The following is a 57,671-nucleotide window of genomic DNA, read 5'->3' on the forward strand; positions in this document are numbered from 1 at the left end:
GTCGCGGAACTCAGAATATACCTTCTCATGCACAAACAGACGTTTAGCGGCTGTACAACGTTGACCTGCAGTCGCAAAACGCTGGTTAATAGCAGCTGTGACCGCTTTTTCAAGATTGGCGTCTTCCATCACGATCAGAGGGTCGTTACCACCCAATTCAAGCAGCAGTTTTTTATATCCAGCTGCCGCTGCAATGGCATTGGCAGCTGCAGTACCGCCCGTAAAGTTAATGGCATCAACGTCTGGATGAGAGTTAATACGGTCTAGATCTTCAATCTTAGGCATGCAGAACTGCAGCACTTCTTGAGGAATACCAGCTTCATAACAAAGCTCAACCAAGAATTTAGACGATGCGGTATTCTGCGGGCCAGGTTTAAATAAGATCGCATTACCCGCCGCATAAGCTGGGCCGATCTTATGAATTGCAATGTTAATTGGGAAGTTAAAAGGGGTGACACAGAATATCGTGCCAAGTGGTCTCCAACAAACAACGCCAATACGATTACCCATTGGGCCATAAGCGTCTGAATCCAGAGCTTCGCCACTGATTTGGCGCGCTTCTTCACTGCTGGCAATCGCGGCATTATAAGCTCGGTTCATTTCAACTCGAGAATCAGAAATCGTTTTACCGGTTTCTTCAGTTATCATTGTCGCCAACTTTTCTGCATTCGCTTTTAGCAGCTCAGCAAGCTTAGCCAAAACATTTGCACGCTCAAATGCTGCTGTCTGACGCTGTTTGCGCTGACCTGCTTTTAATGTACCAAGAATGCTCTCAATTTGCTGCCAAGATGTGTATTCGTACTCACCGATCGGAGCATTATTGAAAGGGTTTAGTAAAGAATAAGTGTCACTCATAGTGGAGCTCCCATTTGAAAAAGTTGATAAGATATTCTAATTGCAGCAATCAAAAGCGCTGCTTTCATCAATGCAAAAAAGACACGAGAACTAATATAACCAAGCACAATGACTCCCAGACGGGCACCTATCACAGCAGCAAGGCTCAATACCAAAATCAGCCAGGCATTATCAATAAATGAAAAGCCTAGATATAAGTAAGCTGGAATTTTTGTGAGGTGTGCAAACATCTGCATGAGCGACTTGTTGCTTACAATTTCTTCTTTTGTCAAGTCATCCCGTAGGAAGAATACTGCAAGCAAAGGATCAATTGCGCCAGCGATAATACCCAGTGCGCCAGTCGCTATACCCACCCAAAAAAAGCTGCCATCTTTTACTTTCATTTGAGGCATTCTCTTTGGTTTAAATAAGGTATATAGAATCAATCCAACTAGAATTAATAATGGAAAAAACTCACCAATATATTGAACTATAAATAGCGTGGTCAACGTGGCACCGATTACAGCACCAATTCCAAAAGGAATGCACATTGACCAGCGTATGCTACGTCTTAAAAACCAACTACGCGCAGCGTTATTAAAAACTTGAACCACACCGTGAATGGCCACAAGAGGTCTAACAGGCATATACACGCTCATGGCAGCAAACATCAGCACACCACCAGCCATACCGGTAATAGAAGTGATCATTGAAGCGCAGGCAATCGCTAAAGATAGCAACAACAGTCCTTGGTTGGATAATTCTATGGTTTCCACATTCTTCTCACGCTTAAAACATACTCAATAAGGTTATGGAAAAAGAAAAATGCTACATAGGTCCAGATAGAACTGTTGAATAGGCCAGAGTTAATTTTAATCGTGGTTTCGTGATTGCAACCCGCTTTACAACTGCCCAACCACTGTCGGCGTCAGTTTCATGTAGCCTTCCGCATATTGAATGTTTCGCTTGACCGTGATCCCTATATTGCGTTTTGCTTGCACACCTCGCTGAAGCGCAACACGCGTGTAGTATTCCCATAGGTGTTCTTGACCAGCCATGCACTGAATAGCGCGCAGTTTAGTATCCCAAACATCCGTGATATCTAAAAAGGTATTCGGCTCCCAACCACATTGTTCTGTTTGGTGCGGCTCAAATGAATACACAGGGGGCGCTCCAACTATTTTCTGGCCTGGGTTATGGCCTTCTGCTTGGGCAATAATGCGTGCTTCTTGCGCAGCATGCATGGCTAGCGGGTGATCGAAGTTATAAGGGTCGCGCTCTGAATGACTCAATACAAATTCAGGTTGTAATTCGCGATATACATCCACTAATTTGAATAAAATCTCATCTGAAATTCGCATGGGATAGTCACCAATATCCCAAAACTCAATGTCTGCCCCAAGAATTTCCGCGGCAGCGCGTGCTTCTTGCTCTCGAACAGACTTCACTTTTTCCAACGTCATATTCGGCTGACGCCACAGCTTTGCCGATTCGCCACGCTCCCCATAAGACAGACAAATAACTTTGACTTTCCAACCCTGTTTCACATGGCTCGCAATCGCGCCACCTGCTCGCCAAACAAAATCCGCTGAATGTGCGCTAACAACTAAGGCTGTTTTTTGACTAGACATAAATATATCGATCCTTTGTGTTTTGGTTAATTTTAAAATGTTATAACATAACACTTTAGTTCCTCATCATTAGAAATGATGCAAACCTCATCGCTTTTTGTGTAAGGCATGTTTTACAAAGGATGGCTAGTTACAGCATGAACTCAACTTCCCTACTGCCCGATGTCGCCAGTTTAAACGTCTCAGATATCGCTATTGATCAAGTCGGTATGTCACATATCTCGCTCCCGATACCATTCGAAATCGATCAACAAACCATCACGGCAGCCACCAAACTCAGCATTCGAGCAAATGTTAAAAACCATCAAAAAGGCCTGCATATGTCTCGAATGTACCAATCTTTGCAGGCATTAACGCAACATTATCTGACACCAGTCACACTCAAAGAGAGTCTTCAATCGGCATTAGAACAACAAAGAGAAGTCAACTCGGACTGTATTTTTTGTGACATTGAAACGGAGGTATTGCGGAAGCGCTCTGCGCTACATAATCAGCAATATGGTTGGAATCGCTATCCAGTAAAAGTATCCGCTCGTTTTGATCATCAGACCGGGATAACTGTCTCACTGCGAGTGACCGTCACTTATTCATCAAGTTGCCCTGCATCCGCTGCGCTGTCTAGGCAAGCATTAAAAGAAGTGTTTTTGGATCAATTCCACTACGAACCAAGCAAAGTTGATAAACAGCAAATCGCACAGTGGTTGGAGCAACAAGGGACTTACGCCATCCCTCACAGCCAGCGCAGTGAAGCTGACATTACTGTCGATGTAACCGGCACGGAGTTCCCAATAGAAAATCTCATAGACCTTTGTGAGGGAGCCTTAGGAACGCCGGTTCAAACCTTCGTGAAGCGTCAAGACGAGCAACAATTCGCCATCAATAATGGTCAAAACCCAATGTTCGTTGAAGATGCGAGCAGACGCCTGATGCAAGCGTTAACTGACAACGGTTACTCGGGCCACTTAGCCATTTCACACTATGAAAGCCTACATGGACATAACGCTGTTGCGCAGTCTAGTTTCGGTTATAAGGATGCTTAAAAATGATAGACGTTGATTTAGTAATACATAATGTGGATGTGTGGCTCCCTTCTACAAACGAAATGACCAATGTTGTGTGCCACAAAGGGAAAATCGTCGCGATCCAAAAAGACATCAGCGGCTTTCGTGCCCGATCAACTCTGGACGGCCAAGGCAAAACCCTTCTACCGGGCATCATCGATTCACAGGTGCACTTTAGAGAGCCTGGACTTGAACACAAAGAAACCATCGCCACGGGCACCAAAGGTGCCATTCTTGGCGGTGTAACCAGCATTATTGAGATGCCAAATACCTCTCCCCCAACTACCAATAGCGCAGCATTACAGAGAAAGTTAGACATTGCGAAAGAGAGCGCTTGGTGTCACTACGCCTTTTATGCCGGAGCAAGCGCCGATAACATCGCGGAGCTTCCCACATTAGAAAAGCTTCCCGGTTGCTCTGGTATCAAGGTATTCATGGGCAGTTCGTTTGGCTCACTTCTTGTCGATGATGATCAAGTACTACGAGATATTTTGTCGTCCTGCCAACGTCGGATTGCAATTCACGCCGAAGACGAACAGCGCTTAAAAGAGCGAAAAGTAATTGCTGAGAAATCAGGCAAAGTAGTGTCACACCCCGAGTGGCGCGATGTCACCAGTGCGCTGAAAGCGACTAAAAAAGTGGTAAGCTACGCACAGCAAACTGGCGCAAAATTACACCTTTTGCATATCTCCAGTGCCGATGAAATGGCCTATTTAAGAGAGCAAAAACAAGTACTTTCACCCAATCAAATCACGGTTGAAACTCTGCCTCAGTATCTGCATTTTCACGCGCCAAACTGCTATATCCAAAAAGGTAGTCGAGTGCAAATGAATCCACCGATCCGCGAGCGATACCATCAACACGCTATTTGGGACGCGATTCATGATGGCACTGTTGATGTGATGGCAACCGACCACGCACCGCACACATTAGAAGAGAAAAAACAAACCTACCCCGCTTCTCCAAGTGGCATGCCAGGGGTACAGACATTACTACCGATCATGCTCAACCAAGTCCATCTTGGCAAACTCACGTTACGAAAAGTCATTGAGCTAGTATGCGAAGGTCCTTGTCGAGTACTGGGTATTCAAAACAAAGGCCGTATCGAAGTGGGTTATGATGCAGACTTTGCTTTGGTCGACCTAAATCTTGAGCACACCTTTGAAGATTCCGAAATGGCCACTCAGTCCGGTTGGACGCCCTATCACGGCGATACCATCACTGGATTCCCCATTGCCACCGTGTTGGCGGGTGAAGTCGTAATGAAAGACGGAAAGCTGCTGACCCGCACCCATGGCGCACCACTTACTTTTGCATTGAGCTAATCAGATGTCACAGGCTGGAGGGTTGAGCACTCCCAGCTTGTGATAATCAGACTTCCATCAAGCTTAACTTTTATGGTTTTTTTACGCGCTCTGGAAGTTCGGCTTTGTTAAAGTGTTCAGCAAGTTTCAAACAACGGTTTCGACACGATGACAAAGCTGTTCTCTTGGGAGCATATACGCACTTCCAGCGCTGTGTTACTGGGCGTTTTGCTGTGTTCTTTTGCAATAGATTCGATGGTCAACTCCCCCATCGCAGTCTTGTTGTTGTTACAACTGGGCATTGTGATGGTGGCCTTTAAATGCTCACCGGCGTTTAGCTATCTCACAGCCTGTCTTGGGGCTATATGCTTTAACTACTTTTTTACTGCGCCCCGCTACAGTTTTCACATGTTAAATCAGGCTGACATTTTGAATCTGTTAGTGTTCTTGGTTGTCGCTCTGGTAACTAGCCAATTTGCCGTACGTTATCGCCAACAACAAACTTTGATCGATCAAGTTCGCCTTAGAAATCAGATCTTACTCTCCGTTTCCCATGATTTACGTACACCTTTAGCAGGTATTATTGGTAATTTGTCGACTTTTAAAGAATATCAAGCGCTGCTAACGGACTCTGAAAAAGACGAATTACTAAATAGCGCAACAGCCGAGAGTCATCGTTTGCATCAATACATGGAAAACCTTTTGCAAGCGACAAAGATGGTTCATGGCAGTGTTCGTTTAGACAAGGAGTATTGTTCGCTTGCCTCGATTTTGGAAGGATTAGCGACGAAAGTGAACGCTAACGGTTTACGAATGGCATTGTCCGTCGATGCAATTGATAACATTGCGATCAATAGAGAGCTTATTGAACAGGCACTTTTTAACGTTATCGATAATGCACTCACCTATTCGCTGAAAGATTGGCCCATCACGTTAAAAGCCTCCCATCACCAGACCAGTATCCGAATTGATATCTTTAATACTGGGATTACCCCTTCGGCGGAGGATCGCATCCATATGTTTGATTTGTTCTACTCTCGACGCCAAAACATTTCTACCGATAAGGGCACTGGACTTGGATTAAGTGTTGCAAAGGGCATCATTACGGCACATGGCGGCTCCATTGAATGTGTCAAAGTAGATACTGGATGTTTGATGCGTATAGAACTACCAAAGGATGATGCAGCTGAGGTTCGCACATGACTTATAAAATATTGTTGGTGGATGACGAACCTGAAATCCATACCTTCATTCGCATTTCTTTAACGGCTGAAGGCTTCCAATATATAGGTGCGAGTTCACTTGAAGACGCCCGAGAACAATGGTTACAGCATAAGCCTCATCTAGTGATTTTAGATCTTGGTTTACCAGACGGAGATGGCAGCGACCTACTTCTTGAAATTCGTTCTCAGGCAAAAACGCCCGTTCTAATGCTTACAGCCCGAGATCAAGAAGACGAAAAAATTCGATTACTCGAAGCCGGTGCCAATGACTATTTGACAAAGCCATTTGGCATTCGAGAGCTAATTACGCGTATTAAAGTGCTGGCTCGAGACTTATTAACAGAACCAAACGTTCAAGATCGCATTTGTTTCGGGCCTCTCACATTGCAACACAGCACTCATCAGTTCTGGGTATCCGACAATGAAATTTCACTGACCAAAAAAGAATTTGCTTTTATGGCTCTATTACTTGAAACACCAGGGCTTTTGGTCAAGCAATCCGAGCTACTGCAACGTATTTGGGGTCGCACACATGTGGACGACACACACTACCTTCGAATACTGATCAGTCAATTACGTAAGAAACTAAATGACTGCGAAGATGCGCAGCACATTATCAAAACCGAACCAGGTGTTGGATATCGACTTACCTTATCAGAGCATTTAGATAACTCCTCTTAATACATTTCTTAATCATTCTTAGATCTGATTTTTAAAACTCCATTTAAAGTTTAAAGAAGGTTTTTAATGGCACATTTTACTGTCATTGGACTCGGGCGTTTTGGTATCGCTGCGAGTCTCGAACTCGTTCATCTCGGACATACGGTTACAGGAATAGACTGTGATGCCAAAGTAGTAGATCAAATAGTCGATCAACTGACTCAAGTCGCTATTTGTGATGGAACGGATGAAAACACATTACGCGAGCTGGAACTGACACAAAGCGAAGCTGTGTTAGTAGCCATTGGTGAGGATATGCAGTCTAGCCTGTTATGTACTTTGGCATTGAAGAATCTCGGGGTTAAGGAGATATGGGTAAAAGCCACAACCAAGGCTCACCATACTATTCTCTCAAAACTCGCTGTTCAGCGTATCATTCACCCTGAAGAGGATATGGGGATCAGGGTCGCGCAAGCACTCAATTACCCCATGGTAAATAATTACCTACCTCTTGGGCATGGTCTCTATGTGGTTGAGATCAACATCAAAACAGCGTTAGATGGTGTGACGATGGGGCGCTTGCTAGGCAAATTGAAATCAACGGTTCGAGCGTTGTTGGTTAAGAGAGGCGATCAATTAGTCGAAGAGATCGACTTAGCTTTTACTCTGAAAAAGAACGATACCCTACTCTTATGTGGCACAAGATCCGAACTCAAGTATCTCGCACCTAGGTTGGTGTAAGATGATTCAATGGCACCCTAAGCACATTCCTATTGAACGCAGCTGTACATCTGCAAAAAAGATACAGTACGCCCCCTACACAATTTTAAGCGGTGGCTTTTTATTGTTAATCATCATCGGTGCGGCCCTACTTAAATTGCCGATTGCCACTTATGAACCCATTTCATGGGTTCAATGTTTCTTTACCGCCACATCCGCTGTCACAGTTACCGGATTAGTCGTGGTCGATACTGGCTCCGCATTCACTGTATTCGGTCAATTGGTGATTGCGCTATTGATCCAGTTGGGGGGCTTGGGACTCATGACGTTTGCCATTGTGACCTTGATTGCCCTTGGGGGACGTATCGGATTTCTAGAAAAAGTGGTCGCAAAGGAAGCTTTTAATCAGACGGACTCTTCGACACTCATCACTACGGCCAAGTCTGTCATCATCTTTGCCTTAACGGTAGAGTTGGTGGGCATGCTGATTTTAGCAATGTATTGGAGTGATGAATTAGGTTGGCAAACCAGTTTGTTTCATGGCTTTTTCTATACCATTAGCGCTTTTAACAATGCTGGATTTGCTCTCAGTGCCGACAGTCTCATTCCCTATGTCAGTGATCCTGTTGTAAACATCACCATAACTGCATTGTTTATCATCGGAGGGCTTGGTTTCTCAGTTTGGATTGATATTAAGCGTAAGAAACGCTGGTCGAAGCTGACTGTGTATAGTCGCTTAATGATTCTCGGCACGATTGCACTGAACAGTGTTGCATTAATCGCTATCTATTTGATTGAGCAAGATAACCCAAACACACTCGCCCCCTTAAGTGAATCTGGCAAATGGCTTGCGGCTTGGTTTCAGGCTGTGACCCCCAGAACTGCTGGCTTTAATACCTTACCCATTGATCAATTAGAAGACTCATCCACTCTAATGATGTTAATGCTAATGTTTATTGGCGGAGGCTCTATGAGCACGGCAAGCGGCATCAAGGTTGTTACCTTTATCGTTCTACTACTGGCGACCTACTCTTTCTTAAGAAGAGATGAACAGGTACTGGCGTTCAACCGGGAAATTTCCAAAGAGAGCATTAAAAAAGCCTTAGCAATCACCATGATTTCTTCCGGAGTGACATGGTTAGCGGTTTTCTTGCTACTGCTTACTGAGCAGGCTCCTATGCTGGATATTCTCTTCGAAGCGGTATCAGCACTCGGTACGGTAGGCTTGTCTCGTGGGCTCACTAGTCAACTCACATCACAAGGTGAATTCATTATCATCGTTCTAATGTTTATAGGTCGTGTGGGACCGTTGACCCTCGCTTATATTTTGGCAGCACCGCGTCAAAAAAAACTGCGCTTTGCGGAAACAAAAATAGCAATTGGGTAAGAGTGGTGATGAAAACGACTCAGTCAAATGAGAATTATTTTTTATAGCAGAGCATTAGGATAGCCTTTAAAATGACGCGCTTTGATCAATCATATTGGTAACGGAGTTCCAATGAAGTCAGTTTTTTCTATGTCGCTAATCGCGACGGCCTTGCTTAGTTCTACGCACACCTTAGCTACGGAATATCCTTTAACCATTGAAAACTGTGGTTTTACGCATACCTATCAACAAGCCCCTCAAAGCACTGTGACAGTTGGCCAAGCAGCTGCAGAGATTTTGTACACATTAGATCTTAGCGATAAAGTTAAGGGCACCTCAGTTTGGTTTAACGAAGTCCTGCCTGAGTTTAAAGAAGTCAACGCTGGCATTCCGCGTTTGGCCGACAATGATCCAAGCTTCGAGTCAGTTTTGGAGAAGCGACCTGAGCTAGTGGCCGTGCAATATGAGTGGCATGTGGGTGATCAAGGCATCGTGGCGACGCGAGACATGTTCCATGACGTAAAGGTTCCAACTTACATCCTACCGACCGACTGTGACAACAAAGACAATTCAGTGGGCCTTGATGGAACTCGTCTAGATCAATTCTCAACCGCTGCACTGTATAAGTCGATCGATCAATTATCAGATATCTTTGATGTGTCTGATCGAGGTGATCAATTAGTGGCGTCTTTAAAACAACGTGAAAGCACTGCCATCGAACGTGCTAAAGCGGCGGGTAGCCAAGGTAAAACGGCTGTTTTCTGGTACTCAAGTGCGGCGATGGACATTGATCCATACGTTGCTGGTCAAAAAGGCGCAGCGGGCTATTTAATGAAAACCTTGGGCATTGAAAACGTAGTTCAGTCTGATGAAGAATGGCCAACGGTGGGTTGGGAAACGCTCGCCAAAGCTAACCCAGATATTATCGTGATCGCGAAAATGAACCGTCGTCGCTTCCCTGCCGATGATTTTGAGAAAAAGCTAGCATTCCTCAAAAACGATCCAGTAACGAAAGAGATGGATGCAGTGAAACAAGGCAATATTGTTATCATGGACGCCTTGGAAATGGACGCGACCATTCGTCTCATCAATGGCCTTGAGAAACTGACTGACGCAGTGGAACAACTCTAATCCATGCCTTTTCAGTTATTAAATGGAGTGATGTCACGTCACCCTTTTTTATTTGTTTTGCTCACAGTGTTGGTGTTGCTGGCCGCGATCACGACTGGTGTCGCGGTGGGGGAAACCAATATCGATTTCACCACCGTTGTTCAGGCCATTGCTAATGGTGCATTTGGCGCTGACTACCCTATCCATCCCATTGATCAAGGCGTTATTTGGAATTATCGCCTCACGCGCACATTAGTGGCGGCATGTTGCGGTGCGGCCTTAGCGGTTACGGGGCTGGTGCTTCAATCACTGTTACGAAATGCGTTGGCTGACCCTTATTTGCTTGGGATCTCTGCGGGGGCTTCCACTGGTGCAGTCATGGTTACCATTGCGGGAGTGGGTATTGGTGTCTTAAGCATGTCTTTTGGCGCTTTGCTTGGAGCAATTCTGGCGTTTGGTTTCGTTATGCTACTGTCGGCTCTCGCTTCAAAGCGCCGTAGTGGCCATATCTCTACTCAGATTATCTTAGCTGGTATTGCTGGCTCCCAGCTATTTAATGCCTTGACGGCGTTTGTGATCGCTAAATCTGCCAATGCTGAGCAAGCCAGAGGGATTATGTTCTGGCTATTGGGTAACTTATCAGGTGCTCGCTGGCAAGAAGTAAGCATGTCTGTACCTGTTCTTATCGCAGGGTTGGCTTTGGTTATTTGGCATGCTCGTTCATTAGATGCTTTCTTGTTCGGCTCGGATGCGGCAGCGTCTATTGGGATTTCCGTTCGCCGTGTGCAAGTGGTTCTGATTTTTGGTACCGCGATGATGACAGCCGTTATGGTGTCGATGGTGGGCGCCATTGGTTTTGTAGGTCTCGTTATCCCCCACGCTGCCCGGTTTATCTTTGGTAGCTCCCATTTAATCTTAGCGCCTGCATGTGCCGTGATTGGCGCTCTGTTTTTAATCTTTTGCGACATTGGTTCGCGCATCGTTATCCCCGGCCAAGTATTGCCAATTGGCGTGGTCACCGCCTTAATTGGCGCACCGTGCTTTGCGTTGGTGTTGATCAAAGGACAGAAGCGGTGAATCTAACGGTCTCTAACGTTCATTACCAACTGGGTAAAAAAACACTGCTGCGAGATATTTCCTTTGCCTTAGAAAAGGGAGAGCGCGTTGCTTTAATTGGCCCTAACGGGTGCGGTAAATCGACGCTGCTGCGTTTGATTTGCGGCCTTAATAAGCCAAGTTCTGGCCATATCGCATTAGATGATATCGCTGTCCAGCACTATCCTAGGCGGACGCTTGCCCAGCACCTTTCGTTTGTTCAGCAAAAAGCCACCACCGAAGAATTGGTTAAAGCAGAAGACGCCGTTGCCCTAGGTCGCACTCCTTGGATTAAAGCCTTTGAAAGGTGGGGCACTGCCCACCAATCTCATGTCGATCACGCCCTAGAAAAAGTCAGCATGACACACAAGCGCCAGCAGCATTGGCACACGCTGTCTGGCGGGGAACAACAACGTCTTCATATTGCGCGAGCACTCGCACAGAACACGCCTTTTATCGTCATGGATGAACCCACCAATCACCTCGATATTAAGCAACAAATGGTGGTGCTCTCTTTGATTGAAAACATTCAACGTACCATGCTGGTTGCCGTCCACGACTTAAACCATGCGTTACGTTTTGATCGCATTATTGCCATGAAAGACGGTCGATTGATTGCACAAGGCAAGCCTTCAGAGTTAATCAGCGAAGCGTTTATTCTTGAGCTATTCGATGTTCATTCCCGCATCATTCGCTCGCCTGATCACCCTCCTCATATACAACTTTTGAATAAACAAGGAACGATATCATGTTCAAGTCTTTACTGACTGTATTAGGCACTAGCCTTATTGCCAGCACGCTTTACGCGGCACAATATGAAGTAAAAATGGTCAACCGTAATCAGCTCGGTGCCATGTCTTACGAGCCAAGTTACTTAAATATCCAGCCTGGTGATACGGTCAAATTTCTTCGTACTGCGCCAGGCCACAATGCCGCGACGATCGCTAACATGTGGCCAGAAGGTGCAGCAACATTTCGCGGTAACATCAATGAAGAAATCGTAATGTCTTTTGATCAGGAAGGCATTTATGGCATTGAATGCACACCCCATATGGCAATGGGCATGGTAATGGTTATTCAAGTAGGTAACAAAGACCTAAATGCTGTATCCGCGCCTGAAAGCTTGCCACAGCGGGCGCAGAAGCGTATTGCAGATATTAAACAGTTCTATGCAAACTAAACCTTCTTTAAAAATATCAAAGAGACTTTTATCTGCATGAGCGAAGTATCTATCAAGTTAATCAATGAAAATCACCTTGCCAGACTGGTTGAGTTAGCAAATAACCCTAATATCAGCAGCACTAGCGGCGTACCTGTAAATTGTCAGCTCGATGATGCTAAGGCTTGGTTAGCGTCAAGTACTGAACATAAAATCGGTGTCCCCAGTACACCAGAGTTACACTTTACGATTTTTCAGCAAGATATAATCGTCGGCTGCTGTATCTTAAAGAAAATCAACTACGGCAATCAAACCGCAGAACTGTCCTACTGGGTTGGAGAGCCTTTTTGGGGACAAGGTATCGCAACGCACTCAGCACGCTGTTTATTAAATACTGCCTTTGAAATACTTAAGCTTGTAAGAATAGATGCCCATTACTTGAAACTGAACAATGTGGCTTCAGGTTCAATACTCAAAAAGCTGGGATTCACAGCGGAAAGCAACCGAACGGATCTGCCTGTTGATGGTCGCTTTAGTTGCTTCTATGAAGACGTTTGGACCTTTGTGTCCATCACAAAAGAAGTATTTACAGAACCGAAATTAAATAGCGCCTCGGCCTCTAACTTAGAAACAAAGTGATATAACGAGCTTTACAGAATTGAAACCGTGACATACATTCATCATAAAGTTATATTAATGTGAATAATTATCATTAAGAATAACAAATATGTATGACGCAAACATTCTGATCATCGAAGACGACCTCTATCTTGGACAACAGATTTCGCAATTACTGAAGACAAAAGGACTACAAAGCGAACTCTGTCATGATGGTGAGCAAGGGCTCTTGAATGCACTAAACACCCCTTATGACTTAGTCCTTCTAGATGTAATGCTACCCAGTATGGATGGCCTTAAAGTTTTAAATCTCTTACGTAAAGAGCGCCATACCCCGGTCATGATGTTAACAGCTTTAGGCGCTGAGGAAGATCGAATCAGAGGCTTGAGCTTCGGCGCCGATGACTACCTCCCTAAACCCTTCAATTTCACAGAAATGAGCTTACGTGTAGACGCGTTACTAAGACGCACAGGCCGTAACAACACAAAAGACATTGATCTTAAATTAGTTGATGAATCACTTGAGTTAAACCGGACAGAGCAATCAGTCGCCTACCTTAGCAATCAAATTGAGCTTACGCCCATACAATTCAGAATGCTTTGGTTATTGGTAGAAAATAAAGGCGAAGTTCTCACCAAAGCTTTTCTATCACAAATTGCTCTGGGCAAAGCCTTCAGCCGTTACGATAGAAGCCTAGACATGCACTTAAGTCGTATTCGGAAAAAACTGATTAACGCAGGCATGCCAAATGAGCACTTGAGTACAGTTCATGGTAAAGGATACCGTTATCGATGAGAAAGCGATTATTTTGGAAGCTGTTAGGTGTTATCGCTGTCAGTACCGTACTTATGTTTTGGCTAATCGATTTAATTGTCAGCCATACTGAAGATAGCATGAGCTATATTGATCAAAAATATCGAAACGAGTTACGCTCTTATGCCGCAACAGCTGAGCATATGATGAACACTCAAGGTGAAGATGTTTTAGCGGATTGGATTCGAGATTTAGAAGAAAGGGAAGATACTTGGGTCGCTATTGCAAAGCCCGAAATACAAACCTTCGCCCAGACTGAACTATCCGATCACTATAAGTCCGTATTTACATTAGCACGAAGTGTAGATTGGAAAATCCATTTATATTTCAAACAAAACCCCACTATGGATATTCCTTTTTCGGATGGTGAAACTCGCTTTTTGATTCAATTACCTCAACGTATGCGCCCCGGTAGTAACCTATTGATTGTGGATCTATTACTACAAATCGCCCTGCCATTTTTGATTCTTTGCTTTATCAGTTACTTCTTATATCAACAGGTAATGAGGCCATTGAAGCAACTGGAGCAAGCAACCAAACTCTTTAGTGACGGAGACTTTAGCGTACGAGCAAATAAAGATCTGACGAGTAAACCAGATGAGCTTACTCAATTGGCAGTCACATTTGATCGGATGGCCGTTCGCATAAGTACACTCATCGTCGACCAGCGACAACTTCTTGCAGATTTATCGCACGAACTGCGCACACCATTGACTCGACTAGGCATCGCAGTTGATTCAGTGGAGCAAGACTTAGATAAACAACAGGCTTTACAAAGGCTACGATATGAATCTGCCAACATGCAGGGGTTAATCGATGATGCCCTTACTCTTGCCTGGTTTAATACTGAGTCTCCTTCTTTAAGCAAAGAAGAATTAGACATAGCTGATCTTCTTCACGTGATTATTGAAGACGCACGTTTTGAATTCCCAGAACATAGCCTTACTCTACAAATACCTGACTCTGAACTGATCATTCAAACCGCACAACAAGCCTTGGCTGCAGCCATTGAAAATATCATCCGAAACAGCCTCACCCACACACCTATAGGCCGTTGCGTAACAGTACACCTACGACAAACAGCGACGGAGTTTGTACTAACAGTTGAGGACGAAGGCCGTGGTGTACCCGAGCAACACTTAGAAGACATCTTTATACCATTTTTTAGGGTTAATCAGACTAAGCATGGCTCTGCTTGTGTCAGCTCAACTAAAACAGGGTATGGCTTAGGATTGGCCTTAGCCAAACGACAGATACTGGCACTTGGTGGCAACATTCAAGCTAAAAATAGGTATGACGATCAACGCAATTGTATGGGTTTAACTATGTTGATAACACTTCCTACTCAGACTTCTCCTGAAGGTTAAGAACAACATCGTGTTAAACCACTAAATTAGAACTTATGAAAATGTAACAGTTGTAAAACTTGTTCACATTCTTTACTTAAAAACGATAATGACGCCTATAAATATCAATCATTCTCATTTAGAGGAAATATTGTGCGTACTTTATCCTTTACCCTTTTCCCCAGAACTATCCTTGCCGTTGCAATCGCTCAAACAACACTTACAAGCGCTGCATGGGCAAATGAAGAAGCGGCGGTCTTAAACGAATTAAAAGTTGAAGGCCGTGCTATCACTGAGTTAGATCAGACAGTCACAAGCACAGAAATTGAGCAGCGCCAAGCCACTAATCTAGAAGAACTTTTTCGTGGTGAAAGTGAAGTCTCTGCGGGTGGGCCTGTAGCCATGGGCCAAAAACTCTACGTTCGAAATATTGGTGAAGACTCCCTTAATATTACCATTGATGGTGCTGAGCAATCTGGCGCAGTCTTCCACCACTCTGGCCGTATTTCCGTGGAGCCTGAACTGCTTAAACGCGTTGAAGTTGAAGCGGGACCAGCCAGTGCAACAGCAGGCCCTGGAGCTTTAGGTGGCTCAGTTCGCTTCGAAACCAAAGATCCAAATGACTTGCTTTCAGATGGTGAAACTCTAGGTGCTATCTTGAAAAGCACCTACAGCAGCAATGGTGATAGTCTAAGAAACAGTGCAACGGTTTATGGTCAAACGGAGTCAGGAAAATTAGGTGGGTTAATTCACCTAACGGATGCCAAACGTGACAACGTAGAAGACGGCAACGGCCAAGAAATCGAAGGAAGTGAATCTGATAAACAACTCGGGTTTGCTAAGATCACTGCGGCATTGACTAATGAGCTAGACATGTCAATTAGTCATGAGCGTGTGGATGAAGAAGGCGACATTGTTTACAAGCCTGAATGGTTAGCCGGTCCGCGAAACGTTCCAGAGCCTACGACTGGTGAGCGCGAAACGACCACATTAAATTTCAATTTCGTCGATGCGGACAACGATCTTATAAATAGTCGTGCGGTTATTTACCATACGAAAAATACCCAAGGGCGAGAGTTTCGCGGCACCAATTACAGCGGTTATGTTGAAACATCAGGTTTAACACTTGAGAACACCAGCTTTGCCGGAGATCATGAGCTCACTTATGGTATCAATTACCGAGATGACAAAAGTTACCTTAACGATGTCGACAGCGCCCCCTACAAGTTTTCCGAAACAGGCTCGGTTAAGGGTATATACGTACAAGATACGATTCTAATGTCCGATGCGTTCACCCTTTCAACTGGTGTTCGCTATGACCATTATGAGCTGGATGATGTGAATGATCAGTCCTACTCTGAAGGAGGCTTCTCACCAAATATTGGTGCAGTGTACGACATTAATAGCCGCTTGAGCATTCATGCCAACTATGCAAAAGCATTACGAGGCCCAGAAATAAAAGATGCTTTCAAGCTATCTAGTTCAAGTAATAGTACAAATTTAAAAGCTGAAACCGCCAGCAATACAGAAGTCGGCTTTAACTATCATAACAACCAACTGAAGATTGGCGCTGGCCTTTATCATTCTGAAATCAAAGATCCAATTGGCACCCCGCTACCTTGGTCTAAAGTTTATGAAAACCTTGATCACGGAATTGAAACCGACGGCTTTTACTTTGATGTGAACTATCAAATTGCACGTTTGAGCGCTGGACTTCATTTCCATACAGCCGATACGACAATGAACGGTGAAGCAGTTACTCGATACGTATTCGGCTCAACAGCTAATTCAATGGGCGACACCATAGCTTTAAATTTGGATTATCGCTTCACAGACAAATTCATGGCTGGCTGGTCAACAGAGTATGTGCGCGACTTAAATAACATCCAACTAAATGTTGGTAGCGATGAGCTTAATATTGATAAGCCTGGCTATACAACACATGGTTTATACGCTCGCTGGTTGCCGATGGGAAGTGATCATCTAACTCTATCATTGACCATCAACAATCTATTTGATGAACAGTATATCAATCATGCGAGTGTCGCCGATTACACAGACAATGCTGGTTGGGAAAGTGTTTCTGGCGCCCCTTCAGCGGGTCGTGATATTCGCCTAAGTGCTGCACTGAAGTTCTAGTTTTCCCCTTTGTGCCAAGCTTTCTACGTGGAAAGCTTGGCTTTTTTAATCTTATCAAATGGGTTGAGCCTACCATGTTTACCTTATTGTCTTACCGCTCTTTGCTAACCATGCTTTTCGCAAGCTTAAGCTTGTGTATGTCCATCTCTCTAGCACAAGCTAAGCATTTCACTGTACAAGACTTAGCGGGTCGAGAGATTACCTTTGAGCAGACGCCTAAGCGCGTAATATTAGGCGATAGTCGGTATCTCAATGCCCTTTCAGTACTGTTGCCTCAAGACCCCACTGCCAACATTGCCGCAATGCTTTCTGACCTCAAATACATCGACTTTGGTACCTACATTGCCTATCGAAATAAATTCCCAAACATCGACAGTATTCCTATCATCGGTAAAACAACAGCTCACAGTTTCAGTGTCGAAAAAGCCATTGCGTTGGGAGCAGATTTAGCCATTTTTAGCTTAGATGGACATGGCCCAAACGCTCGCCATGGCGACATTATTGCAAAACTTGAAAAAGCAGGTGTTCGTGTTGTTTTCATCGACTTCCGTAAAAGTCCGCTAGCTAATACACCCAAAAGCATTCGTCTGTTAGGTCAAATATTTGATAAAAGCTCTCAAGCTGATCGATTTCTTGATTTTTACCAGCAAGAACTCGACAAAGTAAGAACAGGACTTTCTGCTGCTAAAGAGAAACAGCGTGTATTTATTCATAGTCGTGTAGGTGTTTTGAATGAATGCTGTGAAACTATGGTTAGAGGAATGATGGCGGACTTTGTAGATCATGCAGGAGGAGAAAATATCGCCAAAAGTATTGTTCCTGGCAGCGCTGGTGTTATGAATTTAGAGCACCTCCTTACCAATCAGCCCGATGTCTATATTGCTACTGCTGTGGGTTCTAAAGGTATGTCCAATGAGGATGGAGAAATCATTGAGCACCCTTATGTAATGTTAGGAGCAGGCACCCCTGAAGCAGACGCTCGAATATCACTACGCAAAGCTTTAGAACGAGAAAACCTCCAGCATTTGAATGCAGCAGAGCATGGCCGAGCCCATGCAATTTGGCATGGCTTTTATAACTCCCCACTCAATGTTGCAGCTGTTCAGCGTATCGCCAAATGGCTTTACCCAGAGCTATTTGCTGATCTTGACCCTGAAGCAACTTTGGCAAGAATTTTTAAAGAATTCCAAGCCATTGATCAAACTGGAGCTTATTGGGTAAGCGTCACAAACGATAGCCATGATTAAATTTCGTTCTATAGCTACGCACAATTCAACCGCTTCCCTTGCTAAGCGCTATCAAGATCATATTCGATGGCGCTTCATTTTGGTGTCCGGATTATTTGTCAGCACTTTCGTTGCGCTCATTATCGATTTGATACAAGGCCCGTCTGGACTCACTGTAGCAACCCTGCTTCAAGGGTTAATCAATCCAGATAGTTTGCCAGTAGCACAACAAGTCATTATTTGGGATGTACGCCTTCCATATGCACTCATGGCAATTGTAGTCGGTGGTGCCTTAGGGCTCGCTGGTGCAGAAATGCAAACCGTACTCAACAACCCACTTGCTAGCCCCTTTACTCTTGGTGTCGGTGCCGCTGCGACATTTGGAGCATCTATTGCAATTGTCTTAGATACCAGTCAATTCGGTATCAGTCATACCTTTGCTCTACCTGTATTTGCTTTTATTTCAGCAGGACTGGCATCACTTTTAATTTTAATTGTTTCCAGCACATTGGGAGGCAGTATTCAAAGTGTTTTGCTATTTGGTATTGCCTTGATGTTTGGCTTAAACTCGCTGGTAGGTATCCTACAATTCGTTGCTGATGAAGGAGCATTACAACAAATTGTTTTCTGGACAATGGGCAGCTTATCTCGAGCAGATATACCAAAAGTATTAATAGTAGGCGCGGTGTTACTAGCATGTATACCACTTAGCTTAAGAAACGGTTGGTCCATGACCTTACTTCGTAGCGGTGAAGAACACGCTGTTAGCATGGGCATTAATGTTCAGCGTTTACGCATAATAACGTTGCTCAGGGTAAGTTTGCTCACGGCCACAGCTCTCTCATTCGTAGGTGAAATTGGCTTTATCGGCCTTGTCGCGCCTCACATCGCTCGAATGCTAGTTGGAGAAAGTCATCGCTTTTTCTTAATCGGTAGCATCCTCACTGGTGCTTTATTGCTATCTCTATCTTCCATCGCTAGTAAAACAGTCATTCCAGGGCTGATTCTACCTATCGGGATGGTCACTGCATTAGTCGGCATACCTGTCTTTGTGGCATTAATTTATCAACATCAAAAACGAGGTGCTCACTAGTGCAGTTATCGATACGCAACTTCAGCATAGGCTATGGTAAACGGTTTCTGTTTCAGGATGTTAATCTCAGTGACATCCAACCAGGCTCTTTAGTTGCTGTGCTTGGGCCCAATGGCGTCGGAAAATCCACTTGGGTAAAAGCGTTGGCTGGACTTAATACTTACAAAGGGAATGCTTTACTGGGTGGTATCGAGTTAAACAGTATGAGCCAAAACCAACGATTACAGAAGATTGGCTATGTACCTCAAACGTTACCACAAGGAAGTAACCTTCTAGCTTACGAAGTCGTATTAAGCTCAGCGAGCAGCAAAGTTAGTCGACAGGCTAAAGAGCGGGTTGAAGAGACATTTATCTCTCTTGGCATTGAGCATTTAGCAATGAAAGCTATGCATCAACTTTCTGGTGGTCAAAAGCAAATGGTTAGTTTAGCTCAAGCTTTAGTACGCCGGCCTAAACTGTATTTGTTGGATGAACCGACTAGTGCCTTAGATTTGAACTGGCAGATTCAAGTTCTTGAAGCTGTTAAAAAAGAAGTACATGAAAGTCATAGCATTGCCCTATTAATCAGTCATGATATTAACTTAGCCATACGTCATTGTGACCAAGTATTGTTACTAGGGAAAGAGCAAATCTTAGGGCAAGGCAGTGCATTCGAGACACTGTCAAACAAGAGTATTAAGCAAGCATACAACGTCTCAGCTCGAATAGAACGCTGCTCTCAAGACCAACCAATTATCATTGTAGATGAAGCCCTCTGACGAACAGCAGGCCAATAAGAGTGATTGCAGCAACTATCTAGATGTTAATCGTTTAGATGACCCAAAATCAATTTTACTCATGTTATACTGAAAACAACAAATTTTACTCATAATTAATTTCCAACTACTGTATTCCTACACATCACAGCAACTGACTTCTGGAGAATTTAACAGATCAAAGAAGGCAGGAAGTCTAACTGGGTGCGATCCCCATAAGATAGGAAGAGTTGAGCATGAGCCAAGCATTTGAATTTTCAGTAAGTACTATTCGGTTTGATGAGCACTATCAGCCGTCCGAAAACACACGTATCACAACAAATTTCGCCAATCTAGCGCGTGGCAAACGTCGCGAGGCCAATCTTCGTGATACGTTACGAATGATCAATAATCGCTTTAATGCTCTGGCCAACTGGGACAACCCGACGGATGATCGCTACTCTGTAGAACTTGATATTGTGTCGGTGGATATTGATGTGACTGGAAATGGCCAGACCTTTCCTACCATTGAGATTCTTAAAACGGAAATCGTTGATCAAAGAACAAATGAGCGCATTCCAGGTTTAGTGGGCAATAATTTCTCATCTTATGTGCGCGACTACGATTTCAGCGTATTGCTACAAGAACACAATAAAGATAAACAGGGTTTTAGTATTCCCAATAATTTTGGTGCGCTACACGGCAAGATTTTTCAGAGCTTTGTTCAGTCTTCAACTTTTAAAGAACATTTCAGCAAGCTGCCGGTGATTTGTTTAAGCGTTTCTGAAACCAAAATCTATCAGCGAACCGAAAATAAACACCCTATTCTCGGCTTTGAATACATTCCAAATGAGTCCTCGCTCACAGAAACCTATTTCAAACAAATGGGATTACAGGTGCGCTATTTCATGCCTGCCAACAGTTCCGCGCCGCTGGCGTTCTACTTCTTTGGTGATCTTCTTAACGATTACACCAACTTAGAACTTATTGGCACTATTAGCACGATGGAAACCTTCCAAAAGATCTATCGTCCGGAGATTTACAATGCCAACGCTGCCGCTGGCGAGCGATTCAAGCCCAGCCTAAAACATCCTGATCACTCGCTCACTCAGATCGAATACGACCGAGAGGAACGAAGCCAATTGGCAGTCAAACAAGGAAAGTTTACTGAGGAGCATTTTATTAAGCCTTATCAAACGATTCTGAACCAATGGTCGGCCAACTTTGGTCTGTAATTGACAACTAAGAAATTCACACTGATAAGAGCAACGGAATATGAAAACACTACTGCCAACATCTACCGCAGGTAGCCTGCCAAAACCAGAATGGTTAGCGGAGCCTGAAACGCTTTGGTCCCCTTGGAAACTCGAAGGAGACCAACTGATTGCTGGGAAACAAGATGCTCTACGTGTCGCACTTCAAGAGCAGCTTTTAGCGGGTACAGACATCGTAAGTGACGGCGAGCAGACACGTCAGCATTTTGTGACAACCTTTATTGAGCACTTAAATGGAGTGGACTTTGAAAACCGCAAAACGGTCAAAATTCGCGACCGCTATGATGCCTGTGTACCTGTTGTGGTTGGACCAGTGTCTCGACAAAAACCTGTGTTTGTCGATGATGCAACGTTTCTACGTCAACAAACCAAACAACCTATCAAATGGGCTTTACCAGGTCCGATGACTATGGTCGATACCCTTTACGATGACCACTACCACAATCGTGAAAAACTGGCGTGGGAGTTTGCAAAAATCCTTAACCAAGAGGCAAAAGAGCTGGAAGCCGCGGGGGTGGACATTATCCAATTTGACGAGCCTGCGTTTAATGTCTTTTTTGATGAGGTGAACGCTTGGGGTATTGCCTGCCTTGAACGGGCAATCGAAGGGCTTAATTGCGAAACCGCCGTTCATATCTGTTATGGCTATGGCATTAAAGCCAATACAGATTGGAAAAAGACATTAGGTACCGAATGGCGTCAATACGAAGAAATATTTCCGAAATTACAAGCCTCAAATATCGATATCATTTCGCTGGAATGTCATAACTCGCATGTCCCTATGGAGCTTATGGAGCTAGTTCGAGGCAAGAAAGTCATGGTGGGGGCAATTGACGTGGCTAACCACACCATAGAAACACCAGAAGATGTCGCCGCAACACTTCGCGAAGCGTTGAAGTATGTTGATGCAGATAAGCTTTATCCGTGCACTAACTGCGGCATGGCTCCGCTTCCACGCGAAGTAGCACGAGGTAAACTGCAAGCCTTGGCGGCTGGTGCAGATATTATTCGTAAAGAAATTACTTAAATTAATTGTATGAGTTCAGATTAAATCTGACATGTAAATTTGAAGAAGTGGGATCTTGAAGTTGCCAGCTCCTAAAAAGTTGTTAGGAGCCGGCTGTTCAAGTTATTAGGAAAGTTTTTTACAAGATACGATTATTGTTTTCGACGTGCGGCTTAAGGTCCACCCCGATGCTTTTTGAAGTCGGTGTATCACTGAATTCCCCGATACTATCTAAAGGTACTAGCGGATTGGTTTCAGGGTAATAAGCCGCGATATTTCCTTCTGGAATATCGTAAGGCACGAGTTTAAAGCCTTTGGCTGTGCGCTCTACTTTGTCATCCCACAAAGAAAATAGGTCTACTTTCTGCCCTGCTTCGAACCCTAAACGCTCGATGTCAGATGGGTTGATAAACAACACTTGTCGCTCGTTTTTGATACCACGGTAACGATCATTCATACCGTAAACAGTCGTATTGTATTGGTCATGAGAGCGTAAGGTCTGCAGAACTAAGGATTGATCACTCATCATCTTACTCGCATTAAGGGGCAAAATGCTGATGGGTAGATCATGGGAGTGCATTATGGCTTTTCCAGCTGGGGTGTCCCATATGCGCTCACGTGGGTGACTACCTAAGTAAAAGCCTCCAGCTTGCTTGATCTTTTCATTAAATCCCGTAAAGGCAGGGAAGACATCGGCAATCATATTTCGAATATTGTCGTAGTCTTCAACAGTCGCCATCCAATCTATTGGAAACTCCCCTAGTGTCGCCTGAGCCATACTGGCGATGATCCATGGCTCTGAACGCATTTTCGATGACAGAGGCTCCATGACACCACCCGATGCATGCACCATACTAAATGAGTCTTCCACGGTAACAGCTTGCTCACCGTTCTGTTGAAGGTCTATGTCAGTACGTCCTAGACAAGGCAAAATCAGAGCATCTTTACCCGTAATTAGATGGGATCGGTTTAGTTTGGTACTGATCTGAACGGTTAAATCACATTGTTGAAGCGCTTCAGCTGTCGCTTGCGTATCAGGCGTTGCTGCAGCAAAGTTACCACCCAAGGCAATAAAGGCTTTAACCTTGCCTTCCTTCATCGCCCGAATGGTATCAACCACTGCGTATCCGTGTTCTTGGGGCGGCTTAAAGCCAAAGCGCTTCTCAAGGCTATCAAGTAATGCTTGGTTCGGCTTTTCGTTAATCCCCATGGTACGATCACCTTGAACATTACTGTGACCACGAACAGGACATGCCCCTGCCCCAGGCTTGCCGATATTGCCACGCAAGCTTAAGAAGTTGATGATTTCATGGATGGTGGGCACGGAGTGGTAATGTTGAGTCACCCCCATCGCCCAAGTGCAAATGGCTCGCTCTGCATTGGCATATTGATTAGCCGCATACTCAATGTCATCACGGCTAAGTCCTGATTGCTCCAGAATCTTAGACCATGACGTTTCGCGCACGAGCTCAATGTAGGCCTCATAGCCTTGCGTATGCTCTTTTAAGAAAGCCCAATCTAACAGACTTTCTCCTGCGTCTTCGCGTTCAAGTATATGTTTGGCCATGCCCCGAATCACCGCCATATCTCCACCCAGTTTCGGTGTAAAATAAGCGGTATTGAGCGGTTTAGAGGAATTTGTCAGCATTTCCACTGGGTTCTGCGGATGCTGGAATCGTTCTAACCCACGTTCTTTTAAGGTATTAAACGTTAATACCTGAGCGCCATTTTCGACACAGTCTCGCAGAGTATCAAGCATGCGCGGATGGTTTGTACCAGGGTTTTGCCCGAATACCAACACACAATCCGCTTCTTCAAAGTCATCAATCGTGACAGTCCCTTTACCCGCGCCAATGCTACTTGTTAACGCATAACCACTGGCTTCATGACACATGTTCGAACAATCAGGAAAGTTATTGGTGCCAAAAGCTCGAACAAACAATTGATATAAAAACGCTGCTTCATTGCTCGCTCGGCCAGAGGTATAAAACGCGCCTTGATGCGGCGAAGGCAACGCCTTAAGATGTTTGGCAATCAATGCAAACGCATCAGACCAAGTAATCGGTTCATATTTGTCTGAATCCGAATTATAGCGCACTGGCTCTGTAAGTCGTCCTTGATATTCTAAAAAATAGTCACTTTGCTCTTTTAACCAACTTACGGAATGCTGAGCAAAAAATTCTGCACCGACTTTACGAGAAGTTGCTTCCCAATTTACGGCCTTAGCACCGTTTTCACAAAACCGTATTTTGGCGGGATCGTGCTTTTCTCCCCATGCGCAACCAGGACAATCAAAGCCTTTCGGCTGATTTGTCTTAAGGAGAGTAAAAATATTTCTAGTGGCATTTCTACTTTTTAATAAGTGTTTAGTGGTGCTTTTTAATGCCCCCCAACCACCTGCTGGGCCTGAATATGGGGTAAAGTAAATATCATTTTTACGCATGCGACGCTTGATCCATAAAGCAAATCATGGCGTAAACAAACAGTCGACCATGACAATGGGTTAATAAGAACTAATCACAAAATAGCATATTGGCATAACTCGATACAGTCCCTACAGGTCAATAAGTTATTATGATCAGGTCTAGAATTAAGGTAGGCTGTATGATCACCATGTATCAATGATTGATAAAACTAAAAAAGCGAGCTTAGCGCTCGCTTTCAAAAACATTGTCGGCCAGGTGAATATTATACGCGTCGACAAGCAGCAGCAGTGAATAAAACATCTGTTGAGCTGTTTAACGCTGTTTCTGCCGAATCTTGTAAAACACCAATGATAAATCCGACCGCAACCACTTGCATGGCGATATCATTAGGAATATTGAAAAGACTGCACGCCAAAGGAATCAGCAATAAAGAACCACCTGCCACACCAGAACTACCACCAGCGGACACCGCAGCAATGATGCTAAGAAGAATGGCAGTCCCCATATCAACAGGAATGCCTAAAGTATTCACTGCTGCTAGAGTTAATACTGTAATGGTGATCGCTGCCCCAGCCATATTGACCGTCGCACCAAGTGGAATCGATACGGAGTAGGTATCCTCGTCTAAACCAAGCTTTTCACAAAGGGCCATGTTAACCGGTATATTCGCCGCTGAGCTTCGTGTGAAAAATGCGGTGATGCCACTGGATTTCAAACATTGAAAAACGAGTGGGTATGGGTTCTGACGAGTCGCTAGGAAGACTAATAGCGGGTTAGTCACTAATGCAATGAATAACATAGCACCAACCAACACAGCCAAAAGATGAGAGTAACTAAACAGTGCCTCAAATCCTGTCGTGGCAATGGTATTAGCTACCAAGCCAAATACCCCAAAAGGCGCTAGACGAATAACAAACCCTACCACAGTCGTAATCCCATCGGCCAAATTCTGTAACAACGCTTTTGTGGTATCAGAGGCCTGTCGTAGACCAATCCCGATTACGATTGCCCAGGTCAATATACCAATGTAATTACCATTCACTAGAGCATTAACCGGATTATCAACCATATTAAATACAAGGGTATGCAGCACCTCACCAATACCTCTTGGTGCCGCACGACTTAAGTCCGTTGCAATCAAATTTAATTCACTGGGAAAAACAAAGCTGAACATAACTGCTGTTACCGCAGCAATAAGCGTCCCGAGAATATACAGAACCAAGACTGGTTTAATATGTGTTTGCTGATTTTTCTTGTGATTTGCAATAGAAGCAATTACAAGTAAGAAAACAAGAACAGGCGCAATGCCCTTCAATGCCTTAACAAAAAAACTACCTAATATCCCAGCGGACTGCCCAGTACTGGGCGAAATCGTAGCTAAAATAACACCACAAACGATGCCAACAATAATTTGCAACACAAGGCTGCCATTCATGTAACGCTGAAAAAGCGTTGGGGTTGTGCTTAAAGCCATGAAAAATATCCATCATATTTTAAGAGCGTGCACCATAAAGCATCACGGTCAATAAATGAACCTTTTTGATGAAATTGTTACTTTAAACAGCCATAAAATAGATAAATCACAAGTTTTCTGAAACAAGCAATATGTAAGATAACTCATCTAAAGATTCAAAACGCACCGTAATGGCACACATTTCTTAAATCGAGTTCACTAATTAAGTTATCGAGAATCTTTTGTCGAAACGAGAGATCATCAAAATATTACGAATGAACTCATTAGCGCCGTCTATCCGGATTTCGATATTTTCACCGAGCGCTACTTTCATACTCAATAACATTCCTAGTGCGGCACTATCTAAATACTCAACACTTTCAATATTAATAACGAATCGTTCGTAATGGCTACCAACGAAACTCTCATATGATGTACGAAAATCATTAAATAAGGAAAAATCAAAACTTCCTTCTATTCGAATTTCAACTGTACCGCTTGCTTTTTTTTCAATGACCGTAATACTCATATGCTAATGTACTCTTCCATTTAATTAATGCCCTCCCATGCAATCTGGCGATTGCGGGGATTCATAACGGCGAGCTTCCCACTCTTCGTCTGTATATAAATGTAGTGCTAAGGCATGAATTTTCTTCATTTGATCAGTTAAAGCACCATATACCAATTGATGGCGTTGCACCGCACGCTTCCCTTCAAACACATTACTCACTAAAGTCAGCTTAAAGTGGGACTCACTCCCTTCTGGGACATTGTGCTTGTAGCTTTCGTTTTCTAGCTCAATGTGGTGAACATTAAACGCTCGCTGAATGGTTTCACTGATTTCGTTTTCTACGCTCATACTAACTCCACGCACTGCGTTTACTCTGCTGCAACCGTTGTTTGGTCTGCGCTGTTTTCATTATCCAACTCATGGTCCCCACTGAGCAAGGCTTTACCACGCTGTTGTGGGTAAGCAACATCAATCGATACCGCTCCACCTTCACGCCACACACTGATAATGGTATCCATATTGGCTGCCATCACTGCACGCTTATCATCCGGTGCCGCCGCAATCACTTGTAGACCGATATCACGCATAAAGCCCATACAAGTGGATGTTTTCGCCATATCAATCTTGTTGAAGGCCTCATCAAACATCGCCAATGAGAAGCCACCAACAATATCACCATCCATTGTTTCATGGAGACGATAAGTGGTAGACAGTGCCGCGGCAATCGCCAAGTAGAACGGAATTTGGTGCTCACCACCAGAACCCGTCTGTATACGCTGGGACAATGTTGTTTTCTTCTGACCATCTAAATCTAAGATATCGACTTCGAAGTTATAAAACTTACGGTAGTCCGCTAAATCTTTCTGCTTCTCTTCATCGCTAATCAGTTCTTGGATAACAGCGATCGCTTTCGCATGCTCTGGATCACCTGTTTGCTCAGGATCAAACAATCCACCAACATTAGCTTGATCATGGTCACTGAATTTCGCCACTAAATCCAAGATATCTTTCATATCACCGTTCGGGTAGAAACGGAACTGATACACCTCTTGGTTAAATGGACGTCGTTTCAAGCTATTATTCAACTCTTTGATGATCAAAGCCACCTGATCCAAAGAGTCCTTCAATTTCGACACATAGTCACTACGGAAGGTTTCTTCGGCTTCACGACGAGCAAGCTCTGCACGTTTAGCGTATTTCGCCAATTCCGTTTCACTTAGCAAGTCGATCTGATAAGTCACATAATGCTCGAATTCTTCAAATTTTGATTCGAGGTAATCAAGCTGAATATCATCATCCAAACTACTATTGTGATATTTAGCATAGTGATCAGCCACCTCTTTACGAACTTTCTGATCAAACATTTTGACTTTTTCAGTCGCTTTTTCAGAACGACTCATAGCCTCTTTGTAAATCGCTGCACCGTTGACCATGCTGGATTCAAGCAGGTCATAGCGTTCACTAGCGTACTCGGCATTAAACAATGGACTAGAGGTAATGCGTGTACGCTCTTCATCCAACGCTGATAGCGCTTCAGCGAGTTGGTTCTTCTGTGTGTTCAAAGAACCATATTGCTCAGCGATCTGCTGACGTTCACGGTCTAACTTCTTGCGCTCAAGCTCAATCGATTGAATACGTTCTTTTAAGCTATCAATACGTTCTTGCAAATCTGTATCATCACGTTGCTGTAATGCTGCAATTTGAGCTTCTACATCAGCGAGGTCTTGGGCAATACGGGTATTGGCAACACCGGCTTCCTGAAGTGCTTCTGCGTCAAATTGATTAGCTGCCATAACACGTCCTAACATAGAGTCAGCTTGCTCTAGTCGTTGGTCCGTTTTCATGTAATCCATCAATTCGCCGCTCAATTGTTGCAATTGCGCTTCTCGAGACTGACGCATGCCGTCGGTATTGATACCCACCATCATATGAGGCATGAAGCGGATTGTCGAAATCGTACCGGACAGCTTTAACATGCCATCTGCAGTCATAGCACTGTCTTCACGTAACAGTTGACGCTCAGTATCGACCGGCTTGATACCACCTAAACGGCGATTCAAGTAAGCTTGAGCATGATCATTATTACAACGAATAAAACGCAAAACAGAGTTTTGATCACCACGATTCAACCATAGGCGCGTTTGCGTGGTATCAATCACGCGACAGCCCATTAACTGACGACGGTGGGCACGGAAAATACGAATCGCCTCTTCTGCGTCATCTGGCTCCACGATCAGTGCTTCACGCTGGCTACCCAAGTAACCTTCAATGGCATCTTGCCACTTGTGATCCGTTACTTCTGCTAAATGACTAAGTGGTGTCGCCTTAATGTTGGCTTGGTCTAATAGATCAATCAGGCGTTTTACATTGGGTGATAAAGGACTTGAGCCACCTTTTAGAGATGAGACATCGGCTTCAAGCTGGCGGCACTCATCTTTTAGATTCAGGATATTACGGTTTAGCTGTGTACGCTGTTGGAATAAAGCGCCCTTACCTTCATCTAAGGCATCATTGATTTTAGCCAGTAAGCGACTTACCGCTTTCGCACTGCCTAAAATGTTACCTTCACTATCAATAGAACTCACTAAAGATTGCGCTTCAGTAATGAGCTCTTTAATTTCTTTGGATAAGACATCATCAAATACTTGCAACGCTGACAGCAATTGCATGACTTGATGAGCTTGAATCACCATTTTCCGGTCTTGTTGACCTTCCAACGTCAGCAGTTTTTTACTCTGTTCAAGCTGCTGTAGCTTCAGACCAACATCAGAATGCTCATATTGCTGCTCAAGTCGAACCAGCTGCGTTTGCAACTGCTTAAGTAAGTTCGCTTGGGCGACGATTTCTTCTTCGATCTCTTCTTCACGCTCTTTGAAGTTTTCATATTGATCTTGAATCTCGTCTTGCTTGCTACCAAGCTGATCGAAGCGGGCCTCTGTTGCAATCCACTGGTAGTTCACGACCGTCTGTTCTTGCTGGTGCTTCTTCTCACACTCAACTTGAATGGCTTTAAGATCATCAATACGCTTTGCAACTTCTTGCGTCTTGGCTTCAAGCTGACGATATTCGCTCAATGATTTTTGATAAGCCCCTACCTGCAAAGGCTGCTCGGCTAGGACGAAGTCTTGAACAAATCGAGTGGGCGATGCAATCGGAACAAACTTAAGAGCGTTCTTGAAGTTTTTAAGGAACGAATCCAACGTGATCAGCTGTTCAGAACTTGGGCTCAACTCTTCCAAGTAACGATTCATGTACTGTGTTGCAGAAGCACTACCTGACTTAATGTACGGATCCAAGCAGACCTTTTTCATTGCTTCACGAACTTCTGGCCAAGGCTTCGCCTTGTATTGTTTCTCGCCTAGAGTTTCGATGAAATCTTCACGACGAACACCGTAGTTCGACAGTACAAAGCGCCCAAGCACATCTTCTTCTGGACTTGCTAGCGATGCAGATAGACAAAGTCCTACCGTTGACTCTTTACCAGTGTTTGAGTCTTCAAACACCAGTGCAAGGTATGAAATAGCATCTTGGCGTGTTTGCACGCCGTTGACTTTTTCACTGGCTTGGCCAGAGTCAATCATACCCAGAATATAGGAACGGATGCTTCGCCCTGATGCTTTACCGTCGTTAGCGCTGGCGTTGTAGTTTAAGTGACGCTTACTCGCACCAGTAAGCACTGTCTGAATAGCGTCCAACAAAGAAGATTTACCGGAACCAGTCGGACCGATGATGGCCGTATTGCCACGAACGTTAATTTCTTCAGCACCCAGCAAGTACCAATTTACCAGAACAATTCGATTTAACTTTTTCATTCTAATTCCTATTGCGTCACTTGCGATTCGTCTGGGTTTTGCTCAACTTGTTCGTCTAGCACTTCATCTTCTTCTGGATCCGCACCATTGAACGACTCCAACTGGCGAAGATACGCTTCAGTTACAATTAAGCGTACGACTGGTGTAATGTTGATCATTAGATTTTTGGCATCTTCTTCATAGGCCTTACCACGAATAATCACGCCATGTTTGCTGAACAGTGTAAGAATATCTTTGAAACGCGTCTCAGTCGGGATTTCACGTTTCACTAACTGAACATAACGTTCGAGAATAGCCACACTATTTGTCGCCACGAAACCATTGTCGATTTCAAAGTTTTCAACTTTCTCTTCGTAGATTTGGCGCAACACCAACAAAAATAAGGTTTCATCCGTCTTTAAGCGAACAAATGCTTCACGCTCAACTGGCAGAAGCCCAGCAAGACGCTCATTTTCATTAACGTAAAGCTTCATACCAAGTGCGTCGAATAGATTGCCAAAATACTGCTGGTACATTTCAACCAACAAAAAATGACGTCGTTGACCATGTTTGAAAGCGCTGACAAATTGGTTTGCCAATAAGTAGTTCGCAGTTTGCTGAAATTCTTGTGGGTCTTTACCGGACTCTTCTACGACCCGTTTTAATTCTCTAAGCATTCGATTTGCTCCTGCGCACTACGTTAAACTCTCTACATTCGACAAATTCGCGAACGTTTATAAATTGATCGGTAAAGATCACATCAAATGATTTTTCGATTCGCTTTGCATTGATCCCTAAAGAGCCAATGTAACGAAGGTGATCAAAACAAACAAAATCTTCTACAGATTCAATTGTGAAATCTAAGATATGCATCGCAGTTTTTTCTGATAACTGACGATCCAAATAGCCTTGTAGCTTAGTAACACTCACTTGGCGCGCTTCGTGGAAGCGTCGCTGACGATCCCTAAAGGCAATGGCCGACTGAGATACTTCTGCTTGTGTAATAACCCTCGGTGGAGGTGGCTCACGGCGCTTCATTGGTTGTGCACTGGACTCTACACCCACGATTTTTGTGCCGACCACATTTTTCAATACCGGTAAACTATCAAACTTGGCCACATCCGTAATAATGCCGGCCACTTTATTTGCCAAACCAGGACGAGATGAGTCCATGTATCGCGCGGTATCGGCAGCACGTTTTTCAAGGCGGTAACGGTATTCGTCAATACGTTCTAAACGCTGCTCAATCGTACTAAATGTTTGAATAATATCACGACAGTCTTTCTCGACTGCTGCTAGAGCTAGATCCACAGAGATCAACTGTTGATCTGCATAACATTGCGCGATATTCCCCATCAAACTTGGCTCAGCTAGGAAGCCTTGGGTTAGCTCTAGAATTTGGCGGCGGAATCGAAACGGGTTATTACTGGTTTTGATAGTTTTGTAGTCAGCAATCAAGATGCCTTCGACAAATAAATCAAAAAAGCCTGCCACAATCTCTTTAGGATCGCGTTTAGCAAACAAATCGCGCTGAAGGCTTCGAATGCCTAATAGAATTTGGTTTAGATGGGCAGAGAATTCACGGGCTGCCTCAGCGGTTTGGCTAAGGGTAACACCACGATCAAGTGGATGGTTAGCAACGGATTCAAGGTTACTCAGAATACTAAGTACTGTTGCACCATAGTTACGCTTACCATGACGGCTAATTTCAACGAGCGATCGCAACAACATCGACACTTGAGGTGACATCAGCACACTAACACGATACAACTCTTGTTCTTCTATCAGCCAGCCTGTATTCACTAAGCGATGATAGATACGCAACGCATATTCATGGATCGTTCTAGGTGAATCAAACCCATCTTTGTGATCGTCATGCCATGCTAAGGTATCAAGTTTATGGAGCGAATCTTCGATCGCTTCAATAATGGCTGACTTTTCTTTTATAGGATCTTCTGCATGATCATAGAACACGTCAGAAAGATCAAATAGTACGGCTTCTATAAGCGCTTTATTGGAGCCCGACAGAGCCTGAAAGATCTCATCGGGCAAATGGGTGAATAGCATTCAGAACCAATCCATTCATTTAAGTAAGCTGACTGTATATGTCACTCTGACGTCAGCTTGGAGAGAATAGCCTGCTCCATTGCCGCAACCACCTCAGGATCATCCCCGATCGGGTCAAGCAGTGTCAGAGTGCGATGTTCAGTATTTAATTGTGCAAGTTGCTCAGGTACATCAACACGTAAATGTCTACCTTGTGCGAAGAACAAAGGGTATACGGCGATCTGAGCAGTCTCACTTGGTAAAATTTGCAAAACATCTTCGATAGAAGGCTTGCACAATTCCATGTAAGCCAACGTTACCTTATCTTCAGACACGACACCAGTAACCCTCGACAATAACTGCTCAAATGGCACCTTCCAACGGGGATCGCTGCTTCCATGTGCTAGTAAAATAATGTGGTCAAATTGCTCTAGTTGCATGCTCATACCTTATGTTGAGGAGTGTATTTTACCGATTAACCCTTTTAAAAAGAAGGGACTAGCGATTTTCATTTGTCCTAGCGTAAAAATCCTGCTGATCTAACATTCAAAAAATGTCGTACACTTAAAAAACCATCCTTCTAAGGAGTGAGCAATGAGAATTTTAGTGACGGGAGCGAATGGTTTTATCGCTAGCAACCTTTATCCGTTATTGACGGCTGCCGGTTACGAATCGGTTGCGCTTATTCATAAGCACCAAAGTTCAATTCCCTCTTACGTGCGAAAGATCACTTTAGATGAATTACCTGGAGAGAATTTTGATGTCGTCATCAATCTTGCTGGGGCGAATATTGCAGCTCAACGATGGAGTGCTTCACGTAAGGAAACGCTCTATAACAGTCGAGTTGGCTTTACCAAAGCTCTCTTTAGCAAGCTCACTATTAAGCCAAAGATACTCTTAAATGCCTCTGCAGTGGGCTATTACGGCTTTGATAGCATCAAGACATTCAGCGAAGAAAGCGATCCCAATGGAGGCTTTACACACGAGTTGTGTGCAGCTTGGGAGCAAGAAGCCGCCCACTTGCAGGACCATGGTGTCAGAACAATTATTTTTAGGCTAGGAGTGGTGTTAGGCCATGGCGGTGCCTTGGCCAAAATGAAACTCCCATTCCAGATGGGACTAGGCGGTAAGATAGCGACCGGTGAGCAATTCTTTCCATGGATACATATCCATGATGTGTGTCGCTTCCTTGTGACAGCCATAGAGCAAGAGTCGTACTCTGGACACTACAATTTAGTAGCCCCGCAGACCATCACTCAAGGGCAGTTTGCCACAGCTTACGCAGATGCATTGAATAGACCAGCACTTCTCACAACACCGTCTTGGTTGCTTGACAGAATATTTGGCGAAATGAGCTGCTTGCTAACACAAGGTCAAAAGGTAATCCCCAAAGCATTAGAGGAGGCATCATTCAGCTTCGAATTTCCAACCATCGAATATGCTTTAAAAGACTTAACTTAAAACGCTTTTGTGGAATACTAGCCGCGAAGCTTTCTGGGCACTGGCTGACAATTATCATCAGGTAAGGTATGTCTACATTCAGGGTATTTGATACACCCCCAAAAATGCCCTTTTGCCCCTTTCTTACGAACCAGATAGTGACCGCAAGCACGACACGGATACTTGCGGGCTGAGGCAGGCTCTCCGTTCACATCATCTAACGTAGCCTTACATTCGGGGTAATTGCTACAGCCCCAAAATACATTTTCAGAGTAAGTTTTCTTACGCAATTGCCCACCACATAGTGGACAAAAGAACTTTTTAGCCCTAACTGGACGCCCTTCTTCATCATTAGCAGTGTAGTCACAACGTGGGAAATCCTCACACCCCCAAAACGATCCGTTCTTACCTTTCTTTAGAACTAATGGGTGCTGACACTTAGGGCAACGATAACGTTTACTCGGCGCACCGATATAACCAGTGCTATCATGGCTTAAAAACTCCTCCTCCCAAGCACTGGATGTATGAGTAAGTTGATCGTTGCCTTCGTCTTGACTCAAGGGTGACTACTCCGATGTACAATTAAGCTTATCTTCTTCTGCACATTTCTGTGAGTTGATATAGGACTTAACCTTATCTACACCATTGCGTGCAGCATCGGCTGTTGCATTGCCAACTTCTTTAGTTTTTTTCCAAGCCTTACTATCAGCAATGTCTTGACCCACTTCTTTCGAACGATCCACGGCATCACCCGCTACTTCACGAGTACGGTCAGCCACATCTCCAGCAACATCACGAGTCTTTTCCGCCGCATTAGAAGCTGATTGTTTAATTGCGTCCCACGTTTCATTGGCGTGAACGGGAGCAGTCACGGATAGGGTCAATACCAAGCAAGGCAATAATAGTTTTTTAAACATTATGATCTAACCTCTCCAATCAAATGGAAGTGATTTCTTATCCAACTTTCGATTTCCGATGCCGACGACACGGATTGAATATCTGGGTATTGCTTCAACTCTTCGTCTGTTACTTGTTCATGACTCCAAGTCGTATGATATGGAACGTGTAACGCATGAGCTCCAGCATCTAATACTGGTAACACATCCGAGCGTAAAGAATTACCTATCATTAAGACTTCACTCGGCGCTAACTGTAAACTCTCAAAGACCTTTTGGTAATTAGCCACTTTTTTATTGCTAACTACCTCATACCAATCGAAGTACTCACCTAGACCAGACCGAGCCAGCTTCCCCTCTTGATCCAACAAGTCCCCTTTCGTAATTACCATCAATTGGCATTTACCTTTTAAGGAGTGTAATAGATCTTCTATACCTGGTAGCATATGAACAGGCGCTGCCAACATCTGCTTCGCCAACTGGATAATTTCATGTACTTCATATCCAGTAATGCGACCTTCAGTTAATGAAATTGCAGTTTCAATCAGTGAAAGCGTAAAGCCCTTTATACCGTAGCCAAAGTTCGACAGATTTGAGATTTGGACTTCGTTAAGCCTTTCTAAAATGTATTCCTTTGAGTGATAAGAAGACAGCATTTCTACGAAATACTGTTGTGTACTGAGAAAAACGTCTTCGTTACGCCACAAGGTGTCATCAGCATCAAAGGCTATGGTTGTAATTATGGGCTTTTGCAAATCTACTTCATCCATTGTTTGGTGTTTTCAAGCACCAAAGTTTTATACAGTTCAACATGATCATCGCTATCATTTAGCGCTGGAATGTAATCAAAGTCTTGACCACCTGCGTCTGTGAACTCGTCACGTAATTGCATATCTATTTCTTCCAGCGTTTCAATACAGTCGATTGAGAAAGCTGGACTGATCATATTCAGTTTAGTAACCCCCTTTGCAGGTAAACCCTTAATGGTTTCATCAGCATAAGGTTTTAACCATTCTTCTCGCCCAAAACGAGACTGATAGGCATGAGTATAGTCAGACTCTTGCAAACCTAGTCGCTCTACAACCGCTTTTGTAGTGGCTTCACAACGTGATTGGTAGGGGTCTCCTTCAATCACGTAACGCTTAGGTATACCATGATAAGAGAACATCAAGTGGCGCTGCTCACCTTGTGCTTGCCATTGTGCCTGAATACTTTTCACTAAGGCATCGATGTATTGCTCATGGTCAGCGTAATCTTGCATCAGTGATAAAGCCGGCCAGTGCGGGCAGCGCTTTAGCGAAGACATCAGTCGATCATAGGCCGCTGCGGTCGTTGAGCGAGAAAATTGCGGGTACATCGGCAAAACAAAAATCTTATCGACGTTATGTTGACGGAAAAGCTTCGCTGATGCTTCAACGCTTGGCTGACCATAGGTCATAGCCATTGAAACAACGAACCGTTGCTCTCCATCATCATTCAATGCCTGATCAAGTTTATGCGCTAGCCTTTGTCCCAACACTAACAATGGAGAGCCTTCGTCCATCCATACTTCTTGATAGACTTTGGCTACTTTTCTGGGACGAATATTTAGAATTACACCATTTAAGATGGGTTTCCAAATCCATGGATTTACGTCCACAACCCTTGGATCGGATAGGAACTCTTTTAAATAACGTCGTACCGCACCAGGAGTTGGCGACTCGGGCGTTCCGAGATTCATTAACAGCACCCCTATTTTTTGGGTATCCAAACTCATACTTTTCCCGTTAACTAGGTAATATAAAATGTTTCACCAAGACATGCCCCCATACGCTTAAGCACATCGCCAGTACGGTCCATTGCAGTACTTTGGATTCAAACCTTGAAACAAGGACATATTTTAACACCAAAGCACCGACCGCCAACCCTAAGCCATTGGCCAACATGACTGGCCAAGAAATACCATAGCTAACCTCGTCTGGGGGGAGCGCGACAAAACCAATTAAGGCACCTATCATAGCCATACACCAAAGTACATAACGATTAACTGGGGTGAGCTGGTGTAATCCAGACAATATCCAACCACCAACACACAGACTGATGGTTTGACCTATCTCCAAGATCAGCCCTGACCATAAAGACAGAGGCCCCGATATTGATAAACTGTTCAAGCAACGATACCGACTGACAATCAGTGATAAGACTGCCCCAACTACCATGAGTAAAATCAAACTAGTCAGCGAAAATGGCAAAAGAAATAAACACTGAACACCGATAAAACCACCTAATGAGACCCCGGCAGCCATTCGAGTGATACGTTCGACTTCAAGCTCTTTTCTATTCGGATAAACCAAAGACAATGAAAACAGTAGCAAGCAGGGAAACAGGCTAATGAATACATTCAAAAAGCTCAGTGTATCGTCAGTTAATAGCAGCGAGCTTGGCAAAATAATCAGGATAGGATCAATACGAAGTGGCTTGCTGACTAGCGCACCAGCAAAGCTGGCTAAAAAAATATAAAATAACAACATAGGTTAAATCACCTTGAGACTGCTCAAGGTGATCATTCTCTAATTACTCAGCTTCAACAACACTGCGAATACGTTCTTGAATGATGGTAGCCAGCTTATCTGGTTGGAACTTAGACAAAAAGTCATCACAACCAACCTTCTGAACCATCGCCTTGTTAAAGCTACCACTCAATGATGTATGCAGAACGATATATAAGTCCTTCAAGCGCGGATCTTCACGAACCTCTCTCGTTAGTCGATATCCGTCCATTTCAGGCATTTCTGCATCGGTGATCATCATTAACAGCTTGTTAGGTACATCCTCACCTTCTCCTGCCCATTTCTTCAGAAGATCAAGTCCACGCTTACCGTCTGTAGCAGAGTGAACTTTGATGTTTAAGTGGTCCAAGGTTGACTTACATTGCGCCAAACCAACAGAAGAGTCGTCAACAACAAGAACCTCTAAGCCTTTCGCCAAAGATAATAAATCATGGTCAATTACCTCGTCGGAAATGTTCGTATCGTATGGAGAAATCTCAGCAAGGACTTTTTCAACATCAATAATCTCCACCAATCGATCATTCACACGAGTGATCGCTGTAAGATAGTGCTGACGCCCTGTGCCGTCTGGCGGCGGAAGGATCTCACTCCAGTTCATGTTTATGATTCGATCAACCTCACCCACCATAAACCCTTGAACCGTATTATTGTATTCAGTCACGATTAGATTACATGGTTTATCTTTGTCGATCGGGCGTAAACCAATCGACTCAGACAAGTCGATAACAGGGATTGTTCGACCACGAAAGTGCGTCACGCCTGCCACAGATGGGTGGCGATGAGGCATTAAATTCAAACGTGGCAGCTGAACTACCTCTTGCACCTTGAATACGTTGATCGCAAACAACTGCATACCGCCAAGGCGAAACATCAATAGTTCAAGCCGGTTTTCACCAACAAGTTGGGTTCTTTGGTCAACCGCTTCTAACATTCCCGCCATAGCATACTCCGAAACGTAAGTTACAAACTCTCAGATTTATATTTATCATGATAGTTAATTCTAACAAACATAACAGTAATTTTTTGCATGTAAAAACCCTTAAGTCATGATCTATAAAGAATTTCATACAAATCTACACGCATTCTATAGAAACACTTCGGCAACGTTACAAGACACTGTTACACTCCTCTAAAATCACCTTATCATGGAGATATCATGTTTGACATTGGCGTCAACCTGGATCATGCATCTTACCTAGAAGATTTGAGTAAATTCGAACAGGAATACCTTGAAGAGGGCGTTGAAGGCATTATCTGCATTGCCTCTAACTTAGAGGAAGCGCATAAGCTGACAAACCTGTGCTCGACCTATCAAAGCATGCATTTCACCTTAGGTTGCCACCCTCATTACGCTTCCACTTGGACAGATTCACACCAAGCAGAGTTGATATCACTGTTCAAACATCACGAGAAAGCCATTGCCGTTGGCGAGATGGGATTGGATTTCAACAGAAACTATTCTTCACCATCGGAACAAATTACTGCCTTTGATGCTCAGCTTGAGCTAGCAAATATTGTCAAACGCCCTGCTTATCTTCACGAACGTGACGCTTTTGACGAGCTAACATTGCGCCTCAATAATACGCCTTTGGATCACGGCGGGGTCATCCACTGTTTCACGGGGGATACACAACAATTAAAAGCCTATTTAGATTTGGGCTTAATGGTCGGCATTACAGGCTGGCTGCTAGATGAAAGAAGAAATCAATCTCTGGTTGAAGCATTACAATATCTTCCTTTGGATCGCCTTCTTATTGAAACAGACGCGCCATATTTATTACCCAGAACAATACGCCCGCGACCTAAACGCAACCACCCTAAATATCTAAATTATATTGCTGAGGCGGTAGCTAATCACAAGCAAACAGATCTAGAAAAGGTAAAAGAGATCACGGCCGCTAACACGCGACAACTGTTCTTAACTGATGGGCTTTAAGACACGCCTTGTTGAAGACTGCACTTGGCCAGCACTAGAAGACGACTCCAATATACGTGCATGATTAAGCATTACATCTTGGAGTTGCTCCAAATTAAATGGCCAATCTAGCTCGATAGAGCCTACTGCAAGGACCGGAATTCTTATACCGTACTGCTCAACCAAACGCTCATCACAAGCGATATCAATCTGCATATAGGACAACTGAGGATAAAAGTGCGCAAGCCATGCTTCAGCCTCCTCGCATAAATGACATCCTAACGTACCGTAGAGCGTTATATTATGCATATCCAGTTTGGTTATTTTCCAATTCGTATATAGATTGCGGCAGTGCAGCAAGGGGTGTCACTGGGCAAACCAAGCTTGCGGCTCTGAAAAGGGTATCACCAACAAGGCCCAATGAAGAAAGCGCAACGATAATGATCTGAGTCGCTTGCTCCTCAGATAACTGTGAGTCTTGTTGATGACAAGATTTGAGCAAAGGGAAAAAGCCATTTTCAATAAACGATGCCGTCATTTTTGCATCGTTCACATGGCCTTTCTGAGACAAAATACTTTCAAGCACCAACGGCTCTAACAATGATGCTAGCCCACCTTCTAGGCGCCCTGAAAAATTATCAGCCTTGTAGAAATAGCTAGCCCAAGTTGGCTTTGTGTTTAACACGTTCACAAAGTATTTCAACAGCAGTGAAATACGTGCTTCAACTGACGTCTGTGTAGAAAGTAGACTGTTTAGGTCTTTTTTAATTACCAAGGAAAGGCTTTGACGAACATCTGCCAACGCCTCATCTTTGCTATCGTAATAATTGTAAAACGTACCAATGCTGACACCAGCGTTGGCAGATACATGCTGAACCGTGATTTCACTCCAATCTGTTTCAAGCAGAAGGTTTTGCACTGCACTGCGTAAGCGATCTTGGGTTATTACACGTTTAGGGGGAGATGCCATTTTAGAACCCTACTCAACTGTCAATCCATAAAGTTGCGTTGCGCTACTAGCGCAGACACACGAGAATCGTGTGCCTTAAACGAATTTACACTAAATAATAACCTTACATTTTATAGCAGGTTAAACTGTGGGGTCAGTATATCAGCAACTTCCAAGTTAAGCATTTGAAAAACGCCTTCCGCAATAGGCAAAATTTGTTTATCGATATAATGCTGATAATCCAGAGAGTCTAATGCTTGCTCATCTAAAAAAGGTGAAACGCCACTTAAGGTGTAAACATATTGAACACGTTTACGACCGCGGTCGTATTCAGGTGGCAACCCTTGCTGAGCACGCTGTTCATCAATCATTCGGGCTGCACGTACATGGGGAGGCTGTGTTTTCGTATATTTCGACAATGGTCGAGTAAGTTGTTTGGTATAGACTAGCTCACTGTCGTAGCGACCTTCCAGCAAGTCTGCTACAAAGCTACTCACATAATGATTAAGGTCTTTATCGAAGAATAAGTGCTCAAACAACTCTACCTGAAAACGTTTCGCCAATGGCGTCCAATCACTTCTGGCAGCTTCCAACCCCTTAAAAATAAGTTTGCCACCAGATAAACCCGCGTAGCGTTTTTTGGAGCCTTCTTCCTGACCTCTAATAGTGGGCATGTAGAAGCGGGTATACAGCGTCTCAAACTCTAGCTCTAAATGTGACTCAATGTCAGCATAGTCACCACACCATTCAGACAGGCATTGGTTAACTACTGCGCACAGTTGTTTACCCGCTTCCCACGCTTGCTCTTCACTTAATTCATCAGACAACGTGATAAAAAGAGAGTCGGTATCACCATAAATGACCCTGGCGCCGCGCTCTTCCATCCACTGCTTACTACGTCCCAGTAACTCATGACCACGCATGGTGATAGAGCTAGCCAGTTCCGCATGATAGAAACGGCAAACAGACGAGCCCAGAACCCCATAAAAAGAGTTCATGATAATTTTAATGGCGTAACTTAAGATGTCGTTGCCATCTTGTTTAGCTTGTTCGCGAGAATGCGCTAACTCAGCAACGAGTTCTGGCAGGATCGCAAATTGACGCTGGAAAGAAGCCCCTCGATAACCAGGCACAACACCTTCTTCTTGAGATAGTGCTTGCCCAACTACTCGTGCAAGTGGGTCCACGTAGAAAGTTCGGATAATGCTTGGATACAAACTCTTAAAGTCGAACACTAAGACATTTTTGTATAACCCCGGTACAGAGTTCATCACGAAACCACCTGGGCTTGGCACGAATTTGTCATCACTCCATGCCGGCGCCACCCATCCTTTTCGGTGTAAACGAGGTAGGTATAGGTTTTCAAACGATGCCACTGAGCCGCCAGTTTGTGAGAGAGGTATCCCGGTTAAATCAACGCGGGTTTGCTGTAATTCGATTAACTGGAGTTTGGCAAAGATTTGTTCAACCAACACACAATCTTGAAGATTATAAGCAACGAAGTTTGCTAACTCTTCTCGGTGCATACGTTCAATTTCTTGCCAACGATCACCACCTGTCAACAACTTGGAAGCATCCAATAACTCTTGGCTAACATTGTTAAGGCTGTAAGAATTAAAGTGGTAACCGCCCACTTTAAGCATGGTAATGCCATCTAACACAACGCGACCTGCTATGTTAGCAAATACCTTACCACTCTCTTTGGCTTCTCGAACACGCCACGTTTCACCTTGCACACCCAAAGCAGGCTTAATGCCTAATGCCTTAAACCTCTGGTCTAAAAACATTAGGTCGAAACCGATCACATTCCAGCCAATAATAATATCTGGAGAGTGCTTTCTGACAAACTTGATAAAAGCCATCAACAGCTTGCGTTCATCCGCAAAGGTATAAACGTTCTCTAAATCCGTTTGCTCAGGCGACACCACTAGAACAACTTTTCTATCACCGGATGTGATACCAATCGACAGCAACTCATTGCGGGTAACAGAGGTCTCTATATCCAAAGACCAGACTTGCCATGCAGGTTCGTACTCTCCCGCTTTCAATCGGGCTTCGCTGAAGCTTTGCCCCGAAGCGTCAGGCTGACCGATAAACGTCACCTTACCTCGAATATGACGCTCCATTAAGTAGCGGTCATCTGGTTTCACATCTTCTTCATAGACGGTAAAACCTAACTTCTTCACCATTGCCACCATTTGCTGCTGCAATAGCAAACTCTGACAACGTACGACTGTTACTTCATCATGAGAAAAAGTCTTGAGCTGGCTAGGCTCACAGTCAACACCATGGACATCTGTTGCAATCGCCTCGACAGGTGCATTGGTAAAAAATAATGTTTCAGGATTGGCAATGGTGACTTTAACGGTCGCCTTGTCAGTCTTCACATAATAATGGATCGATAATCGACCGTTTTCATCACTACTGTGACGACTGACAATGTAACCTTGTTGCGTTTCAAACATGTATAAGTGTACTTATATGGATCTCAATAAACGAATGGGCGGCACTTTTAGCACAGCTCGGCTCGCAAATACACCAATAATTGTCACAATTCCCCATCCAGCAATCGGGCCAATCAGCCAGAGAGACAGGTGAAACGCGATTTCCATTTCAAAAACGAAGTACTGCAAACCAACCAAAGCCATCTCTGCTCCCGCCGCGCCAATCACACCCGCAAACAAACCTAACGCACCAAATTCCACCAATAAAGCTTGGCCCACTATCTGTTTCGTTGCCCCCAAAGTGCGCAGCAAGGCGCCTTCTTGTAAACGCTCATCTAGTGTAGATCGCACACTGGCAACCAAGACTAGAGCGCCAGCACCTAAGATGAAACTGAGTACAATTTTCAAAGCATTCGCCAATTGCGCAATAATGTCTTGGACTTGCTTTAACAGCTCACCAATATTTAACATCGACACCGTTGGGTAATTAGACATAAAGCGATAAAAGTCAGCTGCATTGGTCTGATCTAAGAAAACACTGCTAACGTAGTTCGCCTGATAATCAGACAAAACGGTTTTGGGCAAGATCAAGTAGAAGTTTGGCTGCATACTTTGCCAGTCTACAGAGCGGATAGAGGTAATTGGCAGGGTGTACTCAAGCCCACCAATACTGATGGTCAACTCGTCGCCGATTCCCACATTTGCTTCGATCGCCGCTTGTTGCTCAATCGAGATCCCTTGTGCGCTAAAATCTCCTTCTAACAATGACGAGCCTTCTCCGATTTGATCAGCCCAGGTCAGGTTCAACTCACGTTCAGCAATTTCAGGCTCATCACGTCTATTAGGGTATAACGATTCTACGTCTTCTCCATTAATCTTAATCACGCGCCCACGAACCATTGGGAACCAATCAGAAGTAGCTAACCCGTTTTCTTGCGTGTACTGTCTAATATCTTCAACTTGAGAAACTTGGGCGTTAAACAAATAATGATTAGGAGTATTTTCTGGCACTTGCGCTTGCCAATCACGGACCAGATTGCTTTGCACACCGATCAAGATCAAGCTCAGCATAATGATCAAAGTAAACACTAATAGCTGGAACAAGTTAGAGACTAATCGTCTATGCAAAGCAGCTAAGCCAACTTGCCAGCCAGTTGTCGATTGTTTAGAGAGTTTGCGACTTAACGCAAACATGCCCCAACCCACGATGAACACCAGTGCTGTCACAACCGCTAAACCAACCATTAGGATGGAAGGCAACTGCCATCCTCCAGAGTAGATAATCATCAGGCCATACATACCCACCAAACCAAACAACAGCAAGGACGTTGAACGCATGGGTAATGCAGCAGCAGGTTGTAGGACTGTAAGCGGAGGTACGCTGACCAACCTAGCGAGCAATGGTGCACAGAATGCCAAGGTGGAAATAACAGCCGTCGCCACTCCCAACCATAGTTTACTCCAGCTCGGAGACGGTAATTCTGCATTCATCAAAGATGACAGCAAATCGGCTATCAGTGCCTGTACCAACAGCCCTAAGCCAGAACCAATTATGATACCAAACAGAACAATAGCCGTAATTTGGATCGCCATAAGAGATGACAGTTTTTTAGGTGTCGCCCCCATCGTTTTCATGACGGCAAACTGTGTGAGATGCCTTTTTACATAACGAGAGGACGCCAACGCCATCGCAACACCAGACATAACAACCGCCAAAGTGCCAGCTAACAACAAGAAAGACTCAGCACGATTGACCGTATTACCCACACGCTCACCACGCTCGACAGGAGTACGAATTCGTTCCCCTTCACCCAACATAGGCCTTAAGCTGGCGTCGAAACGTTCAAGATTCTCTACTTCACCCGCGTACAAAAACGCATAGCGAACGCGAGCCCCTGGAATGATGATCTGCGTGGAAGCCAAGTCCTCCTGATTCATCACTGCCCTTGGAGCAATGGCAAAAGCTGACGATGCACTGCCTGGGTCACGGACTAAGAACTTGGTCACTCGAAGTGACACTTCCCCGACACGGACCTCATCCGAAATACCAGCCCCCAATAAACTCGCTAAACGCGAGGAGAGCCAGATTTCACCAGACGCAGGCGCGGCTTTAGTCGAAACACCGGTACCAAACATTTGCTGATCGACCAGAAACTCCCCACGTAATGGGTAGTTACTAGACACGGCACTCAATTGAGCCAGTTGTAGACCTTGGTCACTGAACACCATCGAAGAAAACGAAGCCGTTTGAGCGGTTTCAAGCCCTTCTGTTTGAGCCTGATTTATCCATTCTGTGGGAATGGGGTCATCACGTCGCACACTACGGTCTGCGCCTAACAAATTGGCAGACTGCACTTCAAATGACTGCTGCAAACGGTCAACGAACAAGCCTATGCCCGTTACCGTTGCAACGGACAACACGAGCGCAACCAATAATGTCAGCACGTCTCCAGTTTTGCATTCCCTTAACAGTAATCGCCATGCAAACATTAGGACTCCTTGAGTTCGCCATCGTGAATTTCAATTTGGCGATCACAGCGTGCGGCAAGCTCTGGATCGTGAGTGACAACAACCAACGTGGTGCCTTGTTTTTGATTTAATTCAAAGAGCAAATCTTCTACTAAGGCACCGTTTTTACTGTCTAGGTTACCTGTCGGCTCATCGGCAAACAGTATTTTGGGCGCCGAGGCAAAAGCGCGGGCAATGGCAACTCGCTGTTGCTCACCCCCTGACAGTTGCCGTGGATAATGACTCATACGGTGTGACAGTCCCACCTGTTCTAATAGGGATTGCGCGCGGTCTTTGGCGCTGCGATCACCTTTCAGCTCATTGGGCAACATGACGTTCTCCAGGGCTGTTAAACTAGGTAGTAAGTGAAATGATTGAAAAATAAAGCCGACATATTGCCCTCTCAACACGGCTCGCCCCTCTTCATCCAATTGCTCAAGAGGCTGATCATACAAACGGATAGAACCTTGTGTATGCTGATCAAGACCCGCCATCAAACCCAGTAATGTCGACTTCCCAGAACCAGAGGCCCCCACTATCGCAACGGACTCGCCATCACGAATTGACAGATTTATTCCTTTTAGTATGTCCAATTCACCGTTGCTTGTTGCAACAGAATGATTAAGCTTTTCTATTGTTAAAGCTGATAAAATTTCCGTGTCCTGCATAAGTGGATTGCCTATGATGTCTAAATTAATTGTTTCGTTACTTTGTTTCTTCTCGATCTTCGCTGCCAACGCTCAAGCAAAGACCTTAATGGTATTTGGGGACAGCCTAAGTGCTGCGTATAACTTAAGACAACAACAAGGATGGGTAAGTTTACTTGGCGAACAAATAAATCAAAGCCACCCTGATATAACGATCATCAACGCCAGTATCAGTGGCGAAACGACGCAAGGCGGATTAGCTCGGCTTCCAAAACTGCTTGAAACACATCAGCCAACTTGGGTTGTTCTAGAGCTTGGCGCTAATGATGGCCTACGAGGCTACCCATTAAATCAAGCCAAGCAGAACCTTGCTTCTATGATTGAGCTTATTCAGCAACACTCTGCCGACATAGTCCTTTTGGGGAACCATTTACCCAGTAATTATGGTCGCACCTACACCACTCAGTTTTTCAACCTTTACAAAGAGTTAGCAGAGCAATATCAGATCGCATATGTCCCCTTTATGCTGGAAAATGTCGCACTCGATCCAAGCTTGATGCAAAATGATGGGCTTCATCCTAATGCTAAGGGCCAACCTGTTGTTTTAAACAACATTACACCAACCCTTTTGCCACTATTTAACAAATAATAAGGACTTACGATGAAAGCTGTATTTTTGGATCGTGGATCATTTCCTGAGCAAATAGACATCCCCTTACCTGAAAAAGTGGATGAGTTTCAGCAATACCATAACTCCAGCGCTGAAAATGTTGTCGAGAGAATACGTGACGCCGACATCGTAATGACGAATAAAGTTGTACTTAGCCGAGCTACACTCGAACAATGCCCTTCCATAAAGTTGATTCAAGTGATGGCGACGGGGATGAACAATGTTGACTTAGAGGCTTGCCAAGAATTAGGAATCGCTGTCCAAAATGTTGCTGGATATTCTACCGTCAGTGTACCAGAACACACCTTTGCGATGATTTTAGAGCTACGACGCAACCTAACTCGATATCGTGAAGCGGTAAAACAAGGACAATGGGCGTCCTCTGAGTTCTTTTGCTTTATGGATTTCCCGATCCTAGATTTGAACCAGAGTACGTTGTGTATTATCGGCAAAGGCGCATTAGGCAATCGCGTCGCGACCATTGCAGAAGCATTTGGCATGAATGTCATCTTTGCTGAGCACAAACAGGCCGCCAATGTACGAGACGGTTATGTCGCGTTTGAAGAGGCGATTAAACAAGCGGATATCATTACCTTGCACTGCCCCCTAACGGATCAATCGCGTGACGTAATAGACGAAGCGACATTCGCCAAAATGAAACCAAGCGCCATTCTAATTAATACTGGCCGTGGCGGCTTAGTGAATGAAACCGCTCTTGTCATCGCATTAAAACAGCAACAAATCGCTGGAGCTGGATTTGATGTAGCCACCGTTGAGCCAATGCCAAAAGATCATCCACTTCAAGCCATCGCTCACTACCCCAATTTTATTCTGACACCTCATATTGCTTGGGCCAGTCACAGTGCAATGACACGACTACTGCAGATCGCCTGTGATAACATGGCCGCTTTTATTGATCAGTAATCGGAATGACCTTAGACATACTTTACCTTGATGACGACCTGGTCGTCGTCAACAAGCCCAGTGGACTGCTCGTCCATCGCACCGACTTAGCCAAACATGAGCAAGACGCCGTAGTGCAAAGATTAAATGAGCAATTGGGCAAATGGGTTTACCCAATACATCGCCTGGATAGAGCAACGTCTGGTGTTCTGGTAATGGCCCTGAAAGAGGATGTAGCGGGGGCACTAGGCGAGCAGTTTATGGCTCGAACTACTGACAAGGTGTATCAAGCGATTGTGAGAGGCTATCCGCAAGAACTTGGTACAATTGACTACCCTCTTGCCAAACTCAACGAAGAAAAAGGTCGTTCTCGCTTTAAGATCGAGGGCACTGAAAAGCCTGCTGTCAGTCATTTCAAAACCTTAAAACGTTATGAAATTAATATACCAGTAAGCCGCTACCCGAAAATGCGCCTTAGTCTAGTTGAAGTTAAGCCTGAACAAGGACGCACGCACCAGATCAGACGACACTTTAAACACGTCTTCCATCCGCTTCTTGGCGATACTCGCTATGGTTGCAGGCATCATAACCAAGTCATGCGTCAACACTGGTCTGAAGACCTACGCTTAATGCTACATGCTAAGTCGCTAACCTTTAAACACCCAACCACTCAATCGACGCTGTCTATCGAAGCGCCCCTTGAGCAAGACATGCAAAGCCTATTGAGCTGGTTAGAGAAACATCCAAGTAACTGAGAACCTATCATGAAAAATAAACTTGTCTATTCGACAGACCAAGGTCGTATCTGCCCAGAATGTGATTACGCCATCGACGATTGCCAATGCAATGATAGCTCCGCAATTCTAGGCTCTGGAAAAGTAAAGATTCAGCTTGAAACTAAAGGTAGGAAAGGAAAAGGTGTAACTTTGGTTAAAGAACTGGCTATGACTGCAGAAGATCTGAAAGAACTAGCAAAAATACTTAAAAACCATTGCGGTGTGGGCGGAGCGGTAAAAAATGGCGTCATTGAAATCCAGGGGGACCAACGATCTAAAATATTAAGCTTGCTCAGCGAAAGAGGAATTTCAGCTAAAATTTCTGGCGGCTAGCTTACATTTCGCTACAATTTGTCATTTATGTAACTTAAGCTATACGAATTAGTCAAAAAAAAACGCTAAATATCAATGATTTTTGTTTTGATTTTTTGATCCTTATTGTTAAATTTATGTGAATGCAAATTCATAAAAGAGGTTTGAATGCATCCGGATAGTCCTCGTCAAGCTAATGCGCTTTTGCAAAAAGCCGTTCCGCTGATGCGAAAAATGGATATCGCGCCCACGCCCTATAATTACGGCATATGGTACGAGTACGTTCGAAAAACCTCCCCTACTCTAAATCAATTAGTTGATTCAACCATTGGTAAGCTTGGCAGTCTACCAAGCTTCATGTCGAAAGAGCTTTTCCACCAATTTCTAGTCGCTGAGGAGGCTCGTTACAACAATGAGCACAAAGATAAGCTAGAAGAATTAGTCAACAACGTATCAAGCAACACATACATCATGACGGAAAGCTTGCAGGAGCTCGAAGGGGTTGTCAGCAAGAGCCGTAGAGTTTTATCACGAGCAGATCGTCATAAACATCTCGAAAAGGTTGTAAGTTTTCTTGATAAAGGAACGAAAAAAGCATTGGCTGACGCCGAGCAATTTTCACAGTCTTTGAATCAAGTAAACCAAGAGATTCAACAAATCAAAGCTGAGCTAGATGAGATTAAAAATAGCGTTGATTTAGACCCTCTCACGCAATTGTTAAATCAGAAGGGGCTTGAGAGGCAGCTTTATAACCTGATCCCAAGTTCAGAAGATGATCTATCGCTTTTACTGCTCGACATAGATCATTTAAAAGCAATCAATATTAATCATGGACGTAGGGCTGGAACTGGATTGATATGCAACATTGCCCGCATCTTGCAAAAAAAGAAGCTGGAAAATGCTTCTATCGCTCGCTTACAAGGAGGAACGTTTGCTGTTGTTCTTCATGAAGCAACCTTAGACTACGCAACTGAATATGCTGAAAATATAAGATCTTACTTAAATCGACAGCGTTTAAAAAACAAAGCCGGCGAAGGCGTTATTGAAAAAATATGCGTATCAATTGGTGTCGCCACCATTATTGGACAAGAAACACCAGGCAACCTTATTGCGAGAGCTAGCGGCTATCTGGATAATGCAAAGCGTCAGGGCCGCAATCGAACGGCCAGTCGTTAACTTAGAAAATGAATAAACGAATGGATAACACTTCGCAGCACACCACCGTCATAGAAGTTCGTGATTATGAATGTGATATGCAGGGTATTGTAAACAATGCCGTGTATCAAAATTACCTTGAGCACGCCCGACATACCTTTATCAAAGACAAGGGACTAGATTTTGCTGTCATCACCCAGTCAGGCGTCCATCTGGTGGTCATGCGCGCAGAAATCGATTACAAATCCCCTCTTAAAAGTGGAATGACAGCTGTGGTTGAAACCCAATGCCGTTCAATAAGCAAATTTAAAACGGAATTTACTCAGACAATCACTATACAAGGAGAGAATGCAAAAACGAGCGTATTAGCACGCTTTATTATCGCGTCAATCTCTGACAGCGGTCGCCCTGTTGTTTTTGAACCCATAAAACAACTAACTAGCTGACCACTTTTTCAGCACTAAAAAACTGCACTTAATTTTTACCGTTACGTTCAGGGCTTTACGTAGCATAATCAAAGCTATGAACTGATTCCCCCGCCTCATTACCGCCTTCGGGGTGCAGAGCAACTCCCATACAGGCGGAAATTTCATTGAATATTTTACCAATCAACTGAAGGCCACCTATTAACCTTGTGGTTATATCACTTACTTGAGCTCAAGTTTCAATTCAATAAGCACAAGCCACCAACTCACCCTCACCTCATTCCTTAAAGGATGTTTCATAGTAACACCACTTCTTAAGAGGTTTATCCCTAGCTTTAGGTCCATATACATCATTATTTTGTCGAGCGTCACTTTGCTAGCTGAGATCAACTAACTCAATGCTTGAATCTAGAGCCCAAAAAACCAAATAGAAATAATTATTATTTGTAAATTTACTATTATTTACATAAAATTTACTAACCTTTATTAACTTTTTTGGAATGTTATTTTGTATGCCTAAAAAAAACCATCGAGCCCTTACAAAACTTATAGCATGCTCTAATATTGTCCTAATCGGCGTAGTGTGCGCCGAAGAGAACTCAAGCGTTACCTTGCCTACTTTTGTTATTGAAGGAATGGAAGAAGAAGACCCTTCTAGAACTTATGTTGACTACAAACAGGCAAATGTCACTCGAAATAACCTTGATAAAAAAGAAATCCCTCAGACCATTGACACCATTGATGTTCAAAAATACAAGCTGTACGGCTCGAATGACCTGAGCGTCATGTTACAAGGCACTCCTGGTGTTGCAACTTCTTATGACATGCGAGGCGATGGCATAATGTTACGTGGTTTCGATGCAAATAATGGAGATATTTATCGAGACGGTATTCGTGAAAGCGGACAAGTTCGTCGTAGTACTGCAAATGTTGAGCGCATAGAAATATTAAAAGGACCTGCATCTGTCTTATATGGCCGTAGTGGCGGTGGCGGTGTTATCAATATGGTTTCTAAATCAGCAAACTTTGAATCTACAAGCTCGGTTGGCGCTTACGTGGGCTCAAACGACAGTCATGGAGTTACATTAGACGTCAATAATATTGTTTCTGACCACTGGGCGGTAAGATTAACGGGAGAGCATGGAGAAAGTGGAAGTTTTCGAGATGGCATTGAAACAGACATCGATATGATTTCCCCAAGCGTTACTTATGACAATGACAAAAACCTAAAATGGACAGGACAGTACACATATGACAATTTAGATCGCGTACCTGACAGAGGACCTTCCTATGACTCACTGCCAGCGGGCACTTCTTTAGACCTTGGTTTTGCTCAGCCTGGTGATTTTGTAGAGGATGAATTACAAGTACTGCGGTCGGATTTAACTTACTCTATGAGTGATCATTGGCAATTAAAATGGGCAGCGAGCTACAGGGAGGCATATCAGAACTTTGATCACTTCTATTCAGGGACTTATTGCGAGTCCGATTCCACCGTTGTAAGACGTGGGGGAAGTTGTGAAGGTCATGTTGGCGACATCAGCCAAGTATATTATTGGCAAGAAACCAGTAATAGCACACTTGCGAATAATGTCAGCCTTTTGGGTGATCTTGTTATAGGGGGACTTCGTCATAGATTAGTTTTTGGCGTAGATATGTCATTAGAAGAACGTGAACCAAAGCTAGCCAATACCAACCAAGACGGTTCAGAAATATACGGTTATGTAAATCCTTTAACTGGCGAGAAAAGCAGCTCAAGAGGCACTGGAGCATTGGAAATTAACACTCATAATTATTATGATTCAATCAATTATGGTGTTTTCGCTCAAGACTTAATCAGTCTCTCACCTAATGTTGACTTAATGTTAGGAATTAGATTTGATGAATACGAAAGCACCGCTCAAAATAAGTTACTTGATGCCTCTGATAGCGACTACGAACGCAAAATCAGTGATTCTACGTTCAGCCCAAATATTGGTGTCGTCTGGCGCCCTCTTCCTCAACATTCGGTATACTCATCATACAGTCGAAGCTATGCGCCATTTGGCGGGAGAGTCAGCGTAAATAGCGTTCGAGCTAATCAAGATTTGGATCTATTTAATGCTGAGCCACAGTACAATGATCAATATGAAATAGGCATTAAAAGTGACTGGTTGAATCAGCGCTTGGTGACTCAACTTGCCGTCTTTGATATTAAAAAAAGCAATATACGTTATCGTCCTGACCCGGAGAACGATCCATATTATTGGGCACTTCAAGGAGAGCAGGAATCAAAAGGTGTCGAGCTAAGCTTTACCGGTCAAGTGGCAGAAAAAATATTTGTTCGAGGTGGCTTAGGCTACAATAAAGCCATCGTAAAAGAAGATAAAACAACGCCAGAAAATGAGGGCAATAGCTTATCAGGCGTGCCACGACATACCGGGAATATTTTTATCAGGTATTTGCCAACTTCAAACTCTTACGCTGAAATTGGCATCACACACGTTGGAGATATTTGGACAAACTCATCTAATACAAGTAAATTAAATGGCTTCAATCGGGTGGATACTGCTATTGGATATAATGTTGGCAATTGGCGTACATCCTTGGCAGTTACAAACTTACTTGACAAAGAGTATTGGCGCTCCAGTTCGATGCCGGGAACACCACGAAGTATTCTTGCTCGTCTAAATTATAAGTTTGAATAAACTATAGTCTTTTTTATAAGCTTATCTAGCCACTCAGATGTAATATGGCTAGATAAGCTTATATCTGCACATAATTACTCAAGAAGGAAATCCTTTTATACGAAGCTGGTTCCTGCCCAGCCCCTTAGCTTGATAAAGCGCTTCATCCGCTGCTTTAACGATGTCTTCAATAGTACAACCATGATTTGGATAACAAGCAATACCACCACTGAAAGTCACTTTGAATGGCAAAAGGTCACAGCGTTCAACCGACATATTTAAACACTCTTGGAAATGGCTGCAGATTGCATAGGCTTCTTGTAATTCAGTGTTAGGCATGATCAAGAGGAACTCTTCTCCGCCCCATCTTAGTAATACGTCACTTTTACGCAACTCGTCACTCATGGCTTTGGCGGTCCTTTTAAGGACTTCATCGCCCACTAAGTGACCATTTAAATCATTGATCCGTTTGAAATGGTCAAGATCAATTAAAGCAACGGAAAGTTTCGTCTGATCCTTTTTGGCAAGGTCTAATAAAGTTGAGAATTGCTTGTAGCCAGCGTATCGATTCAGTAGCTTGGTTAACTCATCTTGTGTAGCGCGCTGATGAAGTTTATTCTCAAGATCTTTACGAGTGCTTATATTGTGGACCATTCCTATAACACGTAACGGCTTCCCACTTTCACCTCTTTCACAAACCGCACCATGATCAAAAACCCAGATATACTGACCACTGCGATTTTTTAATCGATATTCTGCTTCATAACGTGGTACCTCGCCTTGTAAATGCTTCTGTAACACCTGATAGACTCGCTCTAAGTCTTCTGGGTGAACATTTGAAGTCCAAGTGTCCAAATGAGGTTGCATTTCGTGAGGCCCATAACCAAGCATCTGCTTTAACTGAGGGCTAAAAAAGACTTCATCATTCTGCAAATTCCAATCCCAAAGACCATCACCTGCAACATTTAAAACATAACTGAGTTGGGGCGTACGCTCTTTCAAGACATTTTCTAACTGGACCCTCTCTGTGATATCTCTAGCAATGGAAATTAGATATTCTTTATTTTCATGGACGATGAAGTTAGTATGCACCTCAACAGGAAAAACACTGCCATCTTTTCTTATATGATGCCCCAAAAAAACATAGGTTTCTTTGGATCTCATCACGGCTAGAATATCATTCCAATGTGTCATGTCTAAAACATCTTGTTGTAAACTCAGAACACTTTGAGAAAGCAGCTCGGAAAGCTCCATCCCAAGATCTTCATAACCCGCTTTGTTGCTATCAATGATATTAGAGGTAAGAGGATCAATGATGTAAACAGCATCGCTAATATGGTGAAATATTGCCCTGAGCAAAACAAATTGCTCTTTTTCTTTGCTGTTTAATGTCATGAGTCCACTCCATCCAAAGCTATAAAGCCATATACTAATTGTAACGTAGTTGCTCCTAAAGAGTTAGGAAGTAATGTACTTTATCACTCACACCTTTACTCGATCTGTTTCGATTCATTATTTCATATCTTCAGACAAAATATTAGGTAGCGCTATGTCAAACTAGAGATACTTTACGCAGGACACTTTATTCTTCTTGCTTGCTTGGAGCGATATATAGCCCTATCAGCATGCGCAAAAAATGTTTTTACCGTTCAAAAAGAACATCGTTAAACACAACTCATTGACTTTATTGGGATGGTCAACCATAGGATGAACCAAGGTAACAAAGGGGTTCTCATTGTCAGCTCCAGAAAATTTCATAGAGCTAACATGCTAAAGATCACCGCAAGTGCGATTAGCCCGATAGATGAAAGAATCGTGTGTATTTCTGACTAGCTGTTAGGAACCGTACAAAAAGTTATCGCTAATGAGAAAAAGGTAAAATTGATTTAATGTCTCCCCCTTAGATCAGGATACGAACGTTAATATCGCACTCCGCAAAAAATTTGGCCCCGCAACAGAGTTTTTTACGTAGGTAATTAGGAGAGCGAAGCCTAAAGGCTTCGCTTGAATTGATCGACTGCATCGACGACTTCTTGTGCTCCGAGTTGAATCTCATTGATCACAATGCCTGCTTCCCCTGATAGGCGGTGTGCTTCGTTGACTTCATCTAAGCTTTCTTTAATAAGGCTTACTGCTTGTTCAGTAAGCTTCTTGTTCACACTTACGACTTCAATGATCTGCTCGGTTGCTGAGCTGGTTCTTGATGCTAGCTGTCGAACTTCGTCGGCCACTACAGCAAATCCGCGTCCTTGCTCACCAGCTCTTGCAGCCTCAATCGCTGCGTTCAATGCTAAAAGGTTCGTCTGATCAGCGATGCCGCGAATGCTTTCTACCAAATCAGCAACTCTTGCTGATTGGGCATCTAACTCGGTAATGCCTGCACTGGCATTGCCCATTCTTGATGACAAGTCCTGCATTGTCTTGATGGTTGCGTCAATGACTTCAATACCTTTGGAGGTTTGTTGTCCCGTTTGTTGTGAAATGTTGTACGCTACCTCAGAAGCTTCAGCAATGGCGTTTTCTCGATTCACTTGATCGGTAATAACTGATGCAAATTTAACAACTTTGTATAAATTTTCATGCTCATCATGTATTGGGTTGTAAGTAGCTTCTAGCCAGACATCTTGCCCACGGCTATCGATGCGACGAAATCGGCCTGAATAGAATTTGCCAGAGGCTAATGTACGCCAAAACTCTTGGTATTCTGGAGACTGAGTTTCACTAGCATCACAAAAAATGCGGTGATGCTTACCAAGTATCTCGCTCTTGCTATAACCCATGTTTTGAAGGAAATTGTTATTCGCATCCAAAATGACACCATCGGGACTAAATTCAATCACGGCTAGTGAGCGATCTAGTGCCGCTAGCATATCTTCATGTTGGCGTGATTGCGAAATAGTTCGTGTAAGCTCAGCACAGTACGCATGAATATGCTTACCACCTTCGACAGGTACTGGCTGCATAATGACACGATACCAGTGTTCTTCTCCACCTTTGGCCACAAACTGCATAGCTCCATGCCAGTGATGACCATTATGGATCGCATCCAGCATTTTCTGTGAGTGCTCTTTATGCTTTGCTTTCGGGGAAATATGATCGGCTAATGCTCCTAATTCTTCAAATCGAAAGCCACAAGACGAAAGAAAAGAAGGATTGGCTTCAATAAACTTACCTTGCTTATCTACAGCAAAGTACAGCATTTCTTCAACAAGATCTTTTTGAATGTTATGGAAAACAGTTAATTCATCTTCCAATTCATCGATTCGACTTAAGAGCTTTTTTTTATGAAACAACATATTCTTCATCCTTGGGAGTTATATTTTTTTGAAAGCTCTTTAACCAAATCTCTATCTCAGTCGAGTTCAGTGGTCTAGAGAACAAAAAGCCTTGAGCAACGTGATAACCTTGATCTTTTAAAATACTGAACTGTTCATTTCTTTCGATACCTTCTGCAACAACATCTAGTTTAAGACTTTCACCTATTTGCAAGACTGCTTGACTCAATGCCTGGCTAGTACTATCAATTTCAAGCTCAGATACAAAGCTACGATCTAATTTAAGCTCTTTGATAGGGATTTTTCTTAAGTAACTCATGCTTGAATAACCTGTGCCAAAATCATCAATTGAAAATCGAATTCCTTTTTCATGAATATCATGAAGAACTTGCATGGTACTCGGATTTGTATCAAGAAGAACATTTTCTGTTAACTCTAACGTAAGATCTGAAACCTTAAGATTATATAGTTCCAATTCACTCACAATAAGATTACAAAGGTCCATATTATGAAAATTGAGGGGCGATAAATTTATTGATACTGCAGGAATAGCTACCCCTTTATTTCGCCAAACAGACATTTGTCTACAGGCAGTTTTTAGCGCCCACCGGCTAAGATCACCAATAAGACCACACTCTTCGGCTAAAGGTATAAATTTACCTGGGGACACCGCACCAAACTTAGGGTGATTCCATCTAGCTAATGCCTCAACACCATACAATTCACCTGTTTTCATATGAATTTGAGGCTGATAGTTTAGCTCTAGCTCCCCATTCAAAATAGCGCTCTGAAGCTCAACTTCAAGCTCCTGTCGCTCCTGAGCTAATTGGTTTAATTCATGGCTGAAAAATGAAAAGCGCCCTTTTCCAGCAATTTTCGCTTGATACATTGCCATATCGGCCCGATGGATAAGAGTGCCGATATCGTGACCATCTTCAGGAAAAATACTAACGCCAATACTAACAGAGGGTGTCACCTTGGTTTCATCTATTTCTATGGGTTGAGAAATGAAAAGCCTTAGGTCTTCAATGAAATGATTAAGTTCATCAGAATCTTTTCCTAAAATAATCAGAAGGAATTCATCACCAGATAAACGACCACAAATATCCAAATTTACGCATTTTTTCTTTATTCTTCTGGCGACTTCTATCAAGAATTTATCTCCAGCTGGATGCCCTAAAGAATCATTTATCTGTTTGAAACGGTCTAAATCTAAAAAGAGAACAGCTAAATGCTCCTTGCTCTGTTTCACTTCTCTTAAGGCCTGCTCAGCTTTAGCATGAAGCATGCTTCGATTTGGTAATTTAGTTAAACTATCGTAATAGGCAAGACGTCTAATATCTTCTTGCTGCTTATCTCTTTCTATTGCTAAAGCACATAATGGCATCAAAATATTAACTAATTGGATCTCCAAAGGTGAAGGTGCTTCATTATTTTTTCTATAGAATGCAACAACGCCAATAGACTCATTATTATTTCCTTGAATAGGTGTAGACCAACA

At 43.7% G+C, this 57,671-nt stretch carries 52 protein-coding genes and 2 pseudogenes (2 of these 54 running past the window's edge); 28 read left to right on the plus strand and 26 right to left on the minus strand.

All coding sequences use genetic code 11. The features are described 5' to 3' along the window. The 3 genes from safD to ACXAC1_RS18165 form a co-directional block, all read right to left on the minus strand. Window positions 1-855 carry the 5' portion of a sulfoacetaldehyde dehydrogenase SafD gene (safD, locus tag ACXAC1_RS18155; protein ID WP_475063325.1) on the minus strand. It extends 516 nt beyond the left edge of the window, so the window shows 855 of its 1,371 coding nt (coding positions 1-855); its start codon is at window positions 853-855; its stop codon lies beyond the left edge, outside the window. Beyond that, window positions 852-1,610 (minus strand): sulfite exporter TauE/SafE family protein, encoded by a 759-nt coding sequence (locus ACXAC1_RS18160; RefSeq protein WP_475063327.1) that lies wholly within the window; start codon window positions 1,608-1,610, stop codon window positions 852-854. The genes safD and ACXAC1_RS18160 overlap by 4 nt, the downstream gene beginning before the upstream one ends. Before the next feature lie 126 nt (window positions 1,611-1,736). Next, the gene (locus tag ACXAC1_RS18165) at window positions 1,737-2,465 is read right to left on the minus strand and encodes a PIG-L deacetylase family protein (protein ID WP_475063329.1); all 729 of its coding nucleotides are present in this window, start codon (window positions 2,463-2,465) and stop codon (window positions 1,737-1,739) included. 137 nt (window positions 2,466-2,602) lie between these two features. Between ACXAC1_RS18165 and folE2 the strand changes: the two genes are divergently transcribed. The 19 genes and pseudogenes from folE2 (at window position 2,603) to ACXAC1_RS18260 (ending at window position 22,434) form a co-directional block, all read left to right on the plus strand. Further along, window positions 2,603-3,505 carry a GTP cyclohydrolase FolE2 gene (folE2, locus tag ACXAC1_RS18170; protein ID WP_475063330.1) on the plus strand — a complete coding sequence of 301 codons (903 nt, stop codon included), beginning with the start codon at window positions 2,603-2,605 and terminating at the stop codon, window positions 3,503-3,505. Window positions 3,506-3,507: 2 nt separating this feature from the next. Continuing rightward, the gene (locus tag ACXAC1_RS18175; protein WP_475063331.1) at window positions 3,508-4,851 is read left to right on the plus strand and encodes a dihydroorotase; all 1,344 of its coding nucleotides are present in this window, start codon (window positions 3,508-3,510) and stop codon (window positions 4,849-4,851) included. Between the two features lie 147 nt (window positions 4,852-4,998). Next, window positions 4,999-6,033, plus strand: a complete 1,035-nt coding sequence (locus ACXAC1_RS18180) for a sensor histidine kinase (RefSeq protein WP_475063333.1) — start codon at window positions 4,999-5,001, stop codon at window positions 6,031-6,033. Then, on the plus strand, window positions 6,030-6,734 hold the full coding sequence (locus ACXAC1_RS18185; protein WP_475063335.1) for a response regulator transcription factor: 705 nt from the start codon (window positions 6,030-6,032) through the stop codon (window positions 6,732-6,734). Before ACXAC1_RS18180 ends, ACXAC1_RS18185 begins: the two co-directional genes overlap by 4 nt. A 66-nt stretch (window positions 6,735-6,800) precedes the next feature. Next, window positions 6,801-7,454 carry a potassium channel family protein gene (locus tag ACXAC1_RS18190; RefSeq protein WP_475063336.1) on the plus strand — a complete coding sequence of 218 codons (654 nt, stop codon included), beginning with the start codon at window positions 6,801-6,803 and terminating at the stop codon, window positions 7,452-7,454. A 1-nt stretch (window position 7,455) separates the two neighbouring features. After that, a complete protein-coding gene (locus ACXAC1_RS18195; RefSeq protein ID WP_475063338.1) occupies window positions 7,456-8,820 on the plus strand; it encodes a TrkH family potassium uptake protein in 1,365 nt (454 codons plus the stop codon). A 111-nt stretch (window positions 8,821-8,931) separates the two neighbouring features. Beyond that, a complete protein-coding gene (locus ACXAC1_RS18200) occupies window positions 8,932-9,930 on the plus strand; it encodes an ABC transporter substrate-binding protein (protein WP_475063340.1) in 999 nt (332 codons plus the stop codon). A gap of 3 nt (window positions 9,931-9,933) precedes the next feature. Beyond that, on the plus strand, window positions 9,934-10,986 hold the full coding sequence (locus ACXAC1_RS18205) for a FecCD family ABC transporter permease (protein ID WP_475063342.1): 1,053 nt from the start codon (window positions 9,934-9,936) through the stop codon (window positions 10,984-10,986). Between the two features lie 44 nt (window positions 10,987-11,030). Next, a pseudogene (locus ACXAC1_RS18210) lies at window positions 11,031-11,771 on the plus strand (ABC transporter ATP-binding protein); the annotation flags it as partial. Then, complete coding sequence (locus ACXAC1_RS18215) at window positions 11,753-12,184, plus strand: pseudoazurin (RefSeq protein WP_475063344.1); 432 nt, start codon at window positions 11,753-11,755, stop codon at window positions 12,182-12,184. The pseudogene ACXAC1_RS18210 and the gene ACXAC1_RS18215, both read left to right, overlap by 19 nt. 36 nt (window positions 12,185-12,220) lie before the next feature. After that, window positions 12,221-12,802, plus strand: coding sequence for a GNAT family N-acetyltransferase (locus ACXAC1_RS18220; RefSeq protein WP_475063346.1), 582 nt, complete (start codon window positions 12,221-12,223; stop codon window positions 12,800-12,802). Window positions 12,803-12,890: 88 nt separating this feature from the next. Continuing rightward, window positions 12,891-13,577 carry a response regulator transcription factor gene (locus tag ACXAC1_RS18225; RefSeq protein ID WP_475063348.1) on the plus strand — a complete coding sequence of 229 codons (687 nt, stop codon included), beginning with the start codon at window positions 12,891-12,893 and terminating at the stop codon, window positions 13,575-13,577. Continuing rightward, entirely contained in the window at window positions 13,574-14,962 is a 1,389-nt protein-coding gene (locus ACXAC1_RS18230; RefSeq protein ID WP_475063350.1) for a HAMP domain-containing sensor histidine kinase, read from the plus strand. Before ACXAC1_RS18225 ends, ACXAC1_RS18230 begins: the two co-directional genes overlap by 4 nt. A gap of 132 nt (window positions 14,963-15,094) precedes the next feature. Beyond that, window positions 15,095-17,080 (plus strand): TonB-dependent receptor domain-containing protein, encoded by a 1,986-nt coding sequence (locus ACXAC1_RS18235; protein WP_475063352.1) that lies wholly within the window; start codon window positions 15,095-15,097, stop codon window positions 17,078-17,080. A gap of 74 nt (window positions 17,081-17,154) precedes the next feature. Next, window positions 17,155-18,327, plus strand: coding sequence for an ABC transporter substrate-binding protein (locus tag ACXAC1_RS18240; protein WP_475063353.1), 1,173 nt, complete (start codon window positions 17,155-17,157; stop codon window positions 18,325-18,327). Continuing rightward, window positions 18,320-19,399, plus strand: a complete 1,080-nt coding sequence (locus tag ACXAC1_RS18245; RefSeq protein WP_475063355.1) for a FecCD family ABC transporter permease — start codon at window positions 18,320-18,322, stop codon at window positions 19,397-19,399. The genes ACXAC1_RS18240 and ACXAC1_RS18245 overlap by 8 nt, the downstream gene beginning before the upstream one ends. Continuing rightward, the gene (locus tag ACXAC1_RS18250) at window positions 19,399-20,157 is read left to right on the plus strand and encodes an ABC transporter ATP-binding protein (RefSeq protein WP_475063356.1); all 759 of its coding nucleotides are present in this window, start codon (window positions 19,399-19,401) and stop codon (window positions 20,155-20,157) included. Before ACXAC1_RS18245 ends, ACXAC1_RS18250 begins: the two co-directional genes overlap by 1 nt. Before the next feature lie 233 nt (window positions 20,158-20,390). Next, entirely contained in the window at window positions 20,391-21,368 is a 978-nt protein-coding gene (locus ACXAC1_RS18255; protein ID WP_475063357.1) for a DUF1852 domain-containing protein, read from the plus strand. A gap of 40 nt (window positions 21,369-21,408) precedes the next feature. Continuing rightward, window positions 21,409-22,434 carry a methionine synthase gene (locus ACXAC1_RS18260; protein WP_475063358.1) on the plus strand — a complete coding sequence of 342 codons (1,026 nt, stop codon included), beginning with the start codon at window positions 21,409-21,411 and terminating at the stop codon, window positions 22,432-22,434. A 118-nt stretch (window positions 22,435-22,552) separates the two neighbouring features. Here the strand turns inward: ACXAC1_RS18260 and ACXAC1_RS18265 are convergent, their stop codons facing one another. The 8 genes from ACXAC1_RS18265 to ACXAC1_RS18300 form a co-directional block, all read right to left on the minus strand. Then, complete coding sequence (locus tag ACXAC1_RS18265) at window positions 22,553-24,856, minus strand: FdhF/YdeP family oxidoreductase (protein ID WP_475063359.1); 2,304 nt, start codon at window positions 24,854-24,856, stop codon at window positions 22,553-22,555. A gap of 245 nt (window positions 24,857-25,101) precedes the next feature. Next, a complete protein-coding gene (sstT, locus tag ACXAC1_RS18270; protein WP_475063361.1) occupies window positions 25,102-26,313 on the minus strand; it encodes a serine/threonine transporter SstT in 1,212 nt (403 codons plus the stop codon). 202 nt (window positions 26,314-26,515) lie between these two features. Further along, on the minus strand, window positions 26,516-26,821 hold the full coding sequence (locus tag ACXAC1_RS18275) for an STAS domain-containing protein (RefSeq protein WP_475063363.1): 306 nt from the start codon (window positions 26,819-26,821) through the stop codon (window positions 26,516-26,518). 24 nt (window positions 26,822-26,845) lie between these two features. Then, window positions 26,846-27,151 carry a BolA family protein gene (locus tag ACXAC1_RS18280; RefSeq protein ID WP_475063364.1) on the minus strand — a complete coding sequence of 102 codons (306 nt, stop codon included), beginning with the start codon at window positions 27,149-27,151 and terminating at the stop codon, window positions 26,846-26,848. A 20-nt stretch (window positions 27,152-27,171) separates the two neighbouring features. Then, window positions 27,172-30,615, minus strand: coding sequence for an SbcC/MukB-like Walker B domain-containing protein (locus ACXAC1_RS18285; protein WP_475063366.1), 3,444 nt, complete (start codon window positions 30,613-30,615; stop codon window positions 27,172-27,174). An 8-nt stretch (window positions 30,616-30,623) separates the two neighbouring features. After that, window positions 30,624-31,271: a DUF4194 domain-containing protein gene (locus tag ACXAC1_RS18290; protein ID WP_475063368.1), complete on the minus strand. Its 648-nt coding sequence runs from the start codon at window positions 31,269-31,271 to the stop codon at window positions 30,624-30,626. Beyond that, on the minus strand, window positions 31,264-32,661 hold the full coding sequence (locus ACXAC1_RS18295; RefSeq protein WP_475063370.1) for a Wadjet anti-phage system protein JetA family protein: 1,398 nt from the start codon (window positions 32,659-32,661) through the stop codon (window positions 31,264-31,266). The genes ACXAC1_RS18290 and ACXAC1_RS18295 overlap by 8 nt, the downstream gene beginning before the upstream one ends. Window positions 32,662-32,702: 41 nt before the next feature. Further along, window positions 32,703-33,080, minus strand: coding sequence for a sirohydrochlorin chelatase (locus tag ACXAC1_RS18300; protein ID WP_133559865.1), 378 nt, complete (start codon window positions 33,078-33,080; stop codon window positions 32,703-32,705). A gap of 154 nt (window positions 33,081-33,234) precedes the next feature. Here ACXAC1_RS18300 and ACXAC1_RS18305 point away from each other — a divergent pair, with 154 nt between their 5' ends. Continuing rightward, a complete protein-coding gene (locus tag ACXAC1_RS18305; protein ID WP_475063372.1) occupies window positions 33,235-34,101 on the plus strand; it encodes a TIGR01777 family oxidoreductase in 867 nt (288 codons plus the stop codon). A 17-nt stretch (window positions 34,102-34,118) separates the two neighbouring features. Here ACXAC1_RS18305 and ACXAC1_RS18310 read toward each other — a convergent pair whose 3' ends face one another. Genes ACXAC1_RS18310 through ACXAC1_RS18335 form a run of 6 tightly spaced genes read right to left on the minus strand, consistent with a single transcriptional unit; the run spans window position 34,119 to window position 38,465 of the window. Continuing rightward, the gene (locus tag ACXAC1_RS18310) at window positions 34,119-34,640 is read right to left on the minus strand and encodes a DNA topoisomerase family protein (RefSeq protein ID WP_475063374.1); all 522 of its coding nucleotides are present in this window, start codon (window positions 34,638-34,640) and stop codon (window positions 34,119-34,121) included. 6 nt (window positions 34,641-34,646) lie between these two features. Then, window positions 34,647-34,997, minus strand: a complete 351-nt coding sequence (locus ACXAC1_RS18315) for a hypothetical protein (RefSeq protein WP_475063376.1) — start codon at window positions 34,995-34,997, stop codon at window positions 34,647-34,649. Continuing rightward, window positions 34,997-35,731 (minus strand): HAD family hydrolase, encoded by a 735-nt coding sequence (locus tag ACXAC1_RS18320; RefSeq protein WP_475063377.1) that lies wholly within the window; start codon window positions 35,729-35,731, stop codon window positions 34,997-34,999. The genes ACXAC1_RS18315 and ACXAC1_RS18320 overlap by 1 nt, the downstream gene beginning before the upstream one ends. 2 nt (window positions 35,732-35,733) lie before the next feature. Continuing rightward, window positions 35,734-36,732, minus strand: coding sequence for a ferrochelatase (gene hemH / locus ACXAC1_RS18325; protein WP_475063378.1), 999 nt, complete (start codon window positions 36,730-36,732; stop codon window positions 35,734-35,736). Between the two features lie 10 nt (window positions 36,733-36,742). Then, the gene (locus tag ACXAC1_RS18330) at window positions 36,743-37,486 is read right to left on the minus strand and encodes a hypothetical protein (protein ID WP_475063380.1); all 744 of its coding nucleotides are present in this window, start codon (window positions 37,484-37,486) and stop codon (window positions 36,743-36,745) included. Window positions 37,487-37,529: 43 nt separating this feature from the next. Further along, window positions 37,530-38,465, minus strand: coding sequence for a chemotaxis protein CheV (locus ACXAC1_RS18335; RefSeq protein WP_475063382.1), 936 nt, complete (start codon window positions 38,463-38,465; stop codon window positions 37,530-37,532). 216 nt (window positions 38,466-38,681) lie between these two features. On the opposite strand from ACXAC1_RS18335, the gene ACXAC1_RS18340 reads away from it, so the two are divergent. Beyond that, window positions 38,682-39,461 (plus strand): TatD family hydrolase, encoded by a 780-nt coding sequence (locus ACXAC1_RS18340; RefSeq protein WP_475063384.1) that lies wholly within the window; start codon window positions 38,682-38,684, stop codon window positions 39,459-39,461. On the opposite strand, the gene ACXAC1_RS18345 is transcribed toward ACXAC1_RS18340, so the two are convergent. The 5 genes from ACXAC1_RS18345 to ACXAC1_RS18365 all read right to left on the minus strand — a co-directional run bounded on the left by ACXAC1_RS18345 (window position 39,444) and on the right by ACXAC1_RS18365 (window position 46,009). Further along, window positions 39,444-39,749 carry a glutaredoxin family protein gene (locus ACXAC1_RS18345; protein ID WP_475063386.1) on the minus strand — a complete coding sequence of 102 codons (306 nt, stop codon included), beginning with the start codon at window positions 39,747-39,749 and terminating at the stop codon, window positions 39,444-39,446. The genes ACXAC1_RS18340 and ACXAC1_RS18345 overlap by 18 nt on opposite strands. Then, window positions 39,742-40,410 (minus strand): TetR/AcrR family transcriptional regulator, encoded by a 669-nt coding sequence (locus tag ACXAC1_RS18350; protein ID WP_475063387.1) that lies wholly within the window; start codon window positions 40,408-40,410, stop codon window positions 39,742-39,744. Before ACXAC1_RS18350 ends, ACXAC1_RS18345 begins: the two co-directional genes overlap by 8 nt. A gap of 110 nt (window positions 40,411-40,520) precedes the next feature. Beyond that, window positions 40,521-42,854, minus strand: a complete 2,334-nt coding sequence (locus ACXAC1_RS18355) for a DNA polymerase II (RefSeq protein WP_475063389.1) — start codon at window positions 42,852-42,854, stop codon at window positions 40,521-40,523. A 12-nt stretch (window positions 42,855-42,866) separates the two neighbouring features. Then, window positions 42,867-45,323, minus strand: coding sequence for an ABC transporter permease (locus ACXAC1_RS18360; RefSeq protein ID WP_475063390.1), 2,457 nt, complete (start codon window positions 45,321-45,323; stop codon window positions 42,867-42,869). Next, window positions 45,323-46,009 carry an ABC transporter ATP-binding protein gene (locus ACXAC1_RS18365; RefSeq protein WP_475063392.1) on the minus strand — a complete coding sequence of 229 codons (687 nt, stop codon included), beginning with the start codon at window positions 46,007-46,009 and terminating at the stop codon, window positions 45,323-45,325. Before ACXAC1_RS18365 ends, ACXAC1_RS18360 begins: the two co-directional genes overlap by 1 nt. Before the next feature lie 13 nt (window positions 46,010-46,022). Here ACXAC1_RS18365 and ACXAC1_RS18370 point away from each other — a divergent pair, with 13 nt between their 5' ends. The 7 genes from ACXAC1_RS18370 (at window position 46,023) to ACXAC1_RS18400 (ending at window position 52,916) form a co-directional block, all read left to right on the plus strand. Next, on the plus strand, window positions 46,023-46,637 hold the full coding sequence (locus ACXAC1_RS18370; protein WP_475063393.1) for an arylesterase: 615 nt from the start codon (window positions 46,023-46,025) through the stop codon (window positions 46,635-46,637). A 12-nt stretch (window positions 46,638-46,649) separates the two neighbouring features. After that, window positions 46,650-47,582, plus strand: a complete 933-nt coding sequence (locus ACXAC1_RS18375) for a D-2-hydroxyacid dehydrogenase (RefSeq protein WP_475063395.1) — start codon at window positions 46,650-46,652, stop codon at window positions 47,580-47,582. A gap of 5 nt (window positions 47,583-47,587) precedes the next feature. Then, window positions 47,588-48,316 carry an RluA family pseudouridine synthase gene (locus ACXAC1_RS18380; RefSeq protein ID WP_475063396.1) on the plus strand — a complete coding sequence of 243 codons (729 nt, stop codon included), beginning with the start codon at window positions 47,588-47,590 and terminating at the stop codon, window positions 48,314-48,316. 9 nt (window positions 48,317-48,325) lie between these two features. Next, a complete protein-coding gene (locus tag ACXAC1_RS18385) occupies window positions 48,326-48,670 on the plus strand; it encodes a translation initiation factor (protein ID WP_475063398.1) in 345 nt (114 codons plus the stop codon). A 183-nt stretch (window positions 48,671-48,853) separates the two neighbouring features. After that, complete coding sequence (locus ACXAC1_RS18390) at window positions 48,854-49,825, plus strand: GGDEF domain-containing protein (RefSeq protein WP_475063399.1); 972 nt, start codon at window positions 48,854-48,856, stop codon at window positions 49,823-49,825. A gap of 20 nt (window positions 49,826-49,845) precedes the next feature. Then, on the plus strand, window positions 49,846-50,250 hold the full coding sequence (locus ACXAC1_RS18395) for an acyl-CoA thioesterase (RefSeq protein WP_475063400.1): 405 nt from the start codon (window positions 49,846-49,848) through the stop codon (window positions 50,248-50,250). A gap of 491 nt (window positions 50,251-50,741) precedes the next feature. Continuing rightward, window positions 50,742-52,916, plus strand: a complete 2,175-nt coding sequence (locus tag ACXAC1_RS18400; protein WP_475063402.1) for a TonB-dependent receptor — start codon at window positions 50,742-50,744, stop codon at window positions 52,914-52,916. A gap of 78 nt (window positions 52,917-52,994) precedes the next feature. Here ACXAC1_RS18400 and ACXAC1_RS18405 read toward each other — a convergent pair whose 3' ends face one another. The 4 genes and pseudogenes from ACXAC1_RS18405 to ACXAC1_RS18420 all read right to left on the minus strand — a co-directional run. Then, window positions 52,995-54,290 carry a sensor domain-containing diguanylate cyclase gene (locus ACXAC1_RS18405; RefSeq protein ID WP_475063403.1) on the minus strand — a complete coding sequence of 432 codons (1,296 nt, stop codon included), beginning with the start codon at window positions 54,288-54,290 and terminating at the stop codon, window positions 52,995-52,997. Between the two features lie 596 nt (window positions 54,291-54,886). Next, window positions 54,887-55,426, minus strand: a complete 540-nt coding sequence (locus ACXAC1_RS18410) for a methyl-accepting chemotaxis protein (RefSeq protein WP_475063856.1) — start codon at window positions 55,424-55,426, stop codon at window positions 54,887-54,889. Beyond that, window positions 55,421-56,200: pseudogene (locus ACXAC1_RS18415) on the minus strand (PAS domain-containing protein); the annotation flags it as partial. The gene ACXAC1_RS18410 and the pseudogene ACXAC1_RS18415, both read right to left, overlap by 6 nt. Continuing rightward, window positions 56,178-57,671, minus strand: the 3' portion of a protein-coding gene (locus ACXAC1_RS18420) for an EAL domain-containing protein (RefSeq protein ID WP_475063404.1). 1,083 nt of this gene lie beyond the right edge of the window; only the last 1,494 of its 2,577 coding nucleotides appear in the window; its start codon lies beyond the right edge, outside the window; it ends in the stop codon at window positions 56,178-56,180. The gene ACXAC1_RS18420 and the pseudogene ACXAC1_RS18415, both read right to left, overlap by 23 nt.

The sequence above is a fragment of the Marinomonas sp. AWM4_232 genome (assembly GCF_056158325.1).

Coding starts and splice junctions, on each gene's coding strand:
- ACXAC1_RS18205 (WP_475063342.1), top strand. CDS start 9,934: ATGCCTTTTCAGTTATTAAATGGAGTGATGTCACGTCACCCTTTTTTA.
- ACXAC1_RS18365 (WP_475063392.1), bottom strand. CDS start 46,009: ATGCAGGACACGGAAATTTTATCAGCTTTAACAATAGAAAAGCTTAAT.
- ACXAC1_RS18295 (WP_475063370.1), bottom strand. CDS start 32,661: ATGCTATTCACCCATTTGCCCGATGAGATCTTTCAGGCTCTGTCGGGC.
- sstT (WP_475063361.1), bottom strand. CDS start 26,313: ATGGCTTTAAGCACAACCCCAACGCTTTTTCAGCGTTACATGAATGGC.
- ACXAC1_RS18370 (WP_475063393.1), top strand. CDS start 46,023: ATGATGTCTAAATTAATTGTTTCGTTACTTTGTTTCTTCTCGATCTTC.
- ACXAC1_RS18260 (WP_475063358.1), top strand. CDS start 21,409: ATGAAAACACTACTGCCAACATCTACCGCAGGTAGCCTGCCAAAACCA.
- ACXAC1_RS18355 (WP_475063389.1), bottom strand. CDS start 42,854: ATGTTTGAAACGCAACAAGGTTACATTGTCAGTCGTCACAGTAGTGAT.
- ACXAC1_RS18385 (WP_475063398.1), top strand. CDS start 48,326: ATGAAAAATAAACTTGTCTATTCGACAGACCAAGGTCGTATCTGCCCA.
- ACXAC1_RS18215 (WP_475063344.1), top strand. CDS start 11,753: ATGTTCAAGTCTTTACTGACTGTATTAGGCACTAGCCTTATTGCCAGC.
- ACXAC1_RS18190 (WP_475063336.1), top strand. CDS start 6,801: ATGGCACATTTTACTGTCATTGGACTCGGGCGTTTTGGTATCGCTGCG.
- ACXAC1_RS18395 (WP_475063400.1), top strand. CDS start 49,846: ATGGATAACACTTCGCAGCACACCACCGTCATAGAAGTTCGTGATTAT.
- ACXAC1_RS18300 (WP_133559865.1), bottom strand. CDS start 33,080: ATGCAACTAGAGCAATTTGACCACATTATTTTACTAGCACATGGAAGC.
- ACXAC1_RS18285 (WP_475063366.1), bottom strand. CDS start 30,615: ATGAAAAAGTTAAATCGAATTGTTCTGGTAAATTGGTACTTGCTGGGT.
- ACXAC1_RS18375 (WP_475063395.1), top strand. CDS start 46,650: ATGAAAGCTGTATTTTTGGATCGTGGATCATTTCCTGAGCAAATAGAC.
- ACXAC1_RS18330 (WP_475063380.1), bottom strand. CDS start 37,486: ATGTTGTTATTTTATATTTTTTTAGCCAGCTTTGCTGGTGCGCTAGTC.
- ACXAC1_RS18345 (WP_475063386.1), bottom strand. CDS start 39,749: ATGCATAATATAACGCTCTACGGTACGTTAGGATGTCATTTATGCGAG.
- ACXAC1_RS18195 (WP_475063338.1), top strand. CDS start 7,456: ATGATTCAATGGCACCCTAAGCACATTCCTATTGAACGCAGCTGTACA.
- hemH (WP_475063378.1), bottom strand. CDS start 36,732: ATGAGTTTGGATACCCAAAAAATAGGGGTGCTGTTAATGAATCTCGGA.
- ACXAC1_RS18305 (WP_475063372.1), top strand. CDS start 33,235: ATGAGAATTTTAGTGACGGGAGCGAATGGTTTTATCGCTAGCAACCTT.
- ACXAC1_RS18335 (WP_475063382.1), bottom strand. CDS start 38,465: ATGGCGGGAATGTTAGAAGCGGTTGACCAAAGAACCCAACTTGTTGGT.
- ACXAC1_RS18265 (WP_475063359.1), bottom strand. CDS start 24,856: ATGCGTAAAAATGATATTTACTTTACCCCATATTCAGGCCCAGCAGGT.
- ACXAC1_RS18240 (WP_475063353.1), top strand. CDS start 17,155: ATGTTTACCTTATTGTCTTACCGCTCTTTGCTAACCATGCTTTTCGCA.
- ACXAC1_RS18400 (WP_475063402.1), top strand. CDS start 50,742: ATGCCTAAAAAAAACCATCGAGCCCTTACAAAACTTATAGCATGCTCT.
- ACXAC1_RS18185 (WP_475063335.1), top strand. CDS start 6,030: ATGACTTATAAAATATTGTTGGTGGATGACGAACCTGAAATCCATACC.
- ACXAC1_RS18230 (WP_475063350.1), top strand. CDS start 13,574: ATGAGAAAGCGATTATTTTGGAAGCTGTTAGGTGTTATCGCTGTCAGT.
- ACXAC1_RS18175 (WP_475063331.1), top strand. CDS start 3,508: ATGATAGACGTTGATTTAGTAATACATAATGTGGATGTGTGGCTCCCT.
- ACXAC1_RS18350 (WP_475063387.1), bottom strand. CDS start 40,410: ATGGCATCTCCCCCTAAACGTGTAATAACCCAAGATCGCTTACGCAGT.
- ACXAC1_RS18165 (WP_475063329.1), bottom strand. CDS start 2,465: ATGTCTAGTCAAAAAACAGCCTTAGTTGTTAGCGCACATTCAGCGGAT.
- ACXAC1_RS18405 (WP_475063403.1), bottom strand. CDS start 54,290: ATGACATTAAACAGCAAAGAAAAAGAGCAATTTGTTTTGCTCAGGGCA.
- ACXAC1_RS18245 (WP_475063355.1), top strand. CDS start 18,320: ATGATTAAATTTCGTTCTATAGCTACGCACAATTCAACCGCTTCCCTT.
- ACXAC1_RS18275 (WP_475063363.1), bottom strand. CDS start 26,821: ATGAGTATTACGGTCATTGAAAAAAAAGCAAGCGGTACAGTTGAAATT.
- folE2 (WP_475063330.1), top strand. CDS start 2,603: ATGAACTCAACTTCCCTACTGCCCGATGTCGCCAGTTTAAACGTCTCA.
- ACXAC1_RS18315 (WP_475063376.1), bottom strand. CDS start 34,997: ATGTTTAAAAAACTATTATTGCCTTGCTTGGTATTGACCCTATCCGTG.
- ACXAC1_RS18200 (WP_475063340.1), top strand. CDS start 8,932: ATGAAGTCAGTTTTTTCTATGTCGCTAATCGCGACGGCCTTGCTTAGT.
- ACXAC1_RS18280 (WP_475063364.1), bottom strand. CDS start 27,151: ATGAGCGTAGAAAACGAAATCAGTGAAACCATTCAGCGAGCGTTTAAT.
- ACXAC1_RS18360 (WP_475063390.1), bottom strand. CDS start 45,323: ATGTTTGCATGGCGATTACTGTTAAGGGAATGCAAAACTGGAGACGTG.
- ACXAC1_RS18180 (WP_475063333.1), top strand. CDS start 4,999: ATGACAAAGCTGTTCTCTTGGGAGCATATACGCACTTCCAGCGCTGTG.
- ACXAC1_RS18340 (WP_475063384.1), top strand. CDS start 38,682: ATGTTTGACATTGGCGTCAACCTGGATCATGCATCTTACCTAGAAGAT.
- ACXAC1_RS18225 (WP_475063348.1), top strand. CDS start 12,891: ATGTATGACGCAAACATTCTGATCATCGAAGACGACCTCTATCTTGGA.
- ACXAC1_RS18220 (WP_475063346.1), top strand. CDS start 12,221: ATGAGCGAAGTATCTATCAAGTTAATCAATGAAAATCACCTTGCCAGA.
- ACXAC1_RS18380 (WP_475063396.1), top strand. CDS start 47,588: ATGACCTTAGACATACTTTACCTTGATGACGACCTGGTCGTCGTCAAC.
- ACXAC1_RS18290 (WP_475063368.1), bottom strand. CDS start 31,271: ATGCTTAGAGAATTAAAACGGGTCGTAGAAGAGTCCGGTAAAGACCCA.
- ACXAC1_RS18255 (WP_475063357.1), top strand. CDS start 20,391: ATGAGCCAAGCATTTGAATTTTCAGTAAGTACTATTCGGTTTGATGAG.